Genomic DNA, 56,044 nt, shown 5'->3' with positions numbered 1-56,044 from the left:
CTTGACGGCCTTTTCACCGAGCAGCGCGCCCAGCTCTTCGCCGATGGCGATCAGCTCATCGAGCTTCTCGCTGTAACGGCCGGCGTAAGGATTGGCGATGACGGCGATGGCCACCGCGCGGCGCGTGGGCGGGTCGATGGTCTGGCCCTGTTCCTGGCGCGTCTCGTCGACCTGGATGACGAGCTTGCGGATGTTGGCTGGCATGAAGGCTCCTCTTGTTCTGGATGGGCGGCGTCTCAGCGCCTCAGCGCAGGCCATCCCACTTCGTGATGTTCTCGGCCCGCAGGCCGCCCACACGCTCGTGCACGCGGTAGCCGGTGCTCATCGCGAGGATGAAGACGATCTCGTCGGATTCGGGCGCGCCGGGCACACGCACCTCGATGGCGTCGAACTGGCCGCGCACATAGCTGGCATTGATGTTGGTCAGCGGCACGTCGAGCGTGGCGCCGGGCGGCCCCACCTTCTTGGTCGAAGGCACGATGGACAGCGCATTGCCGGGCTGGCCGGTTTTCTTCTCGTCCACCGTGCCCGACTTGTAGGCCGCGCGGTCGCCCTTCCAGCCCAGCAGTTCGCGCATGGCATAGCCGCCGGGCACATGCCACAGCGCGCCATGCTCCAGCTCGCCGGCCGCACCCACGATGGCACCCTTGCCGTAGGTGGCGATCTGCGAAAGCGGCACGTCCATGGCGGCATGCAGCCGGTGCGCCATGTCCACGCCCACCGGCTCCAGCAGGTCCATCATGGGCAGGATCTCGCGTTCATAGCGGCCCGCATAGGGGTTGGTCAGCACCACGCCGATCGCGCCGCGCACCAGCGGCGTGGCGGCCTGGGGACCGAACTCGTGGTGGATGTGTTCCACCTGCGTGAACACGCGGCGGATGTCGATCAGCGAAGCATTCACTGGGGCACCTTCGGGCGGCCGGGCGGCGCTCATGAATGCACACCTTGGCACAGGGCCGCGCACCGCAATGCGGCAGCACGGGCGGGGTTGGGAGGCGGGAACAACTTCATCATGGATGCGCCATTCGTTAAGCAAATACTGAACCAACTGCCACATCACCGCCGGGGCGATGACGTGCAATCGCCGGGGACGCCCGATCTCCACAAGGGCCGGCATCTGCTGTGCCTTCGGCCTGCGCCCCGCGCAGCGCCGAGCATAAGGGTTCAAGCAGCATCGCCTGCCCCTGGCAGACCAGGATGGCGGCATGAATCCGGCCGGCATCGCGCAAGGCCTGCGCGCAGGCCAGGCCGCGCGCCAGCGCCGCAGCCACCAGCGCGCTCGGCAGGGCCGGCACGTCGACCGTGACGGGCAGGCTGCCCAGGTCGCTGTTGTCCTTGCAGGTGTTGGCGGGCTTTCGCACGATGGACGGATGCGCCACATCGACCGCATTGGCGATCACGGTGGCCGCGGCGTCGGCCTGCGCGCCCGTGGCGGCCAGCACGGTGACGCTGTCGGCAATGCCCAGCGAGAAGCTGCGCCCGCGCCAACCGCTGGTGGCCACGCCGCGCACGGGCATGGCGGCGTCGATCTGGAACTGGCCGTCGGTCTGCAGCGGGGCCTGTTGCGCGCCGGGGTCGAAGCGGGCCAGATCGGCAAACAGGCCCACGCGCACCTGCGCGCCGGGCGCCAGGTGCAGCGCGATGTCGCCGCCGTTGTTGACCCAGGCGCGCATGATGCCGCTTGCCGCATAGCAGCCGATCAGCGCATCGGCCACGGCGCCGGCCACGGCCGCCATGGGCGTGATGAACTGCGGCGCGCCAGCCACTGCGGCCACGCAGGCCGCGTGCATGCGGCGCGCCACCCCGCCCTGCAGCGCCGTGGGCGCGGCCACGTCCTGGCGCAGCGCGGGCAGCTCGGCCACCAGCGCATCGAGCAGCGGCATGAAGCGCAGCCACGCGGCCTCGTGCGCAGCCGCCACGGCGGCAGCCTCGCCCTCGGCCTGCAGCACGAGGTCCATCGGCCCGTGCTGGAAGTGCCAGCGCCGGGCGTCGAGGCGGTGTCGGGTGGCGGCCATGTGTCTGCGCGCGTTCAGCCCAGCATGGGCACATGGCCCAGCGGCCAGACGTTGTCGGCACCGGGCGCGACCCAGCGGCGGGCCTGCGGTGCACCATCGTCCTGCCAGGCGCCGCGGCGCAGCGCCTGTTCGAGCGACATCACATGGTCCACATGGCCGCCCAGCGCGGCAAAGTCAGCCAGCCGCATGCTGAATTCGATGGGCGCGATGATGGCCGGCGTGGGCACGGTGCCAAAAGCGTTGTCGGGCATGCGCATCACGTCGGCCATCACGGTGATGCCGCCGCCGGGCCACACATAGGCCGGCGCGCCGCCGCAGGTGACGTTGACCAGCGCCCGCTTGATGGCGCGCGTGAGCAGGATCGGGTTCTCGGTGACGCCCGCGCGCAGCGAGCCGCCCGCGCCGCCCAGGAAGAGCACCGTGCACAGCGAAGGCTCGCAGTTCTCGCCGATGCGGTCGACCACCTTCTGCACTTCGGCCGGCATGCCCTGGCGCACGGGCTGGAGCTGGTCGTCGAGCACGTACCACTCGGCCTGCTCGCCGGTGGTGGAGGTCATGAGCAGGCGCAGGCCGGGCCGGGCGACGCCTTCTTCCCAGCCTTCGATGATGGCCAGCGGGTCGGCGATGTCGGTGCCGCCCCAGCCGCTGCCCGGGTTGGCCACCTGGAAGTAGCGGCCCGGCGTGGACTTGCGCCCGCGCATCTGGATGCCCGAGGGCGCCATCGACAGGCAGCGGCCGGCCTGGTGTTCGGTCAGCACGCCGGTGATGTGGTCGTCGACCACCACCACCTCGTCGGCGAGGCCCAGCAGCTGCTTGGCGAAGATGCCCACCGTGGCCGAGCCGCAGCCCACGCGCATGCGCTGCTCTTCCACGCCGTTGACGATGGGCGCCCTGCCGGCCTGGATGGTGAGGCTGGCGCCGCCGTCGATGGTGCATTCGGCCGCCTGCTTGTTGCACAGGCTCTGCATCAGCTCCAGGGTCATGCGACCCTCTTTCTTGCTGCCGCCCGTGAGGTGGTGCACGCCGCCCAGCGAGAGCATCTGCGAGCCGTACTCGGCCGTGGTCACATGGCCCACCACTTCGCCGCGGTAGCGCACGTTGGCCTGCTCGGCGCCCAGGAAGCGGTCGGTGTCGATCTTCACCTTCACGCTGCAGTAGCTGAAGATGCCCTCGGTGACCACCGTGACCATGTCCACGCCCTGGGCCTTGGAGGCCACGATGAAGGGCGCGGGCTTGTAGTCGGGGTAGGTGGTGGAGGCACCGATGCCGGTGACGAAGACCTGGTCGGCCAGCAGCAGGTCGCCGTCCCAATCTGGCGCTGGAGGCACTGGAGGCGCCGCAGGCTCTGCAGGGGCCTCGCCCTGCGCGCCTTCGCGCGCAAAGGGCACCAGGGCCGGCGACGGGCTGTCCAGCTCGCGGCGCAGCAGCACCACCGGGTCCACGCGCACCAGCACGCCGGCCTGGTTGGCGTAGCGGTCGCAGGCGCCCGTGCGGCCCTCGGAGATCTGGCACAGCACCGGGCAGGCGTTGCATTCCACCTTCGCGGTGCTCATGCGCTCGTTGCGCGGCGGCGCCTTGCCCAGGCCCAGCGCCGCGCTGTCGCTCAGCACGGGCAGGTCCATGCCCGGCAGGCCGTCGGTCTTGGTGTGTTCAGTCATCGTGGCGTTCCGTTGATGCAAGGGCCCGGTTTGCAACAAGCATGCCCGCATGCGGGTTTGTCTCGTGCTTGTGACGCCGGCGCCCTTTGTGTAGCATCCACTCCACTTTCATGTGGTGTTTGCTACATGAATTGGAAATTTAACGGTCCGGCGCGAAGCTTGCATGGGTGTTTTCCTTAGAAGGCACTCATGGTTTCGCAGGGGGCTGGTCACCGGCCTGGTGCGCGATGCCCGACAATTGGGCGCCTCCGGCCTGACGCCGCCAGCCTCGTTTGCAAGCCTTGCGTCTGTCGATTTCCACTTTTTCACTTCAAGCCTTGCCATGAGTGCTTTCAACGAAGAACGCGTTCTGTCCGTCCACCACTGGACCGACCGTCTGTTCAGTTTCAAGACCACGCGCGACGCCGCGCTGCGCTTTTCCAACGGCCACTTCACCATGATCGGCCTCAAGATCAATGGCAAGCCGCTGCTGCGCGCCTACAGCATCGCCAGCGCCAATTACGAGGAAGAGCTGGAGTTCCTGTCGATCAAGGTCGAGAACGGCCCGCTGACTTCACACCTGCAGCACATCAAGGTGGGCGACACCATCGTGGTGGGCCGCAAGCCCACGGGCACGCTGCTGATCGACTACACGCTGCCGGGCAAGCGCCTGTACCTGTTCGGCACAGGCACGGGCCTGGCACCGTTCATGAGCACGATCCGCGACCCCGAGACTTATGAGAAGTACGAGCAGGTGATCCTGGTGCACGGCGTGCGCGAAGTGGCCGAGCTGGCCTACCACGACTACATCACGCAGGAGCTGCCCAAGCACGAGTTCCTGGGCGAGATGGTGAGCAAGCAGCTGCTGTACTACCCCACCGTCACGCGCGAGCCCTTCCGCAACCAGGGCCGCATCACCGACCTGATCAAGAGCAACAAGCTCACCGACGACCTGGGCCTGCCCCCGATCAGCCCGCTGGAAGACCGCGCCATGATGTGCGGCAGCCCGGCGCTGCTGGCCGACCTGAAGGAAATCCTCGAGAAGCGCGACTTCGAGGAAGGAAACACCACGGTTCCCGGCGATTTCGTCGTGGAACGCGCCTTCGTCGAGAAGTAATCTCGGCCAAGGCCTGAACCCGAATGGCCACGCGCAAGACCGCAACCGCCCGCCCCCAGCGCAAGACGGGCGTGCGCGAGGCCCAGGCGCAGGCCTCGAAGGACGCCATCCTGCGCGCGGCCACCCGGGTGTTCGCCAAGTACGGTTATGACGGCGGCAGCGTCGAGAAGATCTCCAAGGCCGCCAAGTCCTATGACCGGATGATCTACTACTACTTCGGCAGCAAGGAAGGGCTGTTCGTCGCGGTGCTGGAGGGCATCTACCAGCGCATGGACGAGGCCGAGGCCGCCATCGCGCTGGACATGGCGCAGCCCGTGCAGGCGCTGACCGAGGTGATCCGCTTCGTGCTGGGCTACTACCGCGCCAACCCCGACTTCATCACGCTGCTCAACACCGAGAACCTGCACAAGGGCCGGCACATCACCAAGTCGCTGCGGGCGCGCGAATACTCCTCGCGCGCCGTGGCCATCATCGAGCAGATCCTGGCCAGCGGCGCCGCGCAGGGGCTGTTCCGCCAGGGCGTCGCCGCGCGCGACCTGTACCTGCTGATCGCAGCCACGGGCTACTTCTACATGTCCAACCGCTACACGCTCACCAGCTTCCTGGGCGAGTCGCTGGAATCGGCCGAGGCCGTGGCGCATTGGGAAGCCTTCGTCACCGAGACGGTGCTGCGCACGGTGCGACTGGACGAAAAGAACAACAACGAGATTTCCCTCCCCACCCCTCACGAGGAATCGAAATGGCAGAAGCCGCAGCCGGCGCGAAGTCGGGCAAGGTCATCATCCGCAACATAGGGCTGCTGCTCTCGGGCGACATAGACAAACCGATCCTGGACGCCGACACGATCGTCGTGGATGACGGCCTGATCACGGCCGTGGGCAAGTTCAAGGACTGCGACACCGAAAGCGCGAAGACCGTGATCGACGCCCGGGGCGTGTGCGTCGCGCCGGGGCTGATCGACAGCCACGTGCACCCCGTGGCCGGCGACTGGACGCCGCGCCAGAGCCAGCTCAACTGGATCGAATCCAGCATGAACGGCGGCGTGACCACCATGATTTCGGCCGGCGAGGTTCACTACCCGGGCCGGCCCAAGGACATCGTGGGCCTGAAGGCGCTGGCCATCACGGCGCAGCGTGCCTTTGACGCCTTCCGCCCCGGCGGCGTGAAGGTGCTGGCCGGCGCGCCCGTCATCGAAAAGGGCATGGTCGAGAGCGACTTCAAGGAGCTGGCCGAGGCCGGCGTGGGCCTGCTGGGCGAAGTGGGCCTGGGCACGGTGAAGGCCGGCTACGAGGCCAAGGAGATGGTGGCATGGGCGCGCAAGTACGGCATCCAGAGCACCATCCACACGGGCGGCCCCTCGGTGCCGGGCTCGGGCTACATCGACAAGGACACGGTGCTGGAGGCCGATGCCGACATCATCGGCCACATCAACGGCGGCCACACCTCGCTGCCGCTCAGGCATGTGTGCGATCTGTGCGAGCAAAGCACGCGCGGCATCGAGATCGTGCACAACGGCAATGAGCGCGTGGCCATCGGCGCGGCGCGCGCGGCCATCGAACTCAAGTGCCCGCACCGCGTGATCCTGGGCACCGACGGGCCGGCCGGCTCGGGCGTGCAGCCGCTGGGCATTCTGCGCATGGTGTCGCTGATCTCGTCGATGGCCGACATCCCGGCCGAGATCGTGTTCTGCTTTGCCACCGGCAACACGGCGCGCATGCGCAACCTGAACTGCGGTTTGGTCGAAGTGGGCCGCGCGGCCGACTTCGTGTTCATGGACCGCGCGCAGCACACGGCCGGCAAAACGCTGCTCGAAAGCGTGCAGCTGGGCGACATCCCGGGCGTGGGCATGGTGATGATCGACGGCCTGGTGCGCGCGGGCCGCAGCCGCAACACACCGCCCGCGACCGAAGTGCCCGTGGTGCTGGGCACGCACTGAGCGCGCCGGTTTTTCTTCTTCAGGACGACAGCGCGCCCCAGGCCTGCACGAAGCGGCGCGCGTTCTCTGCCACCGCCTGCGCCGACTGACCCGGGCTGTAGAGCGCCGAGCCCAGGCCGAAGCCGCTGACGCCCGCGCGCACGAAGGGCGCCATGTTGTCGGGCGTGATGCCGCCCACGGGCAGCAGCTTCAGCTCGCGCGGCAGCACCGCGCGCATGGCCTTGACGACGGCGGGCGTGATCAGCTCGGCCGGAAAGAGTTTGACCGCGTCGGCGCCCGCGGCCACGGCCGCGAAGGCCTCGGTGGGCGTGGCCACGCCGGGCACGCACAGCAGGCCCGCGGCCTTGGCCGCGCGGATCACCTCGGTGTCGGCATGGGGCATGACGATGATCTCGCCGCCCGCGTCCTTCACGCGCTGCACGTCCTCCACGCGCAGCACGGTGCCCGCGCCCACCAGCACCTGCGCTGGCAGCGCCCGGCGCAGCCGCGCGATGCTGTCCAGCGGCTGCGGCGAGTTCAGCGGCACCTCGATGATGGAAAAGCCCGCCTGCACCAGGGCTTCGCCCACGGCCTGCGCCTCGTCGGGCGCGATGCCGCGCAGGATGGCGACCAGGGGAAGGGCGGCCATGGCGGCCTGAAGGCGGTGGCTCGTGTCGGGGCTGGAAGCGGTGGTCATGGGAGGCAGGGAAAGTCTGGAGGAGCTTGGGTGGGAATTCAGCGCGGCGCCAGCCACAGGCGCCGCGCGGCCTGCACCAGGCCCTGGCGCGAGGCGTCTTCGGCATCGCGCAGTGTCGGCGCAAAGCCGGCGGCCTCGAGCGCCGCGTGGTACAGCGTGCCCAGGCGGCCGGCCGCGATCAGCTGCACGCCCTGCCCATCCCCGGCCGTCTGGCGCGCGCGCATGGCCGCGAGTTCCGCGCCGATCAGCAGGCCCGACAGCCGCGCAGCGCCGTCGGCGCGCTGCTCGTGGCCCAGCAGTTGGGCTGCGCGCAGGCGAAAGAGCAGCTGCGTCAGGGCCGCAGGCTCGCGCAGCGCGCTGGCCACGCCTTCGAGGAAGGCCGCGTCCGGCACCTGCGCCGCTGCGGCCACCTCGGCGGCCTCGGTGGCCTCGACCGCATGGCTCAGGATGCTGTGGCGCGAGAGCACCGCGAACAGCTCGCCGGTCATGCAGGTGGCAAAGCCGCTGATCGCACCGTGTTGCAGGCTGACCCACTTGCTGTGCGTGCCCGGAATGCAGACGCTTCCCGTGAAGTCGGGCGCGATGGCGCCCAGCAGCTGCGTCTCTTCGCCGCGCATCACGTCGGGCTGCCGGGCATCGGTGCAGGCCACGCCCGGCAGGATGCGCAGCTCATGGCCCGCAAAGTCGAAAGGCACGGGCACGGCGCCCTGGTGCAGCGCGTCCAGCCGCGTGGGCGTGTGCAGGTAGGGCGCCTCCAGCCAGCCCTGGCGCGCGCCGACCATGCCGCACATCAGCACCGGCAGCCCGGCCGGGGCCTGCAGTTGCGCCAGATGCGCCTGCAGCACCGGCGCAAAGCCGGCCTGCGCGCAATGCAGCATGCCTTCGCTGCTGCGCGTGTGGGCCAGCACCTGGCCGTCGGCGGCCATGAGCCAGGCGCGAAAGCTGCTGGTGCCCCAGTCCACACCGACGAAGGCGGCCTGCACGGCGCGGCCGGGGGCGTGGTTGTTCTTGTTGTCCATGTCTTGCTCCGGGAAGGGAGCGACGAGTTTCGGCGAAAGGCGCCCGCGGCTGCGGCCCCCTGGGCGAGGGCGCGCAATCCAGATCGAATCGGATCAGCTCAGCGGCCCTTCGTCGACCACCAGTTGCGGCAACCCAATGAGGAAGCTGCTGCCCTGCCCCGGCATGCTCCACAGATCGATCCAGCCGCCGTGGCGCTCCACCACGGCCCACACCACGGCCAGCCCCACGCCATGCGAGCGCAGCGGCGCCGCGGCCTTGGCTGGCGAGGCGGGGGCGCCGCGCGGCGGCGGCGGCGCTGCGGGCTCGCGGCGCAGCAGCCGGCAGACCTGCTCGGCATCCATGCCCTCGCCTTCGTCGCTCACGCACAGCAGCACTTCACCATCGCCCGCGCCCACGCACAGCAGCACGCTGGCGTTTTCGCGGCTGTGGCGGATGGCGTTGTTCAGCAGGTTGACCACGGCCCGCTTGAGCAGCTCGGCATTGCCGCGCACGAACAGCTCGCCATCGCTCCAGACCTGCAACTGCACCTGCACGCCCCGGCTGCCGGCATAGGCCCAGACCTGGTCCGCCGCGTCGCCGGCCACCGCGCCGATCAGCACCTCCTCCTGCGAGAAATGGCCCGCCTCGGCCTGGCTCAGGTCCATGAAGCCGTCGGCCAGCGCCAGGGTGCGTGCCACTTCGCGGCGCACCGCGCAGGCCAGCTCGGCGCGGCCCGGCGCGTCGGGGTGCTTGCGCTCGGCCAGCGCCACGTGGCCCAGGATGTTGGCCTGCGGGCTGCGCAGGTCGTGCGAGAGGAAGCGCAGCCACTGCGCGCGCTCGGCCTCGAGCTGGCGGGCGGCGGTCAGGTCGTCCAGCACCACGGCCCAGCCCCGGGCGCGCCGCTGCAGCGGCACGCAGCGCACGCGGAAGACCTGGCCCGCGTGGTGATAGACCATGCGCTGGTGAACGTCGGCCCAGTGGCCCTGGCGCAGCGGCGGGGCCTTCGGGTCGTGCATCGCCTCCAGCAGCATGGGCAGCCGCTGCGCCACCGTGCGGCCCTGCGCGTCGCGCAGCCGCTGCAGGTGCAGCAGGCGCCGCGCGGCCGGGTTGGCATGGTGGATCGTGCCGTCCTCCCCGCACAGCAGCACGGCCACGGGCAGGTCGCTCAGGCTCTGGCGGAACAGGGCCTGCACGGCCTCGAGCCGGTCCACGGTCGCACTCAGCTTTTCGGTGTATTCCTCGGCCGCGTCCAGGATGCGGCGGCGCGTGGGGGGCGGATCGTCCTGCGCGCGCACGAAATGCTCCAGCCGCGCCAGCGTGCGCCTGAAATAGCCGAACACCAGGGACTGGCGGCGCCAGCTGCACACGCCGTAGCCCAGCATCAGCCCAAGCACCGGCGCCACGGGCGACACCCAGTAGCCATGGTCCAGCAACGCGATGCTGCCCACGATGCACAGCAGCGCCATCGCCACGCCGCCGAGGGCCGAGTGCCGCTCCCAGCGCAGGTAGCCCAGCAGCCCCAGCAGCACGGGCACCACCACCCACAGCACCGCGCACCAGCCCATGAACGCATGCACCGTGCGGCCCGTGCGCAGGGCCTCGATGGCATTGGCATGCAGCTCCACCTTCGTCATTCGCCAGGGCGGCCCCACGGTGGAGGCCCGCCACAGGTCGCTCAGTTCGGCGTCGGGGCCCAGGCCCACCATCAGGTCCCGGCCCGCCAGGGCGCCGGCTGGCACATTTCCCCGCAGCACATCGACGTACGAGAACGTGCGGAACTGCCCCGCCGAGATGGCCGGCGGAAAGCCGATCGGCCCCTTGCGCAGCCAGCCACGCGCACCCGCGTCCGCGCCGGGCGCCGGGCGCCAGCGCGCATGCGCCTGGCGCACATCGGCATCGGCCAGCAGCAGGCCGACGTAGGGCAGCGGAGCGCCGGGCGGCCCTTCGTAGGCATACACGGTGCGCGCCACCGCATCGAGGTCGCGCACCAGCCGCATGTGGCCCACGCCGGCGGCCGCCTGCACCAGCGCAGGCGGGTGCGTGCGCCATTGGGCGTTCTGGGCGTTGCGCACCTTCGGATCGGCCAGCACGGCATGGCGCACCAGGTACACGGGCAGGCCGGCCATGGCCTCGGCCAGGGGCTGCGGCGCGTCCATCCAGGGCGCAGGCTGGTCCAGCGGCAGGTCGAGCACCACGGCGCGCGGCTGGTGCCGGGCCAGCTGCCGCAGCAGTTGCGCGTGCACGGCGTGCTTCCAGGGCCAGGGGCCCAGTTCGTCCAGGCTCTTGCGGTCCACCACCACCAGCGCCACCTGGCCCGAGGGGGGCACGGCCATGGCGTGCAGCAGCCTGTCGCGCAGCGCGCCGTCCAGGTGGCGCATGACGGCGCTCTGGTCCAGCCACAGCGCGGCCAGGGGCACCAGCAGGGCCACCAGCAGCCATTGCAGGCTCAGCCGCCAGGGGGAGTTCAGCCGCGGCATGGGGAATCGTCCCGGCGAGGAGCAGAGGCGGAAGGGGCGGGCGGCGGCGTGCGCATGGCGGTTGGGCGTGAGATGCTCACATTTTGTTGCCGTGCACAAATGGCTGACCGCTGGCTGACAGCATCAGGAATGTCAAACAGGCGGAATATTTGACAACTTTCGATGCAAATCGTGGCCCAACCGCGCCGGGCGGCCCGGCAGGGCGCCGCCCTCAGCGCCCGCGTGCAAAGTCCAGCACGGCTTCGAGCATGCGCCGCAGGTGCGGCTGCACGCCCGCGGCCACGCCGGGCAGGTAGTCGAAGGGCAGGGCTTCCTGCATGTAGCTGCTTTGCGTCATCTCCAGCTGCACGGCGTGCTGGCCTTCCTGCGGGCGGCCGTGGTGGCGCGTGATGTAGCCGCCCGTGAAACGGCCGTTGAGCACCGCCGTGTAGCCGCTCGCGTCCTTCGCGATGCCCAGCAGGCGCTCGGCCAGCGCGCTGTCGCAGCTGGCGCCCTGGCCGGTGCCCAGGTTCAGGTCGGGCAGCCGGCCTTCGAAGAAGCGCGGCAGCACCGAGCGGATGGAGTGGGCGTCCCACAGCATGGCGATGCCGTGGTGGGCCTTGATGCGCGCCAGCTCCCGGGCCAGCTGCGCGTGGTAGGGCTGCCAGATGGCGTCGCGGCGTGCGGCGATCTCGGCCTCGCCGGGCACGTCGGCCGCCTCGGCATAAATGGGCGTGTCGTCGAAGGTGTCGACCGGGCACAGGCCCGTGACGCTCTGGCCCGGGTACAGGCTGGCGCCGTCGGGCGGGCGGTTCAGGTCGATCACGTAGCGCGAATGCGTGGCCACCAGCACCGAGGCGCCCAGCTCGTCGGCAAAGTCGTACAGGCGCTCCAGGTGCCAGTCGGTGTCGGGCACCTGGCGCGCCTCGGCCGTGAAGCGCGCGGCCAGCGCGGGCGGCACATGGGTGCCCACATGGGGCATGGAGATCAGCAGCGGCGCCGTGCCCTGGCGAAAGCGGAAGGGCGCTTCGGTGGTGTGGAAGGCGGTCATGGGAGCACTCGGTGTTCTTCAGGAAGGATCGGCCAGCAGCTCGCGCCGCGCCTGCACGAAGCCGGCAGCGGCCTCGGCCTGCTGCGCATGGCGGCCGGCGCGCACGCGCGGCTGGCCGGCCACCCACACGCCGTCGATGGGGCGCTGGCGGCCTGCGGCAAAGACATGGGCCGACAGCATGGCCGGCGCGTCCAGCCCGGCCAGCACCGGATGCGAGGGCTGCAGCACCACGAAGTCGGCCTGCTGGCCGGGCACCAGCCCCGCGAGCGCGCGGCCCGAGGCCTGCGCGCCGCCGCGCACGGCCTCCAGCCACATCGCGCTGGCCACCTGCGGCTGCGCGGGGGTGGCCGCCACGTTGCGCTGGCGGCGTTGCAGGCGCTGCCCGTATTCGAGCATCAGCAGCTCCTCGGCCGCGTCCACGCAGGCATGGCTGTCGGAGCCCACGCCCCAGCGACCGCGCGAGCCCGTCCACTGCGGCAGGTCGAAGATCCCGTCGCCCAGGTTGGCTTCGGTGGTGGGGCACAGGCCGGCCACGGCGCCGCTGACGGCGGCGCGGCGGTACTCGTCGGCGTCCATGTGCGTGGCATGCACCAGGCACCAGCGCGCATCGACGGGCGCATGGTCCAGCAGCCAGGCCACGGGGCGCTGGCCGCTCCAGGCGACGCAGTCCTGCACCTCCTGGAGCTGCTCGGCGATGTGGATGTGGATGGGCGCCGTGGCGTCCTGCGCGGCCAGGCCGGCCAGGGCTTCGCGCAGCGCATCGGGCGGCACGGCGCGCAGCGAATGCGGCGCCAGCCCCAGGCGCGCGCCCTGCGCGTGGCAATCCGGCCGCAGGGTCTGGAGCAGGCGCAGCATCGAGTCGGTGCTGCGGATGAAGCGGCGCTGGCCCTCGGTGGGCGCCGCTGCGCCGAAGCCGCTGGCCTGGTAGAGCACGGGCAGCAGGGTCAGGCCGATGCCCGCGCGCTGCGCCGCACGCATCAGCGCGCGCGCCAGCTCGGCATCGTCGGCATACGGGCGGCCGTCGGTGTGGTGGTGGACGTAGTGGAACTCGCACACCGAGGTGAAGCCGGCTTCCAGCATCTCCACGTACAGGCCGAAGGCGATGGCCTCGAGCTGTGCGGGCGTGAGGCGCAGCGCGAAGCGGTACATCAGCGCGCGCCAGCTCCAGAAGGAATCCTGGGCTTCGGCGCGGTACTCGGTCAGCCCGGCCATGCCCCGCTGGAACGCATGCGAATGCAGGTTGGGCATGCCGGGGACGAGCGGGCCGGCCGTCTGCGCCACGCCTTCGGGCCGGGCCGCGCCCGCCTGCACCTGCGTCAGACGGCCGTCGGCGTCCCAGGCCAGCAGCACGTCGCGCGCCCAGCCCGTGGGCAGCAGCGCATCGGTGGCGAAGAGCTGGTTCACAGCGCGCCCTCCGCGATGCGGCCCTGGCGCACCACGCAGCGCACGGGGCGCTGGCCGAACCAGTAGGCCAGCTCGGCCGCGTCCTGCAGCTTCCACAGCACGAAGTTGGCGGGCCGGCCTGCGACCAGCGTGCCGTGCGTGTCCTGCAGGCCCAGCGCGCGCGCTGCATGGGTGGTGATGCCTGCAATGGCCTCGGGCACCGTCAGGCGGAACAGCGTGCAGGCCATGTTGGCCATCAGCAGCAGGGACAGGGCCGGCGAGGTGCCGGGGTTGTGGTCGGTGGACACGGCCATGGGCACGCCGGCGGCGCGCAGCGCGGCGATGGGCGGCAGCTGCGTGTCGCGCAGCGTGTAGTAGGCGCCGGGCAGCAGCACGGCCACGGTGCCGGCCGCGGCCATGGCGTCGATGCCGGCCTGCGAGAGGTGTTCGATGTGGTCGCAGGACAGCGCGCCGTAGCGCGCGGCCAGCGCGGCGCCGCCCATGTCGCTCAGTTGCTCGGCATGCAGCTTGACCGGGATGCCCAGCGCCTGCGCGGCCTGGAACACCTGCTCGGTTTCGGCCAAGGTGAAGGCGATGCGCTCGCAGAACACGTCCACGGCATCGACCAGGCCTTCGGCATGCAGCGCGGGCAGCATCTCCCGGCAGACGAGGTCGATGTAGTCCTGGCTGCGGCCGGCGTATTCGGGCGGCAGCGCATGCGCGCCCAGGAAGGTGGTGCGCACCGTCACGCCATGGGCCTCGCCCAGCCGCCGCGCCACGCGCAGCTGCTTGCGCTCGTGCTCCAGCGACAGGCCGTAGCCCGACTTGATCTCGATCGCGCACACGCCTTCGGCCAGCAGGCTTTGCAGCCGCGCCGAGGCGCTGGCGAAGAGCGAGTCCTCGCTGGCCTCGCGCGTGGCGCGCACGCTGGAGACGATGCCGCCGCCCGCTTTGGCCACCTCTTCATAGCTGGCGCCGGCCAGGCGCATCGCGAACTCGTTGGCGCGCTGGCCGCCGTAGACCAGATGCGTGTGGCAGTCGACCAGGCCTGGCGTGACCAGCGCGCCGCCGCCCTCATGGCGCGGCAGGCTCACATGCGCGGCGGGCACCGCATCGGGTGCGCCGGTCCAGACGATCCGGCCATCGGCCACGGTGATGGCGCAGGGCTGGCCGTCCAGCCCCCTGAGCCCGGTCCACAGGCCATCGGCCGAGGGGCTTTGGTCAAACCGAGTCGTCATGATGAAGCGCCCTCATCGATCTGCCATTGCACCGCGAGCAGCGCGGCCGGTGCATTGCCTTCGTCTTCTTGCAAGCGCCAGCCGGCAGGCGCGTCGGCCCACCACAGGCCCTGGCCTTGCGCCAATGCCTGATCGCCCGCGCGCCAATCGCCCTGCCAGGCCAGCAGCAAGCCGTGCGGGGCGGGGGCCAGATCGGCCGCGCCGCGCAGCACCTGCACCTGGGCGCGCAGGCGGCCGCGGCGCGTCATCACGTTGAAGTCGCTGCATCCCACGCCGCCCAGCAGCGTGCCCTCGATGGCCACATCGCCGCTGAAGGCAAAGGGCGCCAGCGGCGTGTCCAGGCGATGGTCCACCCCTTCGCCTTGCATGTGCACGCCCGGGCCATCGAGCAGCGTGATGATGCGGTCCACCCCCGCAAAGCGCGAGAAGGGGCCGCTCGCGGCGATGGTGGCGATGGACACGCGCCAGTCGAAGCCCTCGAAGCCCGCGCCTTGCGGCCAGCAGGCGATCTCGCGCGTGCTGCCGCCGCCGTTCTTCCACGGCGTGGCGGGCAGGGCATCGACGGCAAAGCGCTGCGGCATCAGCATCACTTGCTGACCATCGGCAGCTTGAGCCCGAACTTCCTGGCCGTGGCGATGGCCAGCTCGTAGCCCGCGTCGGCATGGCGCATCACGCCCGAGCCGCAGTCGTTGACCAGCACGCGCGCCAGGCGCTTCTCGGCCGCCTCGCTGCCATCGCACACGATCACCATGCCCGCATGCTGCGAGTAGCCCATGCCCACGCCGCCGCCGTGGTGCAGGCTGACCCAGGTGGCGCCGCCCGCGGTGTTGAGCAGCGCGTTGAGCAGCGGCCAGTCGGAGACGGCGTCGGTGCCGTCGCGCATGCCTTCGGTCTCGCGGTTGGGGCTGGCGACCGAGCCCGTGTCCAGGTGATCGCGGCCGATGACGATGGGCGCCTTCAGCTCGCCCTTCCTCACCATCTCGTTGAAGGCCAGGCCCGCGATGTGCCGCTCGCCCAGGCCCAGCCAGCAGATGCGCGCGGGCAGGCCCTGGAAGGCGATGCGCTCGCGCGCCATGTCCAGCCAGCGGTGGGTGTGTCTGTTCTGCGGGAACAGCGCCTTGATCTTCGCGTCGGTCTTGTAGATGTCTTCAGGGTCGCCCGAGAGCGCGACCCAGCGGAACGGGCCCTTGCCTTCGCAGAACAGCGGGCGGATGTAGGCCGGCACGAAGCCCGGGAAGTCGAAGGCGTTGGCCAGGCCCTCGTCCTTGGCCACCTGGCGGATGTTGTTGCCGTAGTCCACCGTGGGCACGCCCATGGCGTGGAAGTCCAGCATGGCCTGCACGTGCGCCTTGCAGCTTTGCGCGGCGGCCTTCTTCAGCGCGGCATGCTGCGCGGGCTCGGCCATGGCGGCCTTCCACTGCGCCACGCTCCAGCCCATGGGCAGGTAGCCGTGCACCAGGTCGTGGGCCGAGGTCTGGTCGGTCACGATGTCGGGCCGGGGGCCGCCGGCCTTGGCGCGCCTGACCAGCTCGGGCAGCACGTCGGCGGCATTGCCCAGCAGGCCGATGGAGATCGCCTCGCCCGCGGCCGTGTGCTGCGCGATCAGTTCCAGCGCATGGTCGATGTCGCGCGCCTGCTTGTCGAGGTAGCGTGTGCGCAGCCGGAAGTCGATGGAGCTTTGCTGGCATTCGACGGCCAGCACGCAGGCGCCGGCCAGCACGCCGGCCAGCGGCTGCGCCCCGCCCATGCCGCCCAGGCCGGCCGTGAGGATCCACCTGCCCGTGAGGTCGTTGCCGTAATGCTGGCGGCCGGCTTCGACGAAGGTCTCGAAGGTGCCCTGCACGATGCCCTGCGCGCCGATGTAGATCCAGCTGCCGGCCGTCATCTGGCCATACATGAACAGGCCCTTGCGGTCCAGCTCGTTGAAGTGCTCCCAGTCGGCCCACCTGGGCACCAGGTTGGAGTTGGCCAGCAGCACGCGCGGCGCGTCGGCATGGGTCTTGAACACGCCCACGGGCTTGCCCGATTGCACCAGCAGGGTCTCGTCGGCCTCCAGTTCCTTGAGCGATGCCAGGATCTGGTCGAAGCATTCCCAGTTGCGCGCCGCGCGGCCGATGCCGCCATAGACCACCAGGTCTTCGGGGCGCTCGGCCACGTCGGGGTGCAGGTTGTTCTGGATCATGCGAAAGGGCGCTTCAGTGAGCCAGCTCTTGCACGAGAGCTGCGTGCCCGTGGGCGCCGCGACCTTGCGGCTGGGGTCGTGACGGGTGCCGAGGTTGGCGACGAAGGGCGTGGTGGGTGCGTTCATGGAAATGAGCTCCTTGAAGGTCGGATCGGGTCTCAGGCGTGGCTGGGCAGAAGTTCGGTCAGCGCGGCGGGCAGATCGGCCTGCAGGGCCCACAGGCGCATGGCTTCGATGTCGGGCGCAAGGTAGCGGTCGCCCGCGACGAAGGCCACCCGGGTGCGGATGCGCGCGATCTCGGCTTCGATCAGCGCCGAGCTGCGCGGCGTCTTCTCACTGCGCTTGAGTTCAATGCCTTGCGCGGCCGCCATCGCCTCGATGCCGATCACCACGGCCGTGTTGTCCACCATCTCGCTCAGGCGCCGCGCGGCAAAGGTGGCCATGGAGACATGATCCTCCTGATTGGCCGAGGTGGGCAGGCTGTCCACGCTGGCCGGATGGGCGAGCGACTTGTTCTCCGACGCGAGCGCCGCGGCCGTGACCTGGGCGATCATGAAGCCCGAGTTCAGGCCACCATCGCGCACCAGGAAGGGCGGCAGGCCCGACAGGCCGGTGTCCAGCAGCAGCGCGATGCGGCGCTCGGCAATGGCGCCGATCTCGCTCACGGCCAGCGCGATGATGTCGGCCGCGAAGGCCACGGGCTCGGCGTGGAAGTTGCCGCCCGAGATGACTTCGCCCGTGTCGATGAAGACCAGGGGGTTGTCCGATGCGGCATTGGCTTCGGTGACCAGCACGCGCGACGCGTGTGCGAGGTTGTCCAGGCAGGCACCCATCACCTGCGGGATGCAGCGGATGGAGTAGGGGTCCTGCACGCGGCCGCAGTCGGCATGGCTGGGGATGATGGCGCTGCCATCGAGCAAGGCGCGCACGGCGGCGGCGACCGCGATCTGCCCCGGCTGGCCGCGCGCCGCATGGATGCGCGCGTCAAAGGGCTTGATCGAGCCCTGGATCGCTTCGAGCGAGAGCGCGCCCGACATCAGCGCCGAGGCAAACACCTTCTCGGCACCGAACAGGCCGGCCAGCGCCAGCGCGGTGGAGACCTGCGTGCCGTTGAGCAGCGCCAGCCCTTCCTTGGGGCCGAGCACGAAGGGCTCCATGCCGATGCTGCGCATGGCTTCGTTGCCCGGCACCTTGCGCCCATCGGCCAGCAGTGCCTCGCCCTCGCCGATCAGCACGCAGGCCAGATGCGCGAGCGGCGCCAGATCACCCGAGGCGCCCACCGAGCCCTTCGCCGGGATGAGGGGCGTGATGCCGGCGTTGAACAGCGCCAGCAGCGCATCGACCAGCGCGGGCCGCACGCCCGAGTGGCCGCGCGCCAGGCTCACGGCCTTGGTGGCCAGCACCAGGCGCACCACCGCCGCATCCAGCGGCGCGCCCGTGCCCACGCTGTGCGAGAGCACCAGGTTGCGCTGCAGTTCGGCCAGGTGGTCGTGGCCGATCTTGGTGCTGGCCAGCTTGCCGAAGCCCGTGTTGATGCCGTAGACCACTTCGTCGTGGTCGACGATGTGCTGCACCGTGGCCCGCGCGGCCTCCATCGGTGCGCGCGTGGCCGCATCGAGCGCGAGCGTGAGGCCGCCCGCATGGATGCGCCGCAGCGCGGCCAGCGACACGGCGCCGGGGGTGAGGGTCAAAGGGGTGGTCATGGTGGTCACAGCCTGTCTATACAAGTTGTCATCAGCGGGGGATGGGCCTGAGCAGCGCGGGCCTCAGTTGAAGGTGGGGTTGCCGTCGGCTTTGAAGCGGCTGCCCAGGCGATAGCGGGAGGCCGGATGCAGGCAGCGCACCACCGTCACGGGCGTGCCGCGGGTCCAGGTGCGGCGCGTGAGCAGCAGGCAGGGCTGCTCCTCGCGCATGTCCAGCCGCCGGGCCTGGTCGGCGCTGGGCAGCACGGCGTCGACCACATGCTCGATCTGGTCGAAGGGCACATGGCGCACCAGGTACTCGCTGGGCGCGAGCCGCGAGAAGTCCTGCGCCAGGTAGTCGGGCACCACGCGCGGATTGACCCAGCGCTCTTCCAGCTGCACGGGCAGGCCGTTTTCCAGGTGCAGGCAGGTGCTGTGGAAGACGGACTCGCCGGGCCGCAGGTCCAGCCAGGCCGCCACGTCGGGCGACGCGGGCTGGCGCTCGGCCACGATCAGCTTGAAGCCGTAGTCATGGCCGCGCGCGCGGATCTCGCTGGCGATGTTGGCGATCTGCAGCAGGGTGGACTGCGGCCTGTCCTCGGCCACGAAGCTGCCCACGCCGGCCACGCGCACGATGCGGCCTTCGTCGACCAGCTCGCGCAGCGCGCGGTTGGCCGTCATGCGCGAGATGCCGAACTGCGCCACCAGCTCGTGCTCCGAAGGCAGGCGATGGCCGGCCGGCCATTCCCCGCTCTGGATGCGCCGCGTGATGTGTTCCTTGATCTGCGCGTACAGGGCCAGGGCGGGCATCGCGACGCGGCCTGGGGGGTGCTTCATGGCGTTCAATGCTCCGCTGAAGCCATGGATTCGGCGCGGATCTCTTCGGTCAGCCGCGCCTTGAGTTCCATGAACTCGGGCGAGGTCTTGATCGTGTAGTGGCGCGGGTGCGGCAGGTCCACGGCAATCTCGCTCTTGATGCGGCCCGGGCGGGCGCTGAACACCGCCACGCGGCTGGCCATGAAGATGGCTTCGTCGATGTCGTGGGTGACGAAGAGCACGGTCTTGTGCTCGGCCTCCCAGATGCCCAGCAGCAGTTCCTGCATCAGCACGCGGGTCTGGTTGTCCAGCGCGCCGAAGGGCTCGTCCATCAACAGGATCTTGGGGTCGTTGGCCAGCGCGCGCGCAATGGCGGTGCGCTGCTGCATGCCGCCCGAGAGCTGCTTGGGAAAGTGCTGTTCAAAGCCGCGCAGGCCGACCTTGGCAATGAAGTAATCCGCCCGCTCTTTCTGCTGCGCTTCGGGCAGGCCCCGCTCGCGCAGGCCGAAGCGGATGTTCTGCTCGATGTTGAGCCACGGAAAGAGCGTGTAGCTCTGGAACACCATGCCGCGGTCGGCGCCCGGGCCTTCGATGCGCTGGCCGTCCAGCAGCACTTCGCCGCTGCTCGGGTGGTCCAGACCCGCGACGATGCGCAGCAGCGTGGACTTGCCGCAGCCCGAGGGGCCGAGGATGGTCACGAAGTCGTTTTTCCGGACCTCGAAATCAACCGGCAGCAGCGCCTGCGTGGACTGGCCGCGGGGACTGATGAAGGTGCGCGAGACGCCGCGAATGGAAAGCTGGGAAGTCATGGCATCGCTCACAGGCTGGCCCAGCCGAACAACTTGCGGTTGATGGCCTTGAAGACGAAGTCCGACACCAGCCCGATCAGGCCGATGACGATGATGCCGAAGATGATCTGGCCGGTGTTCAGCAGCGCCTGGCTGTCGGTGATCATGTGGCCGATGCCCGAGGACGAGCCGATCAGCTCGGCCACGATGACGTAGGTCCAGGCCCAGCCCAGCACCAGGCGCAGCGTTTCGGCGATGCCCGGCGCGGCGCCCGGAATGAGCACGCGCCGCACGATGCCGCGGCTGTCGGCGCCCAGCGTGTAGGCCGCTTCCACCAGGTCCTTGCGCGCGCCGCCCACCGTCACGGCCACCATGAGGATGATCTGGAACACCGAGCCGATGAAGATCACCAGCAGCTTCTGCGTTTCGCCAATGCCGGCCCACAGGATCAGCAGCGGGATGAAGGCCGAGGCCGGCAGGTAGCGGCAGAAGGAGACGAAGGGCTCGAGGAAGGCCTCGACCGGCTTGTAGGCGCCCATCGCGATGCCCAGCGGCACCGCGATAACCGCAGCCAGCAGGAAGCCGCCGAACACGCGCCACACGGTCATGCCGATGTCGTGGAGGAAGCCGTATTCGGTGAACAGCAACCAGGCCTCCTGCACCATCGTGACCGGGCTGGCCAGGAAGGTGGGCGAGACGAAGCCGCCCAGGGTGAAGAAGGCCCACACGAGCACGAAGAGCACGAAGAAGGCCAGGCCCAGCATCCAGCGTGCGGTGGGCGAGACGGGTTCCAGCGGCTTCATGGAGCGGCGCCGCAGCGCCGAGCTTTGAGTCATGGCAGAGATGAAGAGGCCCGTCTTATTTGATGTACGAAGCGTCATACATGACGCTGTAGTTGTCGGGCAGCTTGCGGATCACGCCGGCCTCCAGCAGGATGGCCGCGGCCTCCTTCATGAAGGTCTCGATCTCGCCCGCGAAGAACTTCTGGTTCGCGGCCTTGTCCTGCCAGCGCAGGAAGCTGGCCGACTTGGCAAAGGCCTCGCCGGTCTGCTTGACGGCCGCGCCCATGGTTTCATGCGACTTGGCGGCGTCGGTCTTGATCAGCTCCAGCGCCTCGAAGTACGAATTGGCCAGGGCCTTGGCCGCAGCCGGGTTGGCCTTGAGCCAGTCCGGCGCGCAGCCCACCGTGTCTTGAATGTGCGGGAATTCCAGCGTGGTCGCGAGGATCTTGCCGGCGCCGGGGTTGGCGCGCACGGTCGACAGGTAGGGCTCGTAGGTCACGGCGGCGTCGTTCTGGCCCACCACGAAGGACTGCGCGGCCGGCTGCGGCGCCAGCGTGACGGTCTTGACGTCCTTGACGCTCATGCCGTTCTTGGAAAGCAGCCAGGCCAGCGTGAAGTAGGGCGCCGTGCCGGGCGCGTCCACGGCCACGGTCTTGCCCTTGAGGTCGGCGAAGCTCTTGATGTCGTTGCGCACGGCGAGGCCGTCGGCGCCGTAGGACTTGTCGAGCTGGAAGATCTGCACGATCGGCACGCCGTTGGTGTTCCAGGCCACGTGCGTTTCCACCGTGGTGGCCGCGCACTGGATCGCCTTGGAGGCCAGGGCCAGATGGCGGTCCTTCTGCGGAATCATCTTGATCTCCACGTCCAGACCGTTCTTCTTGAAGATGCCGGCCTTGTCGGCCAGGGTCAGGGGCGCGAAGCCGGTCCAGCCGGACATGCCCAGCACGATCTTGGTCTGCGCGCCCGCGCCGGCCGCCGCTGCCCACAGGCAGGCGCCGGCCGCCAGGGCCAGAACGGTAGGTTGACGACGTGGGGTGAGAGAAGTGCGGGCCATGGGCTTGTTCCTCGTTGAATGGCGCAATGGGATGAACGCGGCAGAACCTGGCGAGCAAGTCTAAGGAGCCCCGCGTACCTGTCTATACAGGGTCAACACCAATATGGTGCGCACACAGGGTGCCCAAGACGAGCCGCGCACCCTTTTGCTGTCTATACAGGTTTGGCCGGTTCCGCCTGCGCACAAAGATGCAAGGCATGTGCCAGGCTGCGCAGGGCGTGCCCGACGGCCGCGGCGACAATGCCGGCCCGACGTGCCCGCGGGCACCCGCCTCCTGCCTTCATCTTCGTACGTGCACGCCGCCGCAGCCCCTTCCTCGTCTTCCCTGGCCCTGCAGATCCTGCAGGAAGTCTTTGGCTATGCGGCCTTTCGCAGCACGCAGGCCACCATCGTCGAGCATGTGATCGGCGGCGGCGATGCGCTGGTGCTCATGCCCACCGGCGGCGGCAAGTCGCTGTGCTACCAGGTGCCGGCCATCGCGCGCCAGCGCCAGGGCCAGGGCGTCACCATCGTGGTGTCGCCGCTGATCGCGCTGATGCACGACCAGGTCGGTGCACTGCACGAGGCCGGCGTGGAGGCGGCCTTCCTCAATTCCACCCTGGACTGGCAGCAGACCCAGGAGGTGGAGCGGCGCCTTGCGCGCGGCGAGATCACGCTGCTGTACGCAGCGCCCGAGCGCGTGACCACGCCGCGCTTCCTGGAGCTGCTGGATGAGCTGAACGCACGCCGCAAGCTGAGCCTGTTCGCCATCGACGAGGCCCATTGCGTGAGCCAGTGGGGCCACGACTTCCGGCCCGAATACCGCCAGCTGACGCTGCTGCACGAGCGCTATCCGGCCGTGCCGCGCATCGCGCTCACGGCCACGGCCGACGCGCTCACGCGCGCCGACATCGTCGAGCGGCTGCAGCTGCAGGAAGCCGGCCAGTTCGTCAGCAGCTTCGACCGGCCCAACATCAGGTACACCATCGTCGAAAAGAAAGACGCCGTGGCCCAACTGCTGCGCTTCATCGAAAGCGAACACGAGGGCGAGGCCGGCGTCGTGTACTGCCAGTCGCGCCGGCGCGTGGAGGAAGTGGCGCAGGCGCTGGTGGATGCGGGCCTGGCGGCCCTGCCCTACCACGCCGGCCTCGATGCGGCGCTGCGCCAGAAGCACCAGGACCGCTTTCTGCGCGAGGAAGGCATCGTGATGGTGGCCACCGTGGCCTTCGGCATGGGCATCGACAAGCCCGACGTGCGTTTCGTCGCGCACCTGGACATGCCCAAGAATATCGAAGGCTACTACCAGGAAACCGGCCGCGCAGGCCGCGACGGCGAGGCGGCCGACGCCTGGATGGCCTATGGCCTGCAGGACGTGGTGAACCAGCGCCGCATGATCGACGAAAGCCCCGCGGGCGACGAGTTCAAGCAGGTCATGCGCGGCAAGCTCGACGCGCTGCTGGCGCTGGCCGAGGCCACGGATTGCCGGCGCGTGCGGCTTCTGGGCTACTTCGGCGAAGCGAGCACCGCTTGCGGAAATTGCGACAACTGCCTGACCCCGCCTGAACTCTGGGACGGCACCGAAGCCGCGCAGATGATGCTGTCCACCATCTACTGGATCCGCAAGCAGGACGGCATCGGCTATGGCGCCGGCCACATCATGGACATCGTGCGCGGCAAGGACACCGACAAGGTCAGGCAAAAGGGCCATGACGGCCTGTCCACCTTCGGCCGCGGCGACGCCTACAGCGAAGCGCAGCTGCGCGGCGTGCTGCGCCAGCTGATCGCGATTGGCGCGCTGCACGTGGATGCCGAGCACTACAACACCCTGCAGCTCACCGAAGGCTCGCGCGTCGTGCTCAAGGGCGAGGCGCGGGTGCAGCTGCGCGCGTCCATCAACGCGCCCGCGGCCCGCCGCTCGCGCAAAAGCAGCAGCACCCGCAGCGGCGCCGCCCCCAAGACCCCCGCCGCCGCCGCCCCGCTGGACGCCGCCGGCCAGGCCCGCTTCGACGCCCTGCGCGCCTGGCGCGCCGAAGTGGCCAAGGCCCACAGCCTGCCGGCCTACGTCATCTTCCACGACGCCACGCTGGCCGCGATTGCCGCGCGCGCGCCGCAGTCGCTCGAGGACCTGCAGGGCGTCAGCGGGATCGGCGCGAGCAAGCTGGAGAAGTACGGGCAGGAGGTGTTGCGGGTGTGCGGCGAGAACCAGGGCTAGCAAGCCCTGGTTCGCCTCAGCGCGTCACGATCGGGAAACTGCCGCCGCCGCGCGCCAGCAGGCCCAGCAGGCGGTGCAGTGCCTGGGCGTCGCCCTCCACGCGCACGCCCGGGGCGGCGAGCACGTCGGCGGGCCGGGCGCTGCCCGACATCAGACGCAGAAAGGCCGCGCGCGGCATCGCCAGGCTGACCTGCGCGGAGCCCGGCGCGGTGCCGCGGCGGTGGTGCAGCACGGCGTTCTCCAGCCACAGGCCCCAGCGTTCATCGGCGTCGGTCAGGCTCAGGTTCACGGCGATGGCCAGGCCGTCGGCCGCAGGGCCGTCGAGGTAGGCGGCCATCGTTTCCAGCAGCCGCTGCGTGGGCACATGGGGCAGCATGTCGGCCATCGCGCCGCCACCCTGCCGCGGCGGGGGCGGGCCTTCGCGCAGTTCGCGCGCGCCGACGAGGTAGAAGTTGCGCCAGGCGCTCGATTCCGCCTGGTAGCCCAGCTGCTCGAAGGCACGGGCCTGCAGCTCGCGCGCGGCGCGGTTGCCGGCGTCGGCCAGCACCACGTGGCGCAGCAGCTCGGCGCTCCAGCGGTAGTCGCCCTGGTCGAAGGCGCGCTGCGCCTGCGCCACGGCGGCTGGCGCGCCGCCGGCCAGTGCCACATAGCGCTGCGCGGCCGCCACGGGCGGCAGCGGGTCGAGGTTCGCGGGATGCGCGTCGAACCAGCCCAGGTAGTGCTGGTAGACGGCGCGCACGTTGTGCCTGACGGTGCCGTAGTAGCCATGCACGGCCAGTTGCGCGTCGAGGCTGCGCGGCAGGCGCAGTGTCTCGGCGATCTCGCCGGCCGTGAGGCCGCGGTTCATGCCGCGCACGGTCTGGTCGTGGATGTAGCGGTAGGTGTCGCGCTGCGCCTTGAGGAATTCGACGATGCGCGCGCGGCCCCACACGGGCCAGTGGTGCTGGTTGAACAGCACTTCGGCATCCCCGAGCTGCTCGATCATCGCGTCGATGTGCGCGGCCCACTGCAATGCGTCGCGCACCTTGGCGCCGCGCAGCGTGTAGAGGTTGTGCAGGGTCTGCGACACGATCTCCGCGCCGGCAAAGGCCTTGCGCTCGGGCAGCGAGAAGACCAGCTCGGCCGGCGCCTCGGCCCCGGGCACGTTGTGGAACACGAAGCGCACGCCGTCGAGCACCAGTTCCTGGCGCGGCTGGTCGATCAGCACGGTGGGCGCCAGGATGCCGATGCGGCCCTGCGCCGTGGCCTTGCCCAGGCCGTTGTCGACCAGGCCGGTGGCGCGGCGCGGCAGGCCGGCGCCGTACATGTAGGCCGCGCGCCGGCCCATGGCGGTGCCAGCCATCAGGTTCTCGCTGGTGGCCTCTTCCATGAAGCCGGCCGGCGCGACCACGGGAATGCCGCGCGCCTTCACCTCCTGGGCAGACAGCACGCCCAGCGCCCCGCCGAAATGGTCCACATGGCTGTGCGTGAAGATCATGGCCGTCACCGGCCGCTCCCCCAGGTGCTGGCGCGCAAAGGCCATCGCGGCGGCGGCGGTCGCGCGCACCGTGAGCGGGTCCACCACGATCCAGCCCGTGCGGCCTTCGATCAGCGTGAGGTTGGCCAGGTCGAAGCCGCGCAGTTGCCAGATGCCCTCGCTGACCTTGAACAGCCCCGCCTGGTTGTTCAGCCGGGCCTGGCGCCACAGGCTGGGGTTCACGGTGTCGGGCGCCGTGCCCTGCACGAAGCCGAAGCTGCCGAAGTCCCACACCACGCGGCCGTCCGCCGCCTTGATCTGGCCCGTGGGCGCGGCGATGAGGCCGCGCCGCGCGTCGGCCATCGCGTCGCCCTCGCGCAGGTCGTAGGCGCGCGCCACGCCGGCCTGGTGCGCGCGCGTGGCCTCGGTGGCGCCGCCTGGGTGTGCTTCAGGCGCGGGGTTTGTGGCGGTGCCGGCGCAGCCGGCCAGCAGCAGCGCGGCCAGGGCGGCTGCCGCGAATCGGGGAAGGCTCATGCAATCCATCCGCAGAAAGGGGCTGGAGCTGCCGCTCAGATCGGCTCGAGGCCGACCTTCTTCATCATGGCCTGGGTGAGGCGCATCTCCTGCTCGATGCTGCGCAGGAAGGTCGCCGCATCCTGCACCTGCACGCGCCCGCCATGCTCTTCGAGCTTGGCCACCACCTCGGGCTTCTTCATCGCCTGTTCGAAGGCGCTGCGCAGCCGATCGACCGCTGCGTTGGGCGTGCCGGCCGGCACCGAGAAGCCGCCCCAGGACGTGAGCTCCACGCCCTTCACGCCCAGCTCCGCCAGCGTGGGCACCTCGGCCGCCGTGGGGTTGCGCTGGGCGCCCGTGACGGCCAGCGCGCGCAGCTTGCCGGCCTTGATCATCGGATAGGCCGCCGGGTAGATGGGCATGCCGAAGACCACCTGCTTGCCCAGCACCGCATGGACCAGCTCCGACGCGCCCTTGTAGGGCACGTGCATGGCGCGGGTGCCGGTGGCCGTGAGGAACAGCTCCATGCCCAGGTGCGAAGGCGTGCCGATGCCGCCCGAGGCGTAGTCCACCTGGCCCGGCCGGGCCTTGAGCTGGGCCAGCAGGTCGTCCAGCGTGCGGACGTCCGAATCGGCGCTGACCACCAGCGCCACCTCCGAACTGGTCAGGCCCATGACGTGGCGGAAGTCCTTCAGCGCGTCGTAGCCCGGCGTCTTGTAGATGTGCATGTTGGCCGCGATGGGCGCGCCGGTGTAGAGCAGCGTGTAGCCATCGGCCGGCGCCGCGGCCGCCAGGCGGGTGCCGATGTTGCCGGCCGCGCCGGCGCGGTTCTCGATCACCACCGGCTGGCCCAGGATGGGGCCCACGGCTTCGGCCAGGATGCGCGCGCCCGTGTCGGGCCCGGTGGCGGGCAGGTAGGGCACGATCCACTTGATCGGACGGCTGGGATAGGGGCCCTGCGCCCAGGCGGGCGCGCCCGCGGCCCAGGGCAGCGCTGCGGCGGCGGCCAGGCTTCGGCCGATGAGCTGTCGGCGGTTGAGTGTGTTCATGTCTGTCTCCGTGATTGTTCTTTGGAAGCAAGCTGCGCAGGCCAGGGCGGTTCAGGCCAGCAGCTCCTTGGCGATGGTGTTGCGCTGGATCTCGCTGGTGCCCGTGAGCACGCGGTACATGCGCAGCAGGCGGAACAGGAACTCCACGCGCCGGCCCTGCACGATGCCTTCGCCGCCATGGATCTGCACCGCGCGGTCGGCGATTCGAAAGGCCGTCTCGGAACAGAACAGCTTGGCCATCGAGCTTTCGGCGCGGCCTTCGGCGCCGGCGTCGAGCTGGCGTGCGGTGTGGATCATCAGCGCGCGCGCGGCCGCCAGCTCGGTCGCCATGTCGGCCAGCATGTGCTGGACGGCCTGGAACTGGCCGATGGCCCGGCCGAACTGCTGGCGCGACTGGGCGTAGTCGCGCGCGTCGCGCAGCGCCACCTGCGCCAGGCCCAGCATGGCGGGGCAATGCAGCAGGCGGTTGACCGTGATGCGGCCCAGCGCCAGCCCCAGGCCGCGGCCGCGCTCGCCGATCAGGCTGGCCACCGGCACGCGCGCGTTCTCGAACACGATGTTGCCGGTGCCGGATTGGCCCGCCATCGTCTTGTAGCCCGACTCCACGCGCACGCCGGGCGCCTTGAGGTCGACGAAGAAGGCCGAGACCTCGCGCTGCTTCGGATCGGGCCCGGGCGCGGCCGCAGTGGAGCAGACCATCACCGCGAAGTCGGCGAAGGGCGCGCCGGAGATGAAGCGCTTGCGGCCGTTGATCACGAACTCGTCACCCTGCTGCACCGCGTGCGTCTGCACCGCCCCGGCGTCGGAGCCGGCCTGCTCCTCGGTCAGCGCAAAGCAGATCGCCTTTTCGGCCTGCGCCACGGGCACGATGAATTTCTGCATCTGCCAGGGCGTGGCGAAGCGCGCCAGCGCGCCCACGCGCGGCGGCCCGCTGAGCTCGCCGAACACATGCGGCGCGAAGACGGAGCCGGTGGTGTAGATCGCTTCCTTGATCAGCGCATGGTCCAGCACCGACAGGCCCAGGCCGCCCATCTTCTCGGGCAGCGTCATGCCGTAGAAGCCCAGCGCGTGCGAACGCTTCCAGACCTGCTGCAGCACTTCGCGGCTGGCGCCCTCCTCGTGGCCCACCTGGTGCGTGCGCGCCAGCTCGGCCAGCTCGCCGTGCAGGAAGTCCTGCACGCGTTCAATCAGCGCGGCGGCCCGCTCGGAGCCCTCGAAGGGGCCGCTGAACAGGGGGGCCGAAGCGGCGGCATTCGGTACGGTCTTGGCATCCATCTCAATTCACCTTTCTGTCGTGGCCGGCCCAGTACGGCGCCTGCACCGCCTTGCGCATGACCTTGCCGTTGGGGTTCTTGGGCAGCTCGGCCACGAACGCGATGTGGCGCGGCCGCTTGAAGCCCGCCAGGCGCTCGTGGCAGAAGGCGTCGAGCAGCGCGCGGTCGGGCGCGTGACCGGCCTTGAGCACCACGTGCGCGGCCACCGCCTCGCCCCACTTGTCGTCGGGGATGGCGATCACGCAGGCGTCCTGCACCGCCTCGTGCTGGTACAGCACGGCCTCGACCTCGGAGGGATAGACGTTGAAGCCGCCGCTGATGACCATGTCCTTCTTGCGATCGACGATGTAGACATAGCCCTCCTCGTCCATGCGCGCGAGATCGCCCGTGTGGTAGCGGCCGTTCTTGAGCACCTCGGCCGTCAGCTCGGGCGCGCGCCAGTAGCCCGCGAACACGTCCTCGCCGCCGACCACGATCTCGCCGATCTCGCCCGTGGCCACGGGCTGGCCCGCGTCGTCCACGATCTGCACGTCGCACTCCAGCAGCGGCCGCCCGCAAGAGGCCAGGCGCTCAGGCCGCGCGGCGCGCGCGTGCAGGTGGTCTTCCACGCTCAGCGCGCACACGCCCGAGGTGGTCTCGCCCGCGCCGTAGCCCTGCGCCAGCACGGGGCCGAAGACGTCCATGGCCTTGAGGATGCGCGACGGCGCCATCGGCGCCGCGCCGTAGCCCAGGCGCAGCAGGTCAGGCAGCGGGCGGTACTGGCCCTCCAGCTCGGCCAGCAGCATGCTGATCATGGTCGGCACCATGAAGGTGTGGGTGATGCGCTCGGCCCGCATGTCGGCCAGGAAGCGCGCCGGCTCGAAGCCCGAGAACAGGCGGATGGTCATGCCGCTGCACAGCGCCGGCACGATCTGCATGCCCGAGGCGTGCGTGATCGGCCCCACCAGGCCCAGAGAATGGCCCTCGCCCGAATCCGAGCGCATGAGGAACTTGCGCAACTGCGCCAGCCGGTTGCCGAAGGTCTGCATCGCCGCCTTGAGCACGCCGGAGGAGCCCGAGGTGTAGTGCAGCACCGCCAGTTCGTCGGCCTGCACGCTCACGGGCTCGAAGCGGTCGCTGGCGCGGGCCAGCGCGTCTTCATACGCGCCCTCGCCCTGGCCGTCGAGCAGCAGCAGCCGCGGCGGCGTGCCGCGCAGGTGCGGGCCAAAGCTCTCGGCACGCTCGGCCGTGGTGACGACGAGGGCCGCCTCGCTGTTGGCGGCGATCTCGCCCACTTCCGCGGGCGACAGGCGCGCGTTGAAGGGCGCCTTGACCAAGCCCGCCTTGTAGCAGGCCAGCTCGATCTCGACGATCTCGACGCAGTTGGGCAGGTAGATGCCCACGCGGTCGCCGCGCGCCAGGCCCAGGCCCAGCAGGGCGTTGGCCAGCCGGTTCGAGCGCTGCTCCAGCTCGGCATAGCTGACGCTGCGCGCCGGGCTCTTGACGGCGATGCGCCGTGCATGGGCGCGTGCGCTGCGCGCCACCAGCGCGCCCACGTTGGCGACGGGGCGCGGGCAGGCGGAAGGGGATGGGGTGTTGATGGCTGTCTCCTGGAAGGCCACGCCGCGCAGGGCGGGCATGCGGGGCCACTGTTCCAGAAGAGCCCGGCCTGCAGGAAATACCGTTTGCTGATGCGGCTCGATCACTGGAAGTGATACCCCGGCCTGGCGCCGCCGCTCGCGCAGCGCCTCGTCCATTCACGAAGGGGCGCCCTGGCCCAGGCCATCGCCCGTCAGCTTCAGGGCGCGGGCGCGCCTTAAACTCATGCGCAGGGGCCGCAGGACCACGCGCGTGGGCGGCAGAAGGCATCGAAGCGGCATGCGCAGACAACGGGGCCAGGTGGATTGACATGGACTTGCGCACGCTGCGCTACTTCATCGCCGTGGTCGAAGCCGGCAGCCTTTCTCGCGCTGCGGGCTCCCTCTATGTGGCCCAGCCGGCGCTCACGGCGCAGATCAAGAAGCTCGAAGCGGACCTCGATGCGCGGCTGCTGCAGCGCTCGCATGTGGGCGTCACGCCCACGCCCGCGGGCCTGCAGCTCTACGAGGACGCCCGCCGGCTGCTGAGCGATGCGGCCGCGGTGCGCGAGCGCATCCAGCGCCTGCCCAAGGGCCCCGAGGGCTCGGTCACCGTGGCCCTGCCCTTTCTGCTGGCCGCGCTGCTGATGGGGCCTGTGCTCACCACGCTCAAGGAGCAGCATCCGCGCATCCGCGTGTTCGTGCTGGACGACCTGAGCCTGATGGTGCGCAAGGCCATGACGGACGGCCGGGCCGACATCGGCCTGCTGGTGGACACGCCGCACGCGGAGGGCCTGGTCTGCCGGCCGCTGGCGACGGAATCCATCTACTTCTGCGGCCTGGACCGCAGCCGGCAGGTGCGCGGCCTGCTGCGCAAGGCCCGGCGCGCGCCGCCCGCGAAGACACGCGAATATTTCGAGATCGACTTCGCGGATGCGGCGGCGCAGCCGCTGGTGCTGCAGTCGCGCCGCTTCGCGATCCGGCGCAGCGTCGAGGATGCCGCGCTGGCGCACGGCCTGACCCTGAACGTGGCGCACGAGCATGATTCGGCCGGCGTCATCCGGTCGCTGTCCAACTGCGGCGCCGGCTTCACCTTCACGCCAGCCTGCGCGATGGTCGCCCGCCCGCCCGAAGACCCGGACTGGATCGCCGCGCGCGTGGTGCGGCCGGGCCTGGACCGCAGCTACACCCTGGCCACCGCCGACCGCAGCCTGGACGAGGCCACGGCCGTGGTGGCCCGGGTGCTGGTCGAGCAGGCGCACGCGCTGGTGGCCTCGGGGCAATGGGCGGCCCGCGAGGCACCACCCCGCGCCGCAGCCAAGGGCCGGCGCTGAGAACGCGCCCGCGTCCTCAGTGCATGAACCCCATCCCCCGCGCCTCGCGCACCTCGGGCTTGATGCGGTGTTCGGCCTCGAGCTGGTCTAAAAACTCCTCGGGCGCGAAGGCCGCGGCAAGGATGTCGACCTGGCGTTTGACGGCCGAGAAGTCGCCGGGGGCGAGCTGGTCCAGGCGCGCCAGGCGCGCGCGCATTGAAGCGCTCAGCGCCTCAGCATCGCCGCCCAGGGCCTCGGTGATGAACATGCGCTCGCGCTGCTGCGCGGTGAGCGGCATGAACTTGATCTTGAAGGTGAAGCGGCGCAGCGCGGCCTGGTCCAGCCGGTCGATCAGGTTGGTGGTGCAGATGAACACGCCCTGGTAGCGCTCCATGCCCTGCAGCATCTCGTTGACCTCGGTCACCTCGTAGGTGCGCTGGGCGCCGCGCCGGTCCTGCAGGAAGGAGTCGGCCTCGTCCAGCAGCAGCACGGCCTTTTCGGCCTCGGCCTCGCGGAACATGGCGGCCATGGCCTGCTCGGTCTCGCCCACGTACTTGCTCATCAGGTCACTGGCCTGCTTGATGATCAGCGGCCGACCGATGGCCTTGGCGATGTGCTCGGCCAGCGCGGTCTTGCCGGTGCCCGGCGCGCCGTAGAAGCACAGCGTGCCGTGGCCGCGCGCCTTGAGCGCCTCGACGATGCGCGGCAGCTCGAAGCGCGTCTGGACGTTGAGCATGTCCAGGTCCCAGGTGGTGACCTGCAGCCGGTCGCCGCGGCCGGCCGCGTTGCCCAGGGCCTGGTCGGCGTTGCGCAGCTGGCGCTCGATCAGCGCCTCGGCGCTCATGCCCTCGTGCGCGGCCAGTCCGGCAAAGCGCACCGCCGTGCGGATCTGCGCGGGCGTGAGTCCCTTGCGCTCGGCCAGGCGCGCGGTGAAGGCCTCCGACACGGGCACACCGGCCAGGGCCTTGCGCACGATCTGCTCGCGCGCGCCGGGCGGCGGCGACTTCAGTTCCAGGTGATAGGCAAAGCGGCGTCTGAAGGCCGGGTCGATCTGCTCGATGCGGTTGGTGACCCACAAGGTGGGCACGGGGTTGCTCTCAAGAATCTGGTTGACCCAGGCCTTGCCGCTGACGCTGCCGCTGGCGGCCGGCGCGGGAATCTGCTCGGCCCGCGCCATGAACTGCGCGGCCTCGGTGCTGATGGGCGGGAACACGTCCTCCACCTCGTCGAAGAGCAGCGCCGATTGCGTGCTGCCCTTGAGGAAGACCTGCGCGATCTGCAGCGAGCGGTAGCGGTCGCGCCCGCTCAGGGAGTTGCCGTCGCGGTCGGCATATTCGACCTCGAACAGCTCCAGCCCCGCGGCCTGCGCCACCACCTTGGCCAGCTCGGTCTTGCCGGTGCCGGGCGGGCCGTAGAGCAGCACGTTCACGCCCGGCTCCTTGCGCGCGATGGCCGCGCGCAGGAGCGTGACCAGCATCTGCGCGTCTTCGGCGACGAAATCGAAATCGGCCAGCGCCAGCGGACTCTTGCCGCAGGGCCGCGTGAACACGGCCATCAGCTCGGCCTGGTCGCGGTATTCGCGCATCAGCACCGGCGGCAGCTTTTCGCTGACCTTCATCAGGTCGGCCAGGTCGGTGATGTTGTGTTCGGAGATCAGGTTCTCGACCAGGCCGATGCGCTCCAGCCGCGAGCCCGCGCGCAGCGCCTCGCCCACCTCGCTGGCGCTCACGCCGGCCACTTCGGCCAGGGCGGCGTAGGCTTCGGGCGCGTTGTTGACCTTGAACTCCACCAGCAGCGAGCGCAGGTCGCGCTGGTAGCGCGCCAGGGTGCCGTACAGCAGCAGCGCGCGTTCGGCCTTGTTCAGCTGCAGCAGGCCGGCCAGCGCGTCGATGTTCTTTTCGACCAGTGTGCTTTGCTTGCGCAGCGCCTGCGTGAGCCAGTCGCGCGTGACCGACAGCACGGTGAGCAGGTCCTTGGGCTGGTCCTTAACGTATTCGTCGAGGTAGAAGAACAGCGTGCCTTCCTCATACGGGCCGCGCCACACGCCGTGGCGCTCCAGCAGCGTGCGGTTGTCCATCTGCGCGACGTCCTTCCACACCTCGTTGCCGGCGCAGCGCCGGCCCAGGAATTCGCGCAGCCGCTGCAGCACCGAAGCCGGCCACACCAGATGCCGCCCCGACAGCGAGAGCAGCCCGTTCAGGTCGCGCCGCAGGTTGAAGCGCGGCCCCTGCTTGGCCGCCAGCGTGAGCACGAAGTGCGAGCACATCAGCTCCAGCACCGGCGCCTCGCGCAGGCCCGGCGAAGGCAAGGCCTGCGCGCGCGGCAGCACCACCTGGGCGTCGACACCGGAACGTTTGGGCATTGGGCAAGCTCCTCTGAAAGACCTGGACACGCCCCGGGCTGGCACCCGGAGCAGGCCGGAACGCGGCACCACCATAACTCACCGCCCGGTCCTGCGGAAGATCAGGCCAGAGGAAAAACCCTTGGAAATTCACCCCATGCGTCATTGCGCCCACACCGGCCGACCCCGGGCCCGGGGCCACAATGGCCCATGGTCCAGATCGACGACATCGAAAGCGCCGCCGCCCGCCTGCGCGGCCAGGTGCTGCGCACGCCTTGTGTGGAATCGCGCACGCTCTCCGACATCGTGGGCGCGCAGATCTTCCTGAAGTTCGAGAACCTGCAGTTCACGGCCTCGTTCAAGGAACGCGGCGCGTGCAACAAGATGGCCGAGCTGACACAGGACGGGGCGCCGCCGCTCAAGGGCGTGATCGCCATGTCGGCCGGCAACCACGCGCAGGGCGTGGCCTATCACGCGCAGCGGCTGGGCATTGCCGCCACCATCGTCATGCCCACCTTCACGCCGGGCGTGAAGATCGAGCGCACGCGCGGCTTCGGCGCCCGCGTGCTGCTGCACGGCGATTCGCTCGATGCCGCACGCGCCCATGCTTTTGAGCTGGCCGAGCGCGAAGGGCTGGTCTTCGTCCACCCTTATGACGACGACGCCATCATCGCGGGCCAGGGCACGGTGGCGCTCGAAATGCTCGAGGACGTGCCGGATCTGGACACGCTGGTCGTGTCGGTGGGCGGCGGCGGGCTGATCGCGGGCATGGCGGTGGCTGCGCGCGCGCGCCAGCCGGGCATCGAGATCGTGGGCGTGCAGACGGCGCGCTTTCCGGCCATGGTCAATGCCGTGCAGGGCACACAGCACGTGGGCGGCAGCAGCACCATCGCCGAAGGCATTGCCGTGGGCACGCCGGGCGTGCGCACCCAGGCCATCGTGCGCCAGCATGTGAACGACCTGCTGCTGGTGGAAGAAGGCGACATCGAGCAGGGTGTGCTGATGCTGCTGGAGATCGAGAAGACGCTGGTCGAAGGCGCCGGCGCCGCCGGGCTGGCGGCGCTGCTGCGGCACCGCGCGCGCTTCGAGGGCAGGCGCGTGGGGCTGGTGCTTTCGGGCGGCAACATCGATCCGCTGCTGCTGGCCGCCATCATCGAGCGCGGCATGGTGCGGGCCGGCCGGCTGGCGCGGCTGACGGTCAGCACGCGCGATGTGCCGGGCTCGCTGGCCCGCATCACGGCCACGGTGGCCGAAGCGGGCGCCAACATCGACGAGGTGCATCACCAGCGCGCCTTCACGATGCTGGCGGCGCAGAACGTCGAGATCGAGCTGGTGCTGCAGACCCGTGGCCGCGAGCATCTGGCCGCAGTGATCGCCGCGCTGCAGGCGGCCGGCTTCGATGCCAAAGAAACACGCTGAAAAAACGCGTTCGCCGTCTGCGGCCCAAAGCGGCCCTGCCAGTGCCCCGCCTGTTTGAGGGCAAATGCCGACAAGGCCGCAGGCGGGTACCCCGGTAAAATTGCCGCCCGGTTTGAGATTTCAAAGGTTTCAAGAATGTCCCATCCCACGCCCGCCGATCCCGCCCAGAACGCCCAGATGGAGCAAGACGTCGTCGAGAGCATCGTGCCCCTGATGCCGATCGTGCTGCCCGTGGCAGGCGGCGTGCTGATGCTGCTGCTGGCCTCCATCGCCGTGTTCATGGCCTGAGCGCCTGAGCAACCGGGCCCCGCACAGCCCCTCTTCCGGCCGGCCATCTCATGGCCGAAGACGTTTTTTCCAACGGTACTCGTGCCCCCCAGGCGCGAGTTCCGTTGGAAAAGACGTGCTTTTCTTTTCCGGAGTTTTCACCATGAATGCAAACGTGGCCCCGGCCATCCAGGCCCCCGACTACGTCAAGAACCCCAGGCTGCTCGCCTGGATCGCCGAAATCGCCGCGCTGACCCAGCCCGAGAGCATCTACTGGTGCGACGGCAGCGATGAGGAATACCAGCGCCTGTGCCAGCAACTGGTGGACGCCGGCACCTTCAAGAAGCTGAACCCGGCCAAGCGCCCCAACTCCTTCCTGGCGCTGTCCGACCCTTCCGACGTCGCGCGCGTCGAAGACCGCACCTTCATCTGCACCGACCGCAAGGAAGACGCCGGCCCGACCAACAACTGGACGGCCCCCGCCGAAATGCGCGCCCTGCTGCAGACCGGCGAGAACGCGCTGTTCAAGGGCAGCATGCGCGGGCGCACCATGTACGTGGTGCCCTTCAGCATGGGGCCGCTGGGCTCCGACATCGCACACATCGGCGTGGAGCTTTCGGACAGCCCCTATGTGGCCGTCAACATGAAGACCATGACGCGCATGGGCCGCGCCGTGTATGACGTGCTGGGCGCGGACGGCGAATTCGTGCCCTGCGTGCACACCGTGGGCGCGCCGCTGGAGCCGGGCCAGGCCGACGTGAAGTGGCCCTGCAACAAGACCAAGTACATCGTCCACTACCCCGCCACGCGCGAGATCTGGTCGTACGGCTCGGGCTACGGCGGCAACGCGCTGCTGGGCAAGAAGTGCTTCGCGCTGCGCATCGCCTCCACCATGGGCCGCGACCAGGGCTGGCTGGCCGAGCACATGCTGATCCTGGGCGTGACCAAGCCCGATGGCCGCAAGTACCACGTGGCCGCCGCCTTCCCCAGCGCCTGCGGCAAGACCAACTTCTCGATGCTGGTGCCGCCCGCCGGCTTCGAAGGCTGGAAGGTCACGACCATCGGCGACGACATCGCCTGGATCAAGCCGCAGGCCGACGGCTCGCTGCGCGCGATCAACCCCGAGGCCGGCTACTTCGGCGTGGCCCCGGGCACGAACTACAAGACCAACCCCAACTGCATGCGCAGCCTGGACCGGAACGTGATCTTCACCAACGTGGCGCTCACCGACGACGGCGACGTGTGGTGGGAAGGCATGGAAGACGACGTGCCGGGCAAGGAACTGCCCGCGCACCTGATCGACTGGCAGGGCAAGGACTGGACGCCGCAGATCGCCAAGGAAACCGGCGCCAAGGCCGCGCACCCGAATGCGCGCTTCACCGTGGCCGCCACCAACAACCCCGCGCTCGACCCGGCCTGGGACGACCCCAAGGGCGTGAAGATCGACGCCTTCATCTTCGGCGGCCGCCGCTCCACCACCGTGCCGCTGGTGACCGAAGCGCGCAACTGGAAGGAAGGCGTCTACATGGCCGCCACCATGGGCTCCGAAACCACCGCCGCGGCCTTCGGCCAGCAGGGCGTGGTGCGCCGCGACCCCTTCGCCATGCTGCCCTTCATGGGCTACAACATGAGCGACTACTTCCAGCACTGGCTGGACCTGGGCGCGAAGCTGCAGCAATCGGGCGCCACCCTGCCGCGCATCTACACCACCAACTGGTTCCGCAAGGGCGCCGACGGCAAGTTCGTCTGGCCCGGCTACGGCGAGAACATGCGCGTACTCAAGTGGATGATCGACCGCCTCGAAGGCAAGGCCGAAGGCGGCCAGGAACATGTGTTCGGCCTGAGCCCCGCCTACGAGCAGCTCAACTGGACCGGCCTGGATTTCAGCGCCGAACAGTTCAAGACCGTGACCAGCATCGACAAGGCCGCCTGGCAGGCCGAACTCAAGCTGCACGAGGACCTGTTCAAGCAACTGGCCTACCACCTGCCCAAGGAAATGGGCGAGATCAAGCAGCAGATCGAAACCCGCCTGGCCGCCTGAGCAGCCCAAGGCGCATGAATAAGAAAGCCACCGCGAGGTGGCTTTTTTGTTGTGCCTGACGGCTGGAATGTGCCCGGAGCTGACCTTAATGAAGGCCCCACAACAGGCACTCGCAAGTTTCACCCAGCCGTGAAAAAAACGCCCAAACCTGCCGGCTTGCACCGCCGTTCACGGTCAAAGTGAGGCAAAGTGAGGTTGGCCCGCCCTGCCGCTTTTCTCGGATTTTTAGGGCCGTATGAATATGCATGCGTTCATGGCTCCAGCACGTGTTCATGCGGCCTGCGGCCTGATCGCGGCGCCGATGTTAGGGAGACAGACGGCGGTGTTATGCAGCAGTGCTGTCTCCCTATAACCAAGTTAGACCGCATGGACACCCTTCTTGGCTCTGCGATCGACGTTCTCCTGACCATAACAGGGCGTTTCGCCGTTTGGCTGTTCTCCCTTGGGCGCTGGCGATCGGAGTCGCTCGATGGTGAAGAGGGGCGCATTTATGGTGCGGCCGGTGCTCTCTCATTCGTCCGCGAGGGACATCGCGTGATTACGACCACAGGGCAGCTCTTTGCCGGGATTGCGTTCTACGTTTTTCTTGCGGTCATGGGGGTGCTGTATGCCGTTGCGGTCTAACAGAACGGTCGACTCGGACACGTTGCGGCAAGGCGCCGCGAGGCGCCGTTGGATATCCTGCACCTCGCGGCGCCTTGCCGCAACGTGCCGGTCACCTTCACGTTGAGCGTCCGCTTCCGTTTTCCGCGACCGGCTGCTCCTGGCCGACTGCAGCCTGTGTCCGCAATGTTCCAACTCTACGGGAAGATCGGCCTGTTTGGCCTGATCGCGGAGCGAACCAACTGCCTCGCTGGCCCTCGTCGTCACATGTCCGCGGGGCGATTCGTGTTGGGTTCTCCAATGAGGTTGGCTGGCTTCTCTGACCCACTCAGGCCGATCTTGTCGGGTTGTCCAAGGACCCGCTGCCAACCACGACGCCCCAACGCAAAGAGCCGCCCGAAGGCGGCTCTTGTCACGGCCGAAGCCGTATCCCCATCTCAGGGCACCCACGGGACCGGCTCTGCCAGCCCGTCGGGTGCCCCCTTCCCGCGAAGCGAGAGAAGAGGGAGGCGCGAAGCGCCCTGGGGTTGCTCTTAGTAGTACCGGCTGCTGTTCATGCGGCGCATCGCCTCGTACACCGTCGGCATGGGCGCGGCGGGCACTTCCAGCGTCTTGGCGGCGGCGGGCGCTGCTGCAGCGGCGCGGGGCTCCCACGTGTCGCCGCGGGTCATGGCGGCCTTCAGGTCGCTCATCACGCGCGGGTCGCGGCGGGCCGTTTCCAGCAACTGGGCATCGGCGCTGGCGGCAGCCATGCGGCGCTGCACGCCTTGCCAGGCCACCAGGCCGCGGGCGGCCAGGTTACGGGCGGCACCGGCAAACATCGCCATCGCGATGAAGACCACCAGCCACAGCACCATCCAGGCGGCCAGCAGGCTGCCGTCGGTCCAGTGGGTCACGAACTTGTCGGCCACTGCGGCCAGGGCTGCGACGATGCCGGCCAGCAGCACGGCGCTCAGGCCGCGCGAGCCGGTGAACTGGCCGCGTTGCGATTGCACATAGCCGATCACTTGCTCGGCGCGGGCCACACCGGGGTGGCTCAGGGGTTGTTCAACGTGAACGAAGGAAGACATGGCGAACCCTCCTGGGATTCAATGAAAAGGACCTTTTTGATCCGACGGAACGAATGTTAGGGTTTGCCCTAGTGTTACTCAAGTTTATATTTGTGATGGCCATCATTCACAGAATCTATGGACGTCAATTTCCGCACCCTGGACCTCAACCTCTTGCGCGTGTTCGACGAGGTGATGGCCGAGCGCAGCCTCACGCGGGCCGCGCGCAACCTGTCGCTGACCCAGCCTGCCGTGAGCAACGCCCTGCGCCGGCTGCGCGAATCGCTGGGTGACGAGCTGGTGCGGCGCTCGGGCGCGGGCGTGGAGCCCACGCCCCGGGCGTTGGCGCTGTGGCCGGTGGTGCGCGACACCCTGCGCCAGCTTGAACACGCGCTGGTGCCCGCCGCCTTCGACCCGCTGCACGCCGACCAGAGCTTCACCGTCGCCATCGCCGACGCCACGGCCGCCGAAGTGCTGCCGCGCACGGTGCGCATCCTCGAGGCCGAGGCGCCCGGGCTGTCGCTGCGCGTGGTGCCTCTGACCACGCGTGACCCGCGCCGCCAGCTCGAGGAGGAAAGCATCGACCTGGCGGTGGGCTACTTCCCGGCCGTGATGGCCGACCTGACCTCGCGCGCCCAGGCCGGCGAGGCGCTGGCCTTCGAGTCGCACCGGCTCTATGTGGGGCAGTACGTGTGCGTGATGCGCAGCGACCACGCGCTGGCGCGCAGCCCGCTGACGCTGGACAGCTTCTGCCAGGCGCGGCACCTGCTGGTGAGCTTTTCAGGCCGGCCCTGGGGCTTCGTGGACGAGGCGCTGGCCGCGCTGGGACGGGAGCGGCGCATCGTGCTCACCGTGAACCAGTTCTTCACCGCGGCCCGCGTGGCGGCGGGCTCGGAGCTGCTGTCGGTGATGCCGCGCCACTTCATCCATTCGATGGGGGTGGCCGAGAGCCTGGTGGAGCGCGATCTGCCGATGAGCGTGCCGCTGGTGCATGTGGATGCGCTGTGGCACCGGCGCCAGCAGGGCTCGCCGGCCCATGGCTGGCTGCGCGATGCGCTGGTGCGCGCGGCCTCCGAGGCCTATGCGCGCTCACTCAGGGAGTACGCGCTTCCGTACGGATAGACGAAGCCCAGGGGGCTTCGTCGCTCAGCGCACCACGCGCAGCCAGGCGCTGGCGGCTTCGCGCAGTTCCTGCGCGTGGCGCGGGTTGCGGCCCGCGCGGGATTCGGCGCTCTGCATCAGCACGGCGGCGATGCTGTCGGTGTCCTGGCCCGACAGGGGGCGCAGCGAGCGGACGATCAGGGAAATCAGACTGAACATGGTGGTGCGGGCTCTCAAGGCCACGCCCTTTTGGTTGCGATGGAAGAAGAATAGGGGTTAGCCCTAGGGTTTCCAAGCCCCGATCCATGCATCACACACATAGTTTCAGCTTCAGCTGCACATGGGCTGTGCAATATTGCACGTAATGCACATTGATGGTGCAGTTTCTGAGCCCCACCCGGCCGCCATTTCGGGCTCCTACACTCGTCGCCCCATGAAGATTCAGCTGCTTTCCGACCTGCATCTCGAAAGCCAGCCGCAGGTGCGCATCGCGCCCGCGCCCGGCGCCGACCTGCTGGTGCTGGCCGGGGACATCGGCTCCTACCAGAACGGTTCCCTGCTGCAGGACGAGGACTATGGCCTGGGCCGCTTTTCGCCGCGCCGCGGCTGGCCCGTGCCGGTGCTTTATGTGCCGGGCAACCACGAGTACGACGGCGACGACTTCGATGCCGTGCACCAGCGGCTGCGCACTCTGTGCGAGGCGCTGGACATCCAGTGGCTGGACCGCGAGAGCCGCGTGATCGATGGCGTGCGCTTCGTGGGCTGCACGCTGTGGGCCGATTTCGACGCCCTGGTGCCGCCGGGCGCCGGCCCGGCCGAGGCCGAACGCCAGCGCGGCAAGGCCTTCAGGGCCGCCAACTTCTATCTGGAGAAGATGGGCGGCATGCGCCATGGCGAGCCCCTGCTCGCGCCGCAGATGCGCGAAGAAGCGCTGCGCCACCAGGCCTGGCTGCGCGCAGCATTGGCCCAGCCCTTCGACGGCCCCACGGTGGCGGTCACTCACTTCGCACCCACCTTGGCCAGCGCCGACCCGCGCTACGGCCTGGTGCCGGGCACGGCGGGTTTCTGCAATTCGCTGGATTCGCTGCTGCCGCTGGCCGACTTCTGGCTGCACGGCCACCTGCACTGCGCCTTCGACTATGTGAAGGACGGCTGCCGCGTGATCGCCAACCCGCTGGGCTATGCGGACAAGGGCGAGCAGGCCGGCTTCGCGCCGCAGCAGCTCATCGAGGTGCCCAGCCTGCTCAGCGGTACTGCGCCGCCGTGATGAACTGGCCAAAGCTCTCGCACCACACGATCACGGTGTTGTAGGCGTTCAGGTCCGCCGACGCGGGCAGCGGCACGAGGAAGTTGCGGAAGGTCTTCACGTCGCCCACGCGCAGCATGCGGGGCTTGAGCCGCAGAAAGTCGGCTTCGGTCTGCACGAACTCGGGCGAGAGGTAGAGCTTGTAGTCCGGCCCCGGCGCCAGTTCACCCAGCAGGCTGATGTGGCGCGGGCCCACCGACACCGCGCCTTCGCCCCAGTGCAGGGCGTCGCTGTCCTGCAGGTCGCGCCGGAAGCGGCCGCGGAACAGGGCCTCGCCGGCGGTTTCGTCCAACTGCGCCTGCGAAGGCCCAGCAGGCGCGATGAGGATGGGCAGCGCATAGATGCCCAGCGCAAAACCCAGGCCGATGGCCAGGGCGTGGCTCAGCAGCAGCAGAACCAGGCGTTTCATGGGCAGCGCCTCAGCCAGCCGGGTGCGACCGGGGGATCGAGGGGAGGCAGGGCGCAGCGCCCTGCACGCCGGCATCGGCCATGGCTGTCTCCTGGAGGATGGTCTTGGGGCGCAGCATAGGGGCAAAACGGCCGGCCGTTCACCGCCGCAGGCGCCGCCCGGGGGCACGCACAATGGCGGGGGCCGCGCCGTCGCCGGCCCTTTTTCTTTCCGTTCCGCCCCTGCTCTTTCGGATCGCAACCCGTGCTCAACACCCTGTGGCTGGCTTTTTTCCTGATCGCGGCGGCCACCGGCCTGGGCCGCTGGCTGCTGGGCGGCGATGCCGGCGCCTTCGCGGCGATGGTGGACGCGCTGTTCGCGATGGCCAAGCTCTCGGTGGAGCTGATGGTGCTGCTCTTTGGCACCCTGACGCTGTGGCTGGGCTTCTTGCGCATCGCCGAGGCGGCCGGGCTGGTGGGGGCGATGGCGCGGCTGCTGGGGCCGCTGTTCGCGCGGCTGATGCCCGGCGTGCCGCGCGGCCATCCCGCGCTGGGGCTGATCACCTTGAACTTCGCGGCCAACGCGCTGGGGCTGGACAACGCGGCCACCCCCATCGGCCTCAAAGCCATGCGCGAGCTGCAGACGCTGAACCCGCGCCCGCATGAAGCCAGCAACGCGCAGATCCTCTTCCTGGTGCTCAATGCCTCGTCGCTGACCTTGCTGCCGGTGAGCATCTTCATGTACCGCACGCAGCAGGGCGCGCCGGACCCGACGCTGGTCTTCCTGCCCATCCTGCTGGCCACCACGGCCTCCACGCTGGCGGGCCTGCTGGCGGTGGCGGCCGTGCAGCGCCTGCGCCTGTGGGACCCGGTGGTGCTGGCCTGGCTGCTGCCCGGCGCGCTGGCGCTGGGCGCCTTCATGGCGCTGCTGGCCTCGCTCTCGGCGGCGGCACTCACGGCGCTCAGTTCGCTGCTGGGCAGCGTGGTGCTGTTCGGCGTGATCCTGCTCTTCCTGATCGCGGGCGCGCTGCGCCGCGTGCCGGTGTACGACCAGTTCGTCGAAGGGGCCAAGGAAGGCTTCGACGTGGCGAAGAACCTGCTGCCCTACCTGGTGGCCATGCTGTGCGCCATTGGCGTGCTGCGCGCCTCGGGCGCGCTGGACGCGGCGCTCGAAGGCATCCGCTGGCTGGTGGGCCTGACGGGCTGGGACACCCGCTTCGTCGACGCGCTGCCCACTGCGCTGGTCAAGCCCTTTTCGGGCAGCGCCGCGCGCGCCATGCTGATCGAGACCATGCAGAGCCAGGGCGTGGACAGCTTCCCCGCGCTGGTGGCCGCCACCATCCAGGGCAGCACCGAAACCACCTTCTACGTACTGGCCGTGTACTTCGGCGCCGTGGGCATCCAGCGCGCGCGCCATGCGGTGGGCTGCGCGCTGCTGGCCGAGCTGGCCGGCGTGCTTGCGGCCATCGGCGTGTGCTACTGGTTCTTCGGTTGAAACAGGGCCGGTGGCAGGGCCACTGCGGCGCGCGGCCGGCCGCCGCGGCCCGCTCGGTCAGAATGCGCCTTCTCAGCTCACTTTGCCCCGGCCTCCGTGTCCCCTCCCCGCCGCGCCCAGGCGCCCGATTTCTCCGCCCCTGAATTCCGCGCCGCTTTGGGCATGTTCGCCACGGGCGTGACCATCGTGACCGCACGCGCCGCCGACGGCTCGCTGGTGGGCCTGACGGCCAACTCCTTCAATTCCGTCTCGATGAACCCGCCGCTGGTGCTGTGGAGCCTGGCCCGCCGCGCGGGCTCCATGCCGCATTTCAGCGCCGGCTCGCACTACGCCATCAACATCCTCGCGGCCGACCAGAAGGCCCTGGCCGAGCGCTTTGCCGCGCGCGACGTGGACCGCTGGCGCGATGTGGACTACGTGGAAGGCGCAGGCGGCGCGCCGCTGCTGGCCGGCACGGTGGCCAGCTTTGAATGCTTCAACCGCAGCCGCTATGACGAAGGCGACCATGTGATCTTCGTCGGCGAGGTGGAGCGCTGCAGCCACCGCGACGGCACGGCGCCGCTGCTGTTCCACGGCGGGCGCTTCTACACCGAACATCCGCTTTGAGCGCGCCAACCTTTGCCATGACCACCGCGAACCCGCCACCCCTGAATGTGATCGCCGCCCGCGTTGGCGAAACGCTGCGTGCGCGCGGCCAGACCGTGGCGGTGGCCGAATCCTCGGCCGGCGGGCTGGTGTCGGCGGCGCTGCTGGCCATTCCGGGCGCGTCGGCCTTCTTCCTGGGCGGGGCGGTGGTCTATTCGCGCCGCGCGGGCAAGGCGCTGATGGGACTCACGGCCGACGACATGGCAGGCATGCGCGCCGAAACCGAACCCTACGCCCGCATGATGGCCGCCCGCGTGCGCGCCATGCACCGCGCCAGCTGGGGCCTGTGCGAAAGCGGCGCGGCCGGCCCTTCGGGCAGCCCCTATGGCGATGCCGCCGGCCATGTGTGCGTGGCCGTGGCGGGCGCGGATGTGGATGCACTCGCCAGCCGCACGCTGGCCACCGGCATTGCCGAGCGCGCCACCAACATGGACCTGTTCGCGCGCGCGCTGCTGCAGCAGTTCGAAGAAGTCCTGCAGCAGCAGGCGGCCTCTTCAGCCCCCTGATCCGTCAACCCGCCTTGCTGCCATAAGTCGCGTCAAAGCGCGACTGCAGGTAGGCCTGCGTGGTGATGGGCGCATGGCGCGGCGCCTGGCCGGGCGGCACGCAGGAGGGCAGCGCGCTCACCAGCGCATCGGGGTTCGGGTCCAGGAACAGCGCGATGGAATAGCGCTCGCGCGCGGGCCGCAGCACGCGGTGCGGCGTGGACAGGTACACGTCATTGGTCCAGCGCATCAGGCAGTCGCCGATGTTGCACACGAACGCGCCGGGCAGCGGCGGCACGGCGATCCACTCGTCGCGCCCGCGGCCCTGCACCTGCAGGCCCGAGACGCCGTCCGTGGCCAGCAAGGTGACGTTGCCGTAGTCGGTGTGGGCACCCGCGCCGATGCCATCGTCCTCCTGCCCCGCCTGCGCCACCGCGCTCCCGGGGTAGTGCAGCAGGCGCAAAGTGGCCAGCGGGCGGTCGATCTTGTCGTCGAAGAAGTCCTCGGCCAGGCCCAGGTCGAGCGCGAAGGCGCGGTGCAGCCTGCGGGCCGCGGCCAGCGTGGCGTCGAAGTAGGCCTGCACGCGCTCGCGCCAGCCGGGCAGCGCGGGCCAGGCGTTGGGCGGGCGCGTGGCCTCGTCGGTCCAGATCAGGTTGAAGGCCTCCTTCTGGTCGGCGCCGCGGTGCTCGTCCAGCGCCTCCACGCCGGTGCCCACATAGCCGCGGTTGTGGCTCAGGCTGGCATAGGCCAGCGCCTGCTTGTCGGCCAGCGGCTGGGCGAAGAAGGCCTGGCTGGCGGTGAAGGTGCCCTGCACCAGCTCAAGGGGCACGCCATGGCCGGTGATGGCGAAGAAGCCGATGTCGCGGCAGGCGGCGCCGATGCGGGACGCGACGGCGCGCCGGTCGGCAGCCTGGTCGGAAGCAAGTGCCGAGACGTCGATGACGGGGATGGGGGTGCTCATGGGTGTGCGGCGGGTGCGTTCAACGTTGCAGGGCCAGACGGTAGCGGAAGGTGTCGGCGCGGTACACGGCGGTTTCGGCGTGCACCGGCTCGCCGCCTTGGCTGTAGACGATGCGCTGCACCTCCAGCACCGGCGCGCCGGGCTCGATCTTCAGCAGCCTCGCATCGGCCGGCCGCGCGACGCCGGCGCCGATCTCCAGCTCGGCGCGGCCGATCGCCAGGCCGCCTTCATGCTCGAAGACCTCGATCAGGTCGCGGCGCGAGAAGTCCACGCGCCCCAGTTTTTCGCCCAAGGCCGGGCGCAGCCAGGACGTGTTCACCGAGAGCGGCTCGCGCTCCAGGTAGCGCAGCGTCTGCAACTGGTAGACGGGCTCGCCGGTGCGCAGCTGCAACTGCGCGGCCACGGCCGCCGTGGCCTTGACCTGCCGCCACGCCAGGCGCCGGTTGCTCACCGCGCCGGCCTCGCTGCCCAGCGCCTCGTGCAGGCCCTGCAGGCGGTTGAGGCTCTGCGACGCCTTGGAATGGGACACGAACGCCCCTTTTCCGTGCAGCTTGACGATCAGCCCGTCGGCCTGCAGCGCGGCCAGCGCCTGCCGCACGGTGATGCGGCTGACGCCGTGCTCGGCCTGCATCTCGGACTCGGACGGCAGCTTGTCGCCCGGGCGCAGGCGGCCTCCGAGGATGTCGGCGCGCAGCGCGTCGCGCAGGCGCGCATGCAGCGATTGCGGCAGATCAGCCATGGGCGCGCCCGTCCATCGCGCTGGCATGGCGCTTGCATCGCTTGTTATAACTTGTCATAACGAGTAGATTCTCGCACCGCCCGGGTGCTTCCTTCGTTGTCCGTCCCACCGTTCGAGGAAAACTGCCATGCCCCGCTCTTCTCTCCTGCATTCGTCGTCGCGCCGCAGCTTCGCCGCGGCGCTCGGTGCCAGCCTCGCGCTGGGCCTGGGCGCACCGGCCGCCATGGCGCAGCCGTACCCCGGCAAGCCGATCACGCTGATTGTGCCGTTCGCGGCCGGCGGCGGCGTCGATGCCACGGCACGGCTGGTGAACACGAAGCTGGGCGAAGTGCTCAAGCAATCGGTGGTCATCGAGAACGTGGCCGGCGCGGCAGGCACCATCGGCACGCAGAAGGCGGCCCGCGCGAGCGCGGACGGCTACACGCTGCTCTTCGCCGTGGCCAGTCCCCTCAACGTGGCGCCGCTGGTCGCGCCCTCGGCCGTTCGCTACGACACCTTCAAGGACTTCACGCCCATCGCCACCGTCGGCGTCTCGCCCTTCGTGCTGATCGGGCGCAGCGGGCTGCCCGCCGCCGACATGGCCGAGCTGGTCCGACTGGTGAAGAAGGAGCCCGGCAAGCTCAACTTCGGCACCGACGGCGTTGGCACGTCCCTGCATGTCACGGCCGAGCTCATCAAGCAGCGCGCGGGCCTGGACATGGTGCATGTGCCCTACAAGTCCGGGCCGCAGGTGCTGACCGATGTCGCCGGCGGGCAGGTCGACCTGGCCGTGCTGCCCCTGTCGCTGGCGCAGCCTTTCATCAAGGACGGCAAGGTCAAGGCCTTCGGCGTGACCTCGAAGCAGCGCGCGGCCATCGCGCCCCAGGTGCCGGCCTTGGCCGAGACCGCGGCCCTGAAGGACTTCGAGGTCGATTCCTGGCTCGGCATCCTGGCGCCCGCTGGCGTGCCCGCGTCCGTCGTGCAGCAGCTCACGCAGGCCGTCGAGGCGACGATGAAGGACCCCGAGGTGGTGCGCAAGCTCGGCGACATCGCCGTGCGCCCCGTGGTCATGACCGGCAAGGCCTTCGGCGACTATCTGGCGCAGGAGCGCCGCACCACGCAGGACGTGGTGACCAAGGCCAACATCAAGGCCGAGTAAGCCGCCTAGCCCGACGCGCCGATGCCCCTGCTTGCCCACGCCTGGATCCTGCTGCCTGCGGTGCTGCTCGCCGGCGGCCTGATCGGTGCGACCGGCATCGGCGGCGTGCTGCTGGTGCCGGTGCTCACGCGCTTTGGCGAGGTGGCGCCGCCGCAGGCCATCGCCGCGGCCTCGCTGGCCTTTGCGCTGCCGGCGCTGGTGGCGCTGCGGCCCCTGGCGCGCGAGCCCGCGCTGGCCCGCCGCACCGTGCCGCTGCTGGCCGGCGCGCTGGCCGGTGCGGCCGGCGGCGCCCTGCTGGTGCAGGCCTTGCCCGCGCGCGTGCTGCTGGCCGGGGTGACGGCGCTGGTGCTCTTTGCCGGGATGCGCGGCGTCATGGCGCAGGAGCGGCATGCCGAAGCCGCGCCGCTGCTGTCGGCGCCTGTGCTGGCGGGCCTGGGCGTGCTGGTGGGCATCGGTTCGGCGCTCACGGGCACGGGCGGCCCGGTGCTGCTGCTGCCGCTGCTGATGCTGTGCCGCCAGCGCGTGGACTTCGCCGTCATCGCGGCCCAGGCCGTGCAGCTGCCGGTGGCGCTGACCAGCAGCGCCGTGCACGCGGCGGCACACAGGCTCGACTGGGGCCTGGCCGCGGCTTGCGGCGGGCTGCTGCTGATCGGCTCGCTGGCCGGGCAGCGCCTGGCCAGCGGGCTGGACCGGCAGCGGCTGCAGCGCCTCGTCAGCGGCCTGCTGCTGCTCGTGGGCGCCTGGTTCGTCTACCTGCTTTTCACCTAGGGAGGCTCGCATGCTTTCATCCTCCGACCTGAGCGCGACCGACGGCGGCCCCTTGCTGCTGGCGCCCGAGTGGCTGATGCGCCCCGAGGGCGCGCAGCGCGGCTGGGCCGCGGCCGTGCATGGCGGCCGCTTCACGCACGTCGGCCCGCGCGAGGCGGTGCAGGCGGCCCACCCGGGCCGCGCATTCGTCGAGCTGCCGCAGCAGCTGCTGATGCCCGGCCTCATCGACACCCACACGCACCTCACCCAGGCCTTCGGCAAGTCGCTGGCCTTCGGCGAACCGTCCGAGATCTTCAAGCGCATCTGGGTGCCGATGGAGGGCGTGCTGGACACCCACGCGGCCTACCTCTCGGCCAGGCTCGCGGCCTGGGAATCGCTGCGCGGCGGCTTCACCACCGTGGTCGACGCCGGCACGCGCTCCGAAGAAGGTTTGGCCGGCGTGGCGCAGGCCGCGCGCGACACCGGCATCCGCTGCGTGCTGGGCCTGATCTGCAACGATGCCGGCAACACCGACGGCGAAGCCGGGGCGCGCCGCATCCTCGACCGCGCGGCCGGCTTCCTGGCCGCGTTCGAGCACGACCCGCTGGTGCACCCCTCGCTCGCGATCTCCATCCCCGAGGCCGCGAGCGACCGCATGCTGCACGACGTGGCCGCGCTCACGCGCGAGGCCAGCCGGCGCTTCCAGACCCATGTGAACGAGCATCTCGCAGCCGTGGAGCGCTCCCTGGTGGCGCGCGGCCTGCGGCCCATCGAGCTGCTGCACGCGGTGGGCGCGCTCAACGAGAGCGCCCTGCTGGCCCATGCGACGCTGCTCACGCACCGCGAGTTCGGCCTGCTGCGGGACAGCGGCGCCGCCGTCGCCTACAACCCCGTTGCCAGCGCCTGGAAGGGCAACGCCGTGCTCGACGCCGGCATGCTGCAGCTGCTGGGCGTGCCCTTCGGCCTGGGCACCGACGGCACGCGCGCCGACGGCCTGCGCCTGCTGGACGCGGCCGAGACGGCGCAGCGCCTCACGCACGGGCTGGCCAATGGCGATTCCTCCTGCGGCGGCGGCTGGACCTGGCTGGACCATGGCACGCACCGGGGCGCCGAAGCCGCCGGCCTGGGCCGGCTCACCGGCCGCATCGAGCCCGGGTTCGCCGCCGACTTCCTGCTGCTGGACCTGGACGGGCCCGAGTTCCTGCCCAGCTGGGACCTGAGCTGGGAGCTGGTGCGCTTTGGCAACCGCGACCAGATCCAGGCCGTTTTCGTCAACGGCGCGCTGCGGCTGTGGCAAGGCTGGCCGGTGGACTGGGATGCACGCGCCCTGATGCGCGAAGTGGCCGAGGTCGCGCGCCGCGACGTGGCCCGCGCGCCGCTGCAGCGGGTGCACGCCACGGCCGACGCCCACCGGGCGATGTCCACCTGAGCGGCCGCAGCACAGGCGACAGCGGACGATCACCGAATCTGATGGATCGGCTCAGAATCGGCAACTTCCGCAATCCCGGCGCTGGCGGCAAGATCGCCAGTTTTGCCCGCAGGCGCCCCGCCGGGCCATCGCCTTGTCATGACCGACCGCAAGACCCACCTGGACAGCCGCGCTGTCACCCTCCTCGTGGCCTGCTGCGCCTTCTGGGGCCTGCAGCAGATCCTGATCAAGACCACGGTGACCGAGGTGCCGCCGATGTGGCAGGCCACGCTGCGCATGAGCGGTGCCGTGCTGCTGCTGTGGCTGTGGTGCCGGCTGCGCGGCGTGCCGCTGTTCGAGCGCGACGGCTCGCTGCCCGGCGGGCTGGCCGCGGGCCTGCTGTTCGCGGGGGAGTTCGTGTGCATCTACATCGGGCTGCAGCACACCAGCGCCTCCAGGCTCACGGTGTTCCTCTACACCTCGCCCTTCGTGGTGGCGCTGCTGCTGCCGCGCTTCGTGCCCGTGGAACGGCTGCGCGGCCTGCAGTGGGTGGGGCTGGCGATCGCCTTCGCGGCGGTGTTCGTGGCCTTCAGCGAAAGCTTCGGCCACAGCAGCCCGGGGCAGCTGTATGGCGATGCGCTGGCGCTGGCCGCGGGCGTGCTGTGGGGGCTGACCACCCTGGTGATCCGCGCCACGCGGCTGGCCACGGTGAGCGCCGAGAAGACGCTGTTCTACCAACTGGCCGTGACGGCCGCGGTGGTGCCGCTGCTGTCGCTGGTGCGCGGTGAGCCCTGGAGCTTTTCATACTCGGCCTATGCCTGGCTGTCCATCGCGCTGCAGACGGTGATCGGCGCTTTTGCGAGCTACCTGGCCTGGATGTGGATGCTGCGCCACTACCCGGCCACGCGCATCTCCTCCTTCACCTTCCTCACGCCGCTGTTCGCGCTGGTCTTCGGCGTGCTGCTGCTCAAGGAGCCGCTCACGCCGCAGCTGCTGATGGCACTGGGCGGCGTGGCGCTGGGCATCGTGCTGGTGAACCGGCAGCCCAGGTAGTCGCTCAGGCCACGGCGGCTTCGGGCCGGCGCACGGCGCGCACCTTGCCGCTGAGGCCACCGCCGCAGTAGAAGAGCTCGGCCCCGTCCGATTCGAGCCCGCTCACGCCCATGCCGGCCGGCAGCGCCAGGCGCTGCAGCACTTCGGCGCTTTGGGGGTCGATGCGGCGCAGCTCGCTTTCATCGGCCTCCCAGGTGCCATGCCAGAGCTGGCCATCGACCCAGGTGACGCCGGTGACGAAGCGGTTCGATTCCAGCGTGCGCAGCACGGCGCCGGTCTGCGGGTCGACCTGGTGGATCTTGCGCTCGCGGTACTGGCCCACCCACAGGCTGCCCTCGGCCCAGGCCAGGCCCGAATCCTCGCCGCCGCCGGGTGCGGGAATGGCGCGCTGCACCTCGCCGGTGGCCGGGTCGATGCGGTGGATGCGCGCACCGGCGATCTGCCACAGGTGCGTGCCGTCGAAGGCCGTGCCTGCGTCCCCGGCCTGCGCGAGTTCGCCCGCGCTCTCGCCGCTGGCAGGGTCGAAGGCCAGGATGCGCGCGCCGACGGCGGCCCACACGCGCCGGCCGTCGTGCGTGACGCCGTGGATGGCCTCGGCGCCCGCGAAGGGGCCGTATTCGCGCAGAACCTGCGCGGGCTGGGCTTCGGGCAGGCGCATGGCCTTGGGCGCGCCGGCCAGCGGCGAGCTGCTGGCGCAGGCGGCGGAGGTCGAGGCGGAAACCGGCGTGGAAGCGGAAGAAGAAGACGAGGACGACATGGTGAAACTCCTTTGGCTGAAGGTCATGGCGAGAGGCCATGGCTGCACTCTAGGCAATGGGCGGCGCGCCGGGGAGTAACAAAAGGGTCGTGAATCCGGTCAGCGGCGGAGCCACCCAGCGCCGCGCCCGCGCCAGGCCCACGGCGCGCACGCGGCCTTCGGCGTGCAGCTCGGCCAGCGCGCGCTGCACCTGGCGCTGGCTCTCGCCCAGGGCCTGGGCCAGGGCGGAAGTGGACCAGGCCGCGCCGTCGGCCAGCAGCGCCAGCAGCGCGCCCGAATCGCCATCGAGCGGCGGCAGCAGCAGCCGCACGGTATCGGCCTGGCCAGGGGGCGCGTGCAGGGCCTGCAGCGCATAGCCGCGGTCGGTGGCCCTCACCTGCGCCAGCGGCGCCACCAGGCGGCGCAGCCGGCCCATCTCCACCCGCAGGCGCGCGCGGTGCGTCTCGTCGCTCTCGCGCTGCCGGAAGACTTCGGCGATCAGCGCCTCGCGCGGCACGTCGTGCGGCCAGGCGCGCGCCAGCGCACGCAGCAGCGCGAAGAGCACGGGCCGGCGCGACAGGTCCAGCGCCCGGCCCCGGGCGCAGAGCCGGTGGCGGCAGGCATCGACCACCAGCGCGGGGCCGGCCAGCAGCGCCGCCACCTCGTCCAGGCGCAGCGGCGATTCGCCATCCGGCCCCAGGCAGCGCGCCGCCGGGCGCTGCAGCAGCGCCTGCGCATCCAGCACCTCGGCCAGCAGTGCGGGCACCTGCGCCTTTTGCGCGGCGCGCAGCGCGCGTGCCAGTGCGGCGGCGGCCTCTTCAACGTTCAAGGCGCGCAGCGCGAGTTCGGCCGCCGTCAGCTCGGCCAGGGCACCCAGCACCGGCGGCAGGGCCTGGCCGTTCAGCCGCGCCAGCGCGGCCTGCGCCTCGTCGAGCCGGCCCAGCAGCAGCAGGTGCCGCGCCTCGATGGCATGGGCATGCCAGGCGTTGGCCATGTCGCCCCTGGCCTGCAGCGTCTGGGCCGCGCGGGCCAGGGCCGGCGGCGCGGCCTGCAGGTCGCGCAGCGCCAGCGCCACCTCGGCCTGCGCCACCACGCAGCGCGCGCGGGCCACGGCCTCGTGCGCGCCAAAGCCGCGCTCGGCCCGGCGCAGCAGCATGCGGGCGCGCGCGTGTTCGCCCAGCTGCGCCAGCGCGATGCCGCGCAGCGCCAGCGCAGGCGGGTCGCCGCGCAAGGCCACCTGCTTCAGCGCCTCCAGCGCATCGCCCTGCGCCAGTGCGCGCGCGGCGGCATTGATGAGGGAATCCATGGCGCAAGACTACCCCGCTGCGATGCGATTGCCGAAATGGCGTTCACGGGCCCTGGTCCAGAATGCCGGGTCGCCCTGTCCTGCCCTCTGCTGCCCGCCATGCAATTCCAGCCCATCCTTGACGAGATCGCCTTCCAGATCCAGCGCGAGCTGGCGCAGCAGGGCCCGCGCGGCCAGGTGGCCCGGTACATCCCGGCACTGGCGCGCGTGGACGCGGCGCAGTTCGGCATCGCGCTGCGCACCTGCGACGGGCAGGAAGCGGTGGCCGGCGACGGCCAGACGCCCTTCTCGATCCAGAGCATCTCCAAGGTGTTCACGCTCACGCTGGCCATGCGCCACATGAGCGAGCAGGCGCTGTGGGCGCGCATCGGCCGCGAGCCCTCGGGCAACCCGTTCAATTCCCTGGTGCAGCTCGAGTTCGAGCAGGGCACGCCGCGCAACCCCTTCATCAATGCCGGCGCCATCGCGGTGGCCGACCGCATCGTGGCGCTGTACGGCGCAGGCGCGCAGCGCGAACTGTGCGGCTTCATGAGCCACCTGGCCGGCGAGCCCATCGCCTACGACGAGGAAGTGGCCGCCTCGGAGGCGGCCACGGGCTACCGCAACCATGCGCTGGCCAATTTCATGAAGAGCTTCGGCCGCATCGACCATGGCGTGCAGGAAGTGCTGGACCTCTACTTCCACCAGTGCGCGCTGCGCATGAGCTGCCTGCAGCTGGCACGCGCGGCGGGCTATCTGTGCCGCGACGGCGCGCATCCGCTGCAGGCCGACGCACCGGTGGTGAGCGAGCGCCAGGCCCGCCGCATCAACGCGCTGATGCTGACCTGCGGCACCTACGACGCGGCGGGCGAGTTCGCCTTCCGCATCGGCCTGCCCTGCAAGAGCGGCGTGGGCGGCGGCATCGTCGCCGTGGTGCCGGACCGGCTCACGCTGGCCGTGTGGTCGCCCGCGCTGGACGAGACCGGCAACTCGCTGCTGGGCATGAAGGCGCTGGAGCTGTTCACCACGCGCACCGGGCTTTCGGTGTTTTAGGGCGCCTTTCGCACCAGCTGTCCTTCCATGCCCTGCCCGGGCGACCAGCTCAGCAGCGTTTCGGCCACGCGCGCGGCCGGCCCTTCGCGCGGCTCGCTGGCGCGCAGGCCCACCACCAGGTGCCGCACCAGCCGCGGCGTGAGCGGCAGCACGCGCACACGCTCGCTGGCATAGGCCGAGGCGTCGTCCATCAGCGGCAGCAGCGCCGCGCCATAGCCGGCCTGCACCAGGCCGCGCATGGCCGTGTCGTAGTTGTGCTCGATGCGTGCGCGCGGCGCGAAACCCGCCTTGGCGAACCACTCCATGGTCAGGGTCTGCATGCGGCTGCCGGGCTCGTTCATGATCAATGGCCGCTGCGCCAGCCAGGCCGGCGTGGCGCGCCTGACCACGGGCCAGTGCGCCGGCACCAGCGCGCGCATCTCGTGCCGCAGCCAGGGCGTGAAACGCAGCCCCGGCACCGCCGGCTGGGGCAGCGAGACCACGGCCACGTCCACCGTGCCGGCCTGCAGCCCCGCCACCGAGCCGTCGGAGCCCACGAAACTGGGCGAGATCTCGATGCCCGGGTAGCGCTGGGTCAGAAGCTCGAAGACGGGCGGCAGCAGATCGACCACCACGCTGGTGGTGCTCACACCCAGGCGCACGCGCCCCTCCAGGCCCGCATGGCGGCGCTGCGTGGCCTCGATGGCCTCGTCCACATCGCGCAGCAGGCGACGGCCGCGCTCGACCAGCTCGGCGCCGGCCGGCGTGGGCTGCACCCGCCGCGCGGCGCGCACCAGCAGCGGCACGTCCAGGCGGGATTCCAGCTCGCTCACATGCAGGCTCACCGTGGGCTGGGCCAAGTGCAGCGCCTGCGCGGCGGCCGAGAAGCTGCCCAGATCGGCAATGGCAATGAGGGTGCGAAGCTGGTCGAGGTTGAGGTGGCGCATCAGGCATCCTGATGAGAAGGCTCAGGATTCTCAACTTCTCCGATACGGTTGCGCAAGCCATGATCGCGGCACTTCCACTGCAGCCACGCGCTTCATCACCTCTTCACCGACCCGGAGCCCCCCATGACCGCCGCCCTGTTGCACCACCTCGCCCCCGCCGCCCTGCCCCTGCAGCGCCTGCGCCACTGGTGGCAGCGCAGCACCCTGGCCCGCCAGCGCCGCGCCGAGCTGCGCGCCTTGCAGGCGCTGGGACAGCATGAGCTCAACGACCTGGGTGTGGGGCACAGCGAGTTGCCGGGGCTGGGGCGCAGGGGCTGAGGCCTGCGCCGCCTTGCACCAAAGCGGAACGCGCCTGCCCACGCACCCCTGATCTGACGCGGCCTCCCCAGATGCAGCGCTGCATTTCGGTGCGCCGGCCCCGGCGCGCCGGGGCCGGCTGGAGGCGCTGAACCCGGCCGCCTACGCGCCGCCCCGCCGCCGCGCTGCGGCCGCCGGCCTCCTTGTTTCCAATGACCGCGCGACCGGGGTCGCGGGCTGGAGCGGACGCGTGCCCGCGTGCCCGCGTGCTCGAGCGCGCGCCGCGCAGCGCTGGCACGTCACTTGCATCTCATCTTGGATACAAGAAAGGATGCTTGATCATGGTGCACGCACTGTCCGCGGTGGCCCAGCCCCGTCCGGAACTGGACGGCCTGCCGGCCGCCGCCTGGATCACCCGCCTGGACGCGCCCCTGCCACCGCTGGCCGCTGCCCCTGGCGCCCCTGGCGATGCACTGGCCGGCCTGCGCTTTGCGGTGAAGGACAACATCGACGTGGGCGGGCTGCCCACCACCGCAGGCTGCCCGGCCTTCGCCTACGTGGCGCCCGAGGACGCCACCGTGGTGCAGCGCCTGCGCGCCGCGGGCGCCGCGCTGCAGGGCAAGACCAACCTCGACCAGTTCGCCTGCGGGCTCAATGGCACGCGCTCGCCTTATGGCGCGGTGCCCAACAGCTTTGATGCAAAACTGGTTTCGGGCGGCTCCAGCTCGGGCTCGGCCTATGTGGTGGCCACGGGCGAGGTGGACTTCGCGCTGGGCACCGACACCGCGGGCTCGGGCCGCGTGCCGGCGGGGCTGAACAACATCGTGGGCATCAAGCCGTCGCGCGGCCTGATCAGCGCGCGCGGGCTGGTGCCTGCGGCGCAGAGCGTGGACTGCGTCTCGATCTTTGCGCGCACGGTGGCGCTGGCCGCACGCGTGCTGCACGAGGCCATGGGCCCGGACCCGGCCGATCCCTACTCGCGCAGCCTGGCGATGGCGCCCGCGCACTGGCCCGCCCGCTTCCGCTTCGGCGTGCCTTCGCTGCGCGAGTTCTTCGGCGACGCGCAGGCGCAAGCGGCCTGGGACGAGGCCATCGCACGGCTGCAGGGCCTGGGCGGCACGCCGGTGCAGATCGACTACGCGCCGCTGGCCGAGGCGGCGGCCCTGCTGTATGAGAGCGCGCTGGTGGCCGAGCGCCATGCGGCCGTGGGAGCCTTCTTCGACGCGCACGAAGCGCAGGTGATGGAGCCGGTGCGCGGCATCCTGGCGCAGGGCCGCCGGCACAGCGCCAGCGAGCATGCACAGGCGCTCACCCGGCTGCGCATGCTGGGCCAGCGCGCGGCTGCGATGTGGGCGCAGATCGACGTGCTGGCCGTGCCCACCGCGCCCACCCACTGCA

The 56,044-nt window shown here is 70.3% G+C and carries 51 protein-coding genes (2 of these 51 running past the window's edge); 21 read left to right on the top strand and 30 right to left on the bottom strand.

Annotation, left to right across the window (positions count from 1 at the left end; genetic code table 11):
* From PGB34_RS22115 to PGB34_RS22100, 4 genes are all read right to left on the bottom strand, one after another.
* On the bottom strand, window positions 1–204 hold the 5' portion of the coding sequence (locus tag PGB34_RS22115; protein ID WP_271430273.1) for an amino acid synthesis family protein. 381 nt of this gene lie to the left of the window's left edge; the window shows 204 of its 585 coding nt (coding positions 1–204); it begins with the start codon at window positions 202–204; the stop codon falls past the left edge of the window.
* Window positions 205–244: 40 nt separating this feature from the next.
* Entirely contained in the window at window positions 245–889 is a 645-nt protein-coding gene (locus PGB34_RS22110; RefSeq protein WP_271430297.1) for an amino acid synthesis family protein, read from the bottom strand.
* A 139-nt stretch (window positions 890–1,028) separates the two neighbouring features.
* On the bottom strand, window positions 1,029–2,015 hold the full coding sequence (locus PGB34_RS22105) for a UPF0280 family protein (RefSeq protein WP_271430272.1): 987 nt from the start codon (window positions 2,013–2,015) through the stop codon (window positions 1,029–1,031).
* A gap of 14 nt (window positions 2,016–2,029) precedes the next feature.
* Window positions 2,030–3,673, bottom strand: a complete 1,644-nt coding sequence (locus PGB34_RS22100) for a 6-hydroxynicotinate reductase (RefSeq protein WP_271430271.1) — start codon at window positions 3,671–3,673, stop codon at window positions 2,030–2,032.
* 322 nt (window positions 3,674–3,995) lie between these two features.
* Here PGB34_RS22100 and PGB34_RS22095 point away from each other — a divergent pair, with 322 nt between their 5' ends.
* The 3 genes from PGB34_RS22095 to PGB34_RS22085 are packed head-to-tail and all read left to right on the top strand — an operon-like array spanning window position 3,996 to window position 6,705.
* Window positions 3,996–4,769 carry a ferredoxin--NADP reductase gene (locus tag PGB34_RS22095; protein WP_271430270.1) on the top strand — a complete coding sequence of 258 codons (774 nt, stop codon included), beginning with the start codon at window positions 3,996–3,998 and terminating at the stop codon, window positions 4,767–4,769.
* Between the two features lie 23 nt (window positions 4,770–4,792).
* The gene (locus PGB34_RS22090) at window positions 4,793–5,563 is read left to right on the top strand and encodes a TetR family transcriptional regulator (RefSeq protein ID WP_271430269.1); all 771 of its coding nucleotides are present in this window, start codon (window positions 4,793–4,795) and stop codon (window positions 5,561–5,563) included.
* Entirely contained in the window at window positions 5,509–6,705 is a 1,197-nt protein-coding gene (locus tag PGB34_RS22085) for an amidohydrolase family protein (protein WP_271430268.1), read from the top strand. The genes PGB34_RS22090 and PGB34_RS22085 overlap by 55 nt, the downstream gene beginning before the upstream one ends.
* A gap of 19 nt (window positions 6,706–6,724) precedes the next feature.
* Here PGB34_RS22085 and PGB34_RS22080 read toward each other — a convergent pair whose 3' ends face one another.
* From PGB34_RS22080 to PGB34_RS22020, 13 genes are all read right to left on the bottom strand, one after another.
* A complete protein-coding gene (locus tag PGB34_RS22080; RefSeq protein WP_271430267.1) occupies window positions 6,725–7,381 on the bottom strand; it encodes a 2-dehydro-3-deoxy-6-phosphogalactonate aldolase in 657 nt (218 codons plus the stop codon).
* Window positions 7,382–7,419: 38 nt separating this feature from the next.
* A complete protein-coding gene (locus PGB34_RS22075) occupies window positions 7,420–8,400 on the bottom strand; it encodes a 2-dehydro-3-deoxygalactonokinase (protein ID WP_271430266.1) in 981 nt (326 codons plus the stop codon).
* Window positions 8,401–8,493: 93 nt separating this feature from the next.
* Window positions 8,494–10,857 (bottom strand): CHASE2 and HATPase_c domain-containing protein, encoded by a 2,364-nt coding sequence (locus PGB34_RS22070; RefSeq protein ID WP_271430265.1) that lies wholly within the window; start codon window positions 10,855–10,857, stop codon window positions 8,494–8,496.
* A gap of 211 nt (window positions 10,858–11,068) precedes the next feature.
* Window positions 11,069–11,887 carry an N-formylglutamate deformylase gene (hutG, locus tag PGB34_RS22065; protein WP_271430264.1) on the bottom strand — a complete coding sequence of 273 codons (819 nt, stop codon included), beginning with the start codon at window positions 11,885–11,887 and terminating at the stop codon, window positions 11,069–11,071.
* A gap of 18 nt (window positions 11,888–11,905) precedes the next feature.
* The gene (locus PGB34_RS22060; protein WP_271430263.1) at window positions 11,906–13,291 is read right to left on the bottom strand and encodes a formimidoylglutamate deiminase; all 1,386 of its coding nucleotides are present in this window, start codon (window positions 13,289–13,291) and stop codon (window positions 11,906–11,908) included.
* On the bottom strand, window positions 13,288–14,508 hold the full coding sequence (gene hutI / locus PGB34_RS22055; protein WP_271430262.1) for an imidazolonepropionase: 1,221 nt from the start codon (window positions 14,506–14,508) through the stop codon (window positions 13,288–13,290). Before hutI ends, PGB34_RS22060 begins: the two co-directional genes overlap by 4 nt.
* A complete protein-coding gene (locus PGB34_RS22050; protein WP_271430261.1) occupies window positions 14,505–15,095 on the bottom strand; it encodes a HutD/Ves family protein in 591 nt (196 codons plus the stop codon). Before PGB34_RS22050 ends, hutI begins: the two co-directional genes overlap by 4 nt.
* Entirely contained in the window at window positions 15,095–16,816 is a 1,722-nt protein-coding gene (gene hutU / locus PGB34_RS22045; RefSeq protein ID WP_271430260.1) for a urocanate hydratase, read from the bottom strand. Before hutU ends, PGB34_RS22050 begins: the two co-directional genes overlap by 1 nt.
* 32 nt (window positions 16,817–16,848) lie before the next feature.
* A complete protein-coding gene (gene hutH, locus PGB34_RS22040; RefSeq protein ID WP_271430259.1) occupies window positions 16,849–18,393 on the bottom strand; it encodes a histidine ammonia-lyase in 1,545 nt (514 codons plus the stop codon).
* Window positions 18,394–18,456: 63 nt separating this feature from the next.
* Complete coding sequence (gene hutC / locus PGB34_RS22035) at window positions 18,457–19,209, bottom strand: histidine utilization repressor (protein WP_271430258.1); 753 nt, start codon at window positions 19,207–19,209, stop codon at window positions 18,457–18,459.
* Between the two features lie 5 nt (window positions 19,210–19,214).
* Window positions 19,215–19,997, bottom strand: coding sequence for an ABC transporter ATP-binding protein (locus PGB34_RS22030; protein WP_271430257.1), 783 nt, complete (start codon window positions 19,995–19,997; stop codon window positions 19,215–19,217).
* Window positions 19,998–20,005: 8 nt separating this feature from the next.
* Window positions 20,006–20,812 (bottom strand): ABC transporter permease, encoded by an 807-nt coding sequence (locus PGB34_RS22025; RefSeq protein ID WP_271430256.1) that lies wholly within the window; start codon window positions 20,810–20,812, stop codon window positions 20,006–20,008.
* A 22-nt stretch (window positions 20,813–20,834) separates the two neighbouring features.
* Window positions 20,835–21,812, bottom strand: a complete 978-nt coding sequence (locus tag PGB34_RS22020; RefSeq protein WP_271430255.1) for an ABC transporter substrate-binding protein — start codon at window positions 21,810–21,812, stop codon at window positions 20,835–20,837.
* 292 nt (window positions 21,813–22,104) lie between these two features.
* Here PGB34_RS22020 and recQ point away from each other — a divergent pair, with 292 nt between their 5' ends.
* Window positions 22,105–24,003 carry a DNA helicase RecQ gene (gene recQ, locus PGB34_RS22015; RefSeq protein WP_271430254.1) on the top strand — a complete coding sequence of 633 codons (1,899 nt, stop codon included), beginning with the start codon at window positions 22,105–22,107 and terminating at the stop codon, window positions 24,001–24,003.
* 16 nt (window positions 24,004–24,019) lie between these two features.
* Here recQ and PGB34_RS22010 read toward each other — a convergent pair whose 3' ends face one another.
* Genes PGB34_RS22010 through PGB34_RS21995 form a run of 4 tightly spaced genes read right to left on the bottom strand, consistent with a single transcriptional unit; the run spans window position 24,020 to window position 29,914 of the window.
* Window positions 24,020–25,993 carry an alkyl/aryl-sulfatase gene (locus PGB34_RS22010; RefSeq protein ID WP_271430253.1) on the bottom strand — a complete coding sequence of 658 codons (1,974 nt, stop codon included), beginning with the start codon at window positions 25,991–25,993 and terminating at the stop codon, window positions 24,020–24,022.
* Between the two features lie 35 nt (window positions 25,994–26,028).
* Window positions 26,029–27,021: a tripartite tricarboxylate transporter substrate binding protein gene (locus tag PGB34_RS22005; RefSeq protein WP_271430252.1), complete on the bottom strand. Its 993-nt coding sequence runs from the start codon at window positions 27,019–27,021 to the stop codon at window positions 26,029–26,031.
* Window positions 27,022–27,072: 51 nt separating this feature from the next.
* Window positions 27,073–28,296, bottom strand: coding sequence for an acyl-CoA dehydrogenase family protein (locus PGB34_RS22000; RefSeq protein ID WP_271430251.1), 1,224 nt, complete (start codon window positions 28,294–28,296; stop codon window positions 27,073–27,075).
* Window position 28,297: 1 nt separating this feature from the next.
* The gene (locus tag PGB34_RS21995; RefSeq protein ID WP_271430250.1) at window positions 28,298–29,914 is read right to left on the bottom strand and encodes an AMP-binding protein; all 1,617 of its coding nucleotides are present in this window, start codon (window positions 29,912–29,914) and stop codon (window positions 28,298–28,300) included.
* Window positions 29,915–30,183: 269 nt separating this feature from the next.
* Here PGB34_RS21995 and PGB34_RS21990 point away from each other — a divergent pair, with 269 nt between their 5' ends.
* Entirely contained in the window at window positions 30,184–31,185 is a 1,002-nt protein-coding gene (locus tag PGB34_RS21990) for a LysR family transcriptional regulator (protein ID WP_271430249.1), read from the top strand.
* A gap of 16 nt (window positions 31,186–31,201) precedes the next feature.
* Here the strand turns inward: PGB34_RS21990 and PGB34_RS21985 are convergent, their stop codons facing one another.
* Complete coding sequence (locus tag PGB34_RS21985) at window positions 31,202–33,526, bottom strand: ATP-binding protein (RefSeq protein ID WP_271430248.1); 2,325 nt, start codon at window positions 33,524–33,526, stop codon at window positions 31,202–31,204.
* 189 nt (window positions 33,527–33,715) lie between these two features.
* Here PGB34_RS21985 and PGB34_RS21980 point away from each other — a divergent pair, with 189 nt between their 5' ends.
* From PGB34_RS21980 to PGB34_RS21965, 4 genes are all read left to right on the top strand, one after another.
* Window positions 33,716–34,924, top strand: a complete 1,209-nt coding sequence (locus tag PGB34_RS21980; protein WP_271430247.1) for a threonine ammonia-lyase — start codon at window positions 33,716–33,718, stop codon at window positions 34,922–34,924.
* 135 nt (window positions 34,925–35,059) lie between these two features.
* Window positions 35,060–35,212 (top strand): hypothetical protein, encoded by a 153-nt coding sequence (locus tag PGB34_RS21975; protein WP_271430246.1) that lies wholly within the window; start codon window positions 35,060–35,062, stop codon window positions 35,210–35,212.
* Window positions 35,213–35,354: 142 nt separating this feature from the next.
* Window positions 35,355–37,232: a phosphoenolpyruvate carboxykinase (GTP) gene (locus PGB34_RS21970; RefSeq protein WP_271430245.1), complete on the top strand. Its 1,878-nt coding sequence runs from the start codon at window positions 35,355–35,357 to the stop codon at window positions 37,230–37,232.
* A gap of 366 nt (window positions 37,233–37,598) precedes the next feature.
* Window positions 37,599–37,856, top strand: a complete 258-nt coding sequence (locus tag PGB34_RS21965) for a hypothetical protein (RefSeq protein ID WP_271430244.1) — start codon at window positions 37,599–37,601, stop codon at window positions 37,854–37,856.
* Between the two features lie 512 nt (window positions 37,857–38,368).
* On the opposite strand, the gene PGB34_RS21960 is transcribed toward PGB34_RS21965, so the two are convergent.
* Complete coding sequence (locus PGB34_RS21960; protein ID WP_271430243.1) at window positions 38,369–38,905, bottom strand: hypothetical protein; 537 nt, start codon at window positions 38,903–38,905, stop codon at window positions 38,369–38,371.
* 117 nt (window positions 38,906–39,022) lie between these two features.
* Between PGB34_RS21960 and PGB34_RS21955 the strand changes: the two genes are divergently transcribed.
* The gene (locus PGB34_RS21955; protein ID WP_271430242.1) at window positions 39,023–40,006 is read left to right on the top strand and encodes a LysR family transcriptional regulator; all 984 of its coding nucleotides are present in this window, start codon (window positions 39,023–39,025) and stop codon (window positions 40,004–40,006) included.
* A gap of 24 nt (window positions 40,007–40,030) precedes the next feature.
* Here PGB34_RS21955 and PGB34_RS21950 read toward each other — a convergent pair whose 3' ends face one another.
* On the bottom strand, window positions 40,031–40,204 hold the full coding sequence (locus PGB34_RS21950; RefSeq protein ID WP_271430241.1) for a hypothetical protein: 174 nt from the start codon (window positions 40,202–40,204) through the stop codon (window positions 40,031–40,033).
* 214 nt (window positions 40,205–40,418) lie between these two features.
* Here PGB34_RS21950 and PGB34_RS21945 point away from each other — a divergent pair, with 214 nt between their 5' ends.
* On the top strand, window positions 40,419–41,252 hold the full coding sequence (locus PGB34_RS21945) for a metallophosphoesterase (RefSeq protein WP_271430240.1): 834 nt from the start codon (window positions 40,419–40,421) through the stop codon (window positions 41,250–41,252).
* Here PGB34_RS21945 and PGB34_RS21940 read toward each other — a convergent pair.
* Window positions 41,230–41,700, bottom strand: a complete 471-nt coding sequence (locus tag PGB34_RS21940) for a DM13 domain-containing protein (RefSeq protein ID WP_271430239.1) — start codon at window positions 41,698–41,700, stop codon at window positions 41,230–41,232. The two genes, PGB34_RS21945 and PGB34_RS21940, sit on opposite strands and share 23 nt — an antisense overlap.
* Before the next feature lie 243 nt (window positions 41,701–41,943).
* Between PGB34_RS21940 and PGB34_RS21935 the strand changes: the two genes are divergently transcribed.
* From PGB34_RS21935 to PGB34_RS21925, 3 genes are all read left to right on the top strand, one after another.
* The gene (locus PGB34_RS21935) at window positions 41,944–43,173 is read left to right on the top strand and encodes a nucleoside recognition domain-containing protein (protein WP_271430238.1); all 1,230 of its coding nucleotides are present in this window, start codon (window positions 41,944–41,946) and stop codon (window positions 43,171–43,173) included.
* A gap of 96 nt (window positions 43,174–43,269) precedes the next feature.
* Entirely contained in the window at window positions 43,270–43,779 is a 510-nt protein-coding gene (locus PGB34_RS21930) for a flavin reductase family protein (protein ID WP_271430237.1), read from the top strand.
* Window positions 43,780–43,796: 17 nt separating this feature from the next.
* Window positions 43,797–44,324, top strand: a complete 528-nt coding sequence (locus PGB34_RS21925; RefSeq protein ID WP_271430236.1) for a CinA family protein — start codon at window positions 43,797–43,799, stop codon at window positions 44,322–44,324.
* 4 nt (window positions 44,325–44,328) lie between these two features.
* On the opposite strand, the gene PGB34_RS21920 is transcribed toward PGB34_RS21925, so the two are convergent.
* Window positions 44,329–45,264, bottom strand: a complete 936-nt coding sequence (locus PGB34_RS21920) for an isopenicillin N synthase family dioxygenase (RefSeq protein ID WP_271430235.1) — start codon at window positions 45,262–45,264, stop codon at window positions 44,329–44,331.
* A gap of 19 nt (window positions 45,265–45,283) precedes the next feature.
* Complete coding sequence (locus PGB34_RS21915; RefSeq protein ID WP_271430234.1) at window positions 45,284–46,003, bottom strand: GntR family transcriptional regulator; 720 nt, start codon at window positions 46,001–46,003, stop codon at window positions 45,284–45,286.
* Between the two features lie 127 nt (window positions 46,004–46,130).
* Between PGB34_RS21915 and PGB34_RS21910 the strand changes: the two genes are divergently transcribed.
* From PGB34_RS21910 to PGB34_RS21895, 4 genes are all read left to right on the top strand, one after another.
* Window positions 46,131–47,141 (top strand): Bug family tripartite tricarboxylate transporter substrate binding protein, encoded by a 1,011-nt coding sequence (locus PGB34_RS21910; RefSeq protein ID WP_271430233.1) that lies wholly within the window; start codon window positions 46,131–46,133, stop codon window positions 47,139–47,141.
* A gap of 21 nt (window positions 47,142–47,162) precedes the next feature.
* Window positions 47,163–47,909: a sulfite exporter TauE/SafE family protein gene (locus tag PGB34_RS21905; protein ID WP_271430232.1), complete on the top strand. Its 747-nt coding sequence runs from the start codon at window positions 47,163–47,165 to the stop codon at window positions 47,907–47,909.
* Between the two features lie 10 nt (window positions 47,910–47,919).
* A complete protein-coding gene (locus PGB34_RS21900) occupies window positions 47,920–49,317 on the top strand; it encodes an amidohydrolase family protein (protein ID WP_271430231.1) in 1,398 nt (465 codons plus the stop codon).
* Window positions 49,318–49,455: 138 nt separating this feature from the next.
* On the top strand, window positions 49,456–50,349 hold the full coding sequence (locus tag PGB34_RS21895) for a DMT family transporter (RefSeq protein WP_271430230.1): 894 nt from the start codon (window positions 49,456–49,458) through the stop codon (window positions 50,347–50,349).
* Between the two features lie 4 nt (window positions 50,350–50,353).
* Here PGB34_RS21895 and PGB34_RS21890 read toward each other — a convergent pair whose 3' ends face one another.
* Together PGB34_RS21890 and PGB34_RS21885 are read right to left on the bottom strand one after the other, a co-directional pair.
* Window positions 50,354–51,007: a Vgb family protein gene (locus PGB34_RS21890; protein ID WP_271430296.1), complete on the bottom strand. Its 654-nt coding sequence runs from the start codon at window positions 51,005–51,007 to the stop codon at window positions 50,354–50,356.
* Between the two features lie 148 nt (window positions 51,008–51,155).
* Window positions 51,156–52,391: a helix-turn-helix domain-containing protein gene (locus PGB34_RS21885; RefSeq protein ID WP_271430229.1), complete on the bottom strand. Its 1,236-nt coding sequence runs from the start codon at window positions 52,389–52,391 to the stop codon at window positions 51,156–51,158.
* Window positions 52,392–52,490: 99 nt separating this feature from the next.
* On the opposite strand from PGB34_RS21885, the gene PGB34_RS21880 reads away from it, so the two are divergent.
* Complete coding sequence (locus PGB34_RS21880; RefSeq protein WP_271430228.1) at window positions 52,491–53,423, top strand: glutaminase; 933 nt, start codon at window positions 52,491–52,493, stop codon at window positions 53,421–53,423.
* Here PGB34_RS21880 and PGB34_RS21875 read toward each other — a convergent pair.
* Window positions 53,420–54,349 carry a LysR family transcriptional regulator gene (locus PGB34_RS21875; RefSeq protein WP_271430227.1) on the bottom strand — a complete coding sequence of 310 codons (930 nt, stop codon included), beginning with the start codon at window positions 54,347–54,349 and terminating at the stop codon, window positions 53,420–53,422. The two genes, PGB34_RS21880 and PGB34_RS21875, sit on opposite strands and share 4 nt — an antisense overlap.
* A gap of 123 nt (window positions 54,350–54,472) precedes the next feature.
* Here PGB34_RS21875 and PGB34_RS21870 point away from each other — a divergent pair, with 123 nt between their 5' ends.
* Window positions 54,473–54,667 (top strand): hypothetical protein, encoded by a 195-nt coding sequence (locus PGB34_RS21870; RefSeq protein ID WP_271430226.1) that lies wholly within the window; start codon window positions 54,473–54,475, stop codon window positions 54,665–54,667.
* Window positions 54,668–54,987: 320 nt separating this feature from the next.
* Window positions 54,988–56,044, top strand: the 5' portion of a protein-coding gene (atzF, locus tag PGB34_RS21865) for an allophanate hydrolase (protein WP_271430225.1). 674 nt of this gene lie beyond the right edge of the window; 1,057 of the gene's 1,731 nt are visible here — the first part of the coding sequence; its start codon is at window positions 54,988–54,990; its stop codon lies off the right edge, out of view.

It is taken from the genome of Xenophilus arseniciresistens (genome assembly GCF_028023875.1).
GTDB classification, from domain to species: domain Bacteria; phylum Pseudomonadota; class Gammaproteobacteria; order Burkholderiales; family Burkholderiaceae_C; genus Xenophilus; species Xenophilus arseniciresistens.
Note: the sequence above shows the minus strand (reverse complement) of the source record. Positions and strands in the feature narration are given on the sequence as shown.

Coding starts and splice junctions, on each gene's coding strand:
- PGB34_RS21970 (WP_271430245.1), top strand. CDS start 35,355: ATGAATGCAAACGTGGCCCCGGCCATCCAGGCCCCCGACTACGTCAAG.
- PGB34_RS21880 (WP_271430228.1), top strand. CDS start 52,491: ATGCAATTCCAGCCCATCCTTGACGAGATCGCCTTCCAGATCCAGCGC.
- PGB34_RS21905 (WP_271430232.1), top strand. CDS start 47,163: ATGCCCCTGCTTGCCCACGCCTGGATCCTGCTGCCTGCGGTGCTGCTC.
- PGB34_RS21990 (WP_271430249.1), top strand. CDS start 30,184: ATGGACTTGCGCACGCTGCGCTACTTCATCGCCGTGGTCGAAGCCGGC.
- PGB34_RS22010 (WP_271430253.1), bottom strand. CDS start 25,993: ATGAGCCTTCCCCGATTCGCGGCAGCCGCCCTGGCCGCGCTGCTGCTG.
- hutC (WP_271430258.1), bottom strand. CDS start 19,209: ATGAAGCACCCCCCAGGCCGCGTCGCGATGCCCGCCCTGGCCCTGTAC.
- hutU (WP_271430260.1), bottom strand. CDS start 16,816: ATGAACGCACCCACCACGCCCTTCGTCGCCAACCTCGGCACCCGTCAC.
- PGB34_RS22030 (WP_271430257.1), bottom strand. CDS start 19,997: ATGACTTCCCAGCTTTCCATTCGCGGCGTCTCGCGCACCTTCATCAGT.
- PGB34_RS21875 (WP_271430227.1), bottom strand. CDS start 54,349: ATGCGCCACCTCAACCTCGACCAGCTTCGCACCCTCATTGCCATTGCC.
- PGB34_RS22025 (WP_271430256.1), bottom strand. CDS start 20,812: ATGACTCAAAGCTCGGCGCTGCGGCGCCGCTCCATGAAGCCGCTGGAA.
- PGB34_RS22005 (WP_271430252.1), bottom strand. CDS start 27,021: ATGAACACACTCAACCGCCGACAGCTCATCGGCCGAAGCCTGGCCGCC.
- PGB34_RS22095 (WP_271430270.1), top strand. CDS start 3,996: ATGAGTGCTTTCAACGAAGAACGCGTTCTGTCCGTCCACCACTGGACC.
- PGB34_RS21910 (WP_271430233.1), top strand. CDS start 46,131: ATGCCCCGCTCTTCTCTCCTGCATTCGTCGTCGCGCCGCAGCTTCGCC.
- PGB34_RS22075 (WP_271430266.1), bottom strand. CDS start 8,400: ATGGACAACAAGAACAACCACGCCCCCGGCCGCGCCGTGCAGGCCGCC.
- PGB34_RS21900 (WP_271430231.1), top strand. CDS start 47,920: ATGCTTTCATCCTCCGACCTGAGCGCGACCGACGGCGGCCCCTTGCTG.
- PGB34_RS21985 (WP_271430248.1), bottom strand. CDS start 33,526: ATGCCCAAACGTTCCGGTGTCGACGCCCAGGTGGTGCTGCCGCGCGCG.
- PGB34_RS21960 (WP_271430243.1), bottom strand. CDS start 38,905: ATGTCTTCCTTCGTTCACGTTGAACAACCCCTGAGCCACCCCGGTGTG.
- hutG (WP_271430264.1), bottom strand. CDS start 11,887: ATGACCGCCTTCCACACCACCGAAGCGCCCTTCCGCTTTCGCCAGGGC.
- PGB34_RS22000 (WP_271430251.1), bottom strand. CDS start 28,296: ATGGATGCCAAGACCGTACCGAATGCCGCCGCTTCGGCCCCCCTGTTC.
- PGB34_RS21925 (WP_271430236.1), top strand. CDS start 43,797: ATGACCACCGCGAACCCGCCACCCCTGAATGTGATCGCCGCCCGCGTT.
- PGB34_RS21955 (WP_271430242.1), top strand. CDS start 39,023: ATGGACGTCAATTTCCGCACCCTGGACCTCAACCTCTTGCGCGTGTTC.
- PGB34_RS21890 (WP_271430296.1), bottom strand. CDS start 51,007: ATGCGCCTGCCCGAAGCCCAGCCCGCGCAGGTTCTGCGCGAATACGGC.
- PGB34_RS21920 (WP_271430235.1), bottom strand. CDS start 45,264: ATGAGCACCCCCATCCCCGTCATCGACGTCTCGGCACTTGCTTCCGAC.
- PGB34_RS21995 (WP_271430250.1), bottom strand. CDS start 29,914: ATGCCCGCCCTGCGCGGCGTGGCCTTCCAGGAGACAGCCATCAACACC.
- PGB34_RS22050 (WP_271430261.1), bottom strand. CDS start 15,095: ATGCTGATGCCGCAGCGCTTTGCCGTCGATGCCCTGCCCGCCACGCCG.
- PGB34_RS21945 (WP_271430240.1), top strand. CDS start 40,419: ATGAAGATTCAGCTGCTTTCCGACCTGCATCTCGAAAGCCAGCCGCAG.
- PGB34_RS21975 (WP_271430246.1), top strand. CDS start 35,060: ATGTCCCATCCCACGCCCGCCGATCCCGCCCAGAACGCCCAGATGGAG.
- PGB34_RS22100 (WP_271430271.1), bottom strand. CDS start 3,673: ATGACTGAACACACCAAGACCGACGGCCTGCCGGGCATGGACCTGCCC.
- PGB34_RS21895 (WP_271430230.1), top strand. CDS start 49,456: ATGACCGACCGCAAGACCCACCTGGACAGCCGCGCTGTCACCCTCCTC.
- PGB34_RS21950 (WP_271430241.1), bottom strand. CDS start 40,204: ATGTTCAGTCTGATTTCCCTGATCGTCCGCTCGCTGCGCCCCCTGTCG.
- PGB34_RS22105 (WP_271430272.1), bottom strand. CDS start 2,015: ATGGCCGCCACCCGACACCGCCTCGACGCCCGGCGCTGGCACTTCCAG.
- hutI (WP_271430262.1), bottom strand. CDS start 14,508: ATGACGACTCGGTTTGACCAAAGCCCCTCGGCCGATGGCCTGTGGACC.
- PGB34_RS21915 (WP_271430234.1), bottom strand. CDS start 46,003: ATGGCTGATCTGCCGCAATCGCTGCATGCGCGCCTGCGCGACGCGCTG.
- PGB34_RS22020 (WP_271430255.1), bottom strand. CDS start 21,812: ATGGCCCGCACTTCTCTCACCCCACGTCGTCAACCTACCGTTCTGGCC.
- PGB34_RS22080 (WP_271430267.1), bottom strand. CDS start 7,381: ATGACCACCGCTTCCAGCCCCGACACGAGCCACCGCCTTCAGGCCGCC.
- PGB34_RS22090 (WP_271430269.1), top strand. CDS start 4,793: ATGGCCACGCGCAAGACCGCAACCGCCCGCCCCCAGCGCAAGACGGGC.
- PGB34_RS21885 (WP_271430229.1), bottom strand. CDS start 52,391: ATGGATTCCCTCATCAATGCCGCCGCGCGCGCACTGGCGCAGGGCGAT.
- hutH (WP_271430259.1), bottom strand. CDS start 18,393: ATGACCACCCCTTTGACCCTCACCCCCGGCGCCGTGTCGCTGGCCGCG.
- PGB34_RS21965 (WP_271430244.1), top strand. CDS start 37,599: ATGGACACCCTTCTTGGCTCTGCGATCGACGTTCTCCTGACCATAACA.
- PGB34_RS21980 (WP_271430247.1), top strand. CDS start 33,716: ATGGTCCAGATCGACGACATCGAAAGCGCCGCCGCCCGCCTGCGCGGC.
- PGB34_RS21940 (WP_271430239.1), bottom strand. CDS start 41,700: ATGAAACGCCTGGTTCTGCTGCTGCTGAGCCACGCCCTGGCCATCGGC.
- PGB34_RS22070 (WP_271430265.1), bottom strand. CDS start 10,857: ATGCCGCGGCTGAACTCCCCCTGGCGGCTGAGCCTGCAATGGCTGCTG.
- PGB34_RS21870 (WP_271430226.1), top strand. CDS start 54,473: ATGACCGCCGCCCTGTTGCACCACCTCGCCCCCGCCGCCCTGCCCCTG.
- PGB34_RS22085 (WP_271430268.1), top strand. CDS start 5,509: ATGGCAGAAGCCGCAGCCGGCGCGAAGTCGGGCAAGGTCATCATCCGC.